This is a genomic window from Brevundimonas vesicularis NBRC 12165, from assembly GCF_001592205.1.
Taxonomy (GTDB): Bacteria; Pseudomonadota; Alphaproteobacteria; order Caulobacterales; family Caulobacteraceae; genus Brevundimonas; species Brevundimonas vesicularis.
Genome location: NZ_BCWM01000019.1, coordinates 1 through 57,671, shown reverse-complemented (window position 1 = coordinate 57,671; position 57,671 = coordinate 1). Strand labels below are relative to the sequence as shown.

Here is a 57,671-nt window from a genome sequence, read left to right as displayed (position 1 = left end):
TCTCCGCCACGTATCTGCCGGCGCCCCGACCGTCGACCGCCGGACGGAACGGCGAGCGGCGCCGCGTTCCGTCTTGGGCAACAACTCAAAGAGACGCTTCCACTCCATCTCCAGATTGGAAAAGATGGCGTCCTCCGTACTGAGACATACATCAATGAAACGCGCCTTCGCCTCAACCTGCAGATCGCCCTCTTCCGGCAAGGCATTTGCCCAGGCACCGACATCCGCCTTCATCGCATCTGAAAAATAGGGGCAGACCTCTTCCAGCAAGGAGGCCGCCCAAAAGGCGTCGGGATGCTTCTTCAGGGCGTCGATGATTCGCTGTTGCTGATCGCTGTTGAACTTGTTGGCGAACGCGGACGCAACGCGGGCGAGCGGTATTTCGAAGCCGATCCGCCCCATCAGTTTCATCGCGTCTGCGGAAGCTCCAGAACTCGCCTGGCGACCCAGTTCGGCAGCGGCGTCGCCAAGTTCATGCCAGTCTTGCACGCGGCGCGGGATGAGAGCGTTGGTGACGATTGCCCGGAGCGCCTGGGTATCCAAATCCCATCCCCGAACGACGGCGGCTGAAATGAGGATGGAGTCGAAGCCTCGCTCGGTAGCCAAAAGGCAAAGGTCTCGAAGTTTGTTCTGACGTTCGGTGCCGGTGCTTTGAGAAATAAGGGCGGCATAGCCCTCAACAAGCGCATAACCGTCTTCCACCGCGTCCAAGATAGACATCGCTGCTTGTCGGATCTCATCCGGCCCGCTCACTGCGAAGTTGGCGGCCAGGGCGGCCACGACATCGTCGTCATCGATTTCGCGGAGTAACCGGAGCGCCTCGACTGGACGGCTGTGCAAGAAGGTTTCCGCGAAATCCCCAAGCAGCCAGTTGGGATCATGTTCGTCCCATGCGCGGCTATCCACGGGAGCATTGAGATCCGCGAGCAGCATTGGTTCGATGGCGAGACGTTCATCGTCATCGAGTTCACGGCAGAGATCCACAAGGATCGGTGCCCTGATCGACGGATGCATATCTCCCTGCCGACACAGGTCCAGGGCCCGATGAATCCACGGGCCGGAATGACGGCGAGCCAACGCTCCGAGGCTCGCCGCTACTTCCCATCCGCCCACCTCGTCTACAGCGTCCAGAAATTCATCGATGAGACAAGCGGGGATAGAGGGCGCCAGAAGCACGAGGGCTTCACCACGACGACCTTCCGATATTGAGCGAGCCGCCAGAAGGAGTTCCGCCGCAAGGTCCTCGTCGGCGGCCCATGCGATTTCGCGCATTGCCGCCAGTTTCCAGGTGTCTTCTTCCCGAACCTCAAAGAGTCGGCGCAGAAGTCGGAGACGCCGATCAAGCGACAGGTTCTCAAACGCGCCGGAGTAGCTGAAGTCCTCACGAAACTCGTCGATGTGCGCCAGGAAGGTCACTTCGATCTTAGCCTCCACGTCCGGCCGCATCGACTGCGGCATGGCGGGCAGAAGTGTAGCAAGGCCATAGACGCGGCCGACGGGATCTGTGGCGCGGGCGACAATCTCGAGGCCTATCTCGAGCGGCGTGTCGTGCAGACGAAGCCAACGGCCTTGCGCCTTGCCCCCTTCAACCATGGCCTCAACGGCGGCATCGCGTTCCTTCGGCGGCAGCACAGGCAGTAATGCGCCGGTGATTTCCAAACGTCCCTGCCGCTTCTCACTGGCGAACGCCAACGACAGCACCTCGCTGGCTCGCTCCTCGCCCAATGCCGCCGCGACTTCAGCCAGCAGTTTCGGGTCAAGCCTGAGATTGCGCACGGTCGCCAGTTGGCTGAATACAATTTCAGCAGACCATATCCTCAGTCTCAAAGCGGCGGTGAGGACGTTCTGGTCCAGGCCGTTGGCGATTGTTCGGACGGTCGCCGTCGTCAATGCGCAGTGCGCCAAGGAGGCCAGCCCCCCTCCCTCGCCGGTGCTCTGGAACACCGCCGAGGCGGCTTTTCGGCACCTGCTGACGTCTGTGAGAAAGCCGGAGAGGCTCGGATCCAGGGCATAGCATTGGTCAGCCCATGCCCGCGTGGTCAACGCCTTCAGACGAAGGTGTCCCACCGCCGCCCGCTCAAGATAGGCGCCGAGGTGGGACACGAGATGAGGCGAAATCCTCTGGTTCTCCGCTTCGAGCGACGATAGTTCACCCTCACCCCAATCGATGAACCGTCTTTCGAACTCAGCCCGGCGTCTTGGCGGCATCCACTCTTCCCGGAAGAAGTCGGCAAGCCGGGGATGCGCAAATGCGATATCGTTTACCTTGCCTTCCCCGACGATCAGGCGAGACAGACAGGCCAAGGCAGTATCTAGCTGCAGCAGACTAACCCCGTTCGGACTGAGCCTGGGATTTGCCAAGTCGCTGCGCGACAGAGGCCCCAGCGCGCAACTCAGAACGCAGGTCAGCGACTCGACCAGACTAAGTGTCGAGGCGTCCAGACCGCTCCACAAGGCCTTCTGATCGGCCCACCATCTCTTGATGAAGCCGTCGAGGCCCGGCGTGACGTCCGACAAGGCGGCCAGGCTGACGGATGCCTCGGTCACGCCGTCCAAATAGAGACGCAGGACCACTGGATCGCCGTCGACCAAGGTCGTGATCCGTTCCGCGAGCGTCGCGTCAACGCCAAAGGCGCGGAGTCCCTCGTACACTTCGCTTCTCGACAACAGACCGAGGTCGCTCGATGGCGCTCCGAGTAGCGCGAGTGGATCGTCGCTCGCTACCGGGCGGCCGGCGAGAAGCACCTTGAGGCCGAGGGGTGGCTCCGACGGAAAGATATCTGCCGTGACCTCAAAATCCGCCGCTTCGTCGAGGCCATCGATGATCAGGAGCAGGGGCACCTCGCCGGGCAACGGTCTGGCCAGAAGATCGGCGATCAAGCCTTTGGCCTGCTCCACGTCGATATCGATCCACTCTGGAAGAGGGCGGCCGTGAAGCGCCGAAAGCCGGCTCAAGATGGAGACAAGAACGACTTGGGCGAGATTGGTCCGATATCGCGCGCTGATGGGCATATGCACCACTGCAGCGGCGTTCTCGAGAGAGGCGATCCAATTGACGATCAGGCCAGATTTTCCGCGACCTGCAGCCGCGCGCAGGAGCTTGTATGGGCTATCGGGCGCCTCGCGCCATTGATCCAGTTCGGCAAGTTCCTTTGTCCTGCCGACGAAGGGCGCAGGCGCCGTCTCTCTCCCTAGATACTGACGAGCAAAGCGGTCGATCCGGTTCTGAAAATCAGTTACGGGTCCGCTCTCCACGCCGAGGCGGGCGAGTGCGGCGTAGTGGCGCCTCACCACAGGTGGGTGTCGGTCGAGCATCGCCAGGATATCGCCCCAGCCAACAATCTCCACTCCGAATCCGCCTTGGTTCCGATACGCCTCGTCTAGACGACGCGCTTCTCGCTGAAGGGGCTCGTCGTTCGGCGTCGTAGTCGCGATCACGAACCGATCGAGAGGAGGTTCGAACTCCAAAGCCTCCGAGACGATATCGGCGAGATCAGCAGGCTTGAGCTCAGAGCCTCGGCCCGAGAGCTTGCATTGAATCCCCGCCCATTCGTCTCCAATCCGGGCGACGATATCGACCCCAAATTGTTTCTGACCATTCCGGCCAATCCGATTGGCGTTGCTGGCGTTCCAGTCACTCGTAAACAGATCATGGCATAGGGCTTCGAACGCTTGCCACGAGCTTGGAGGCGGTAGATCGAAGCCGGTCACACTCATTGGTCCGCCCCGTTCGCAGAATTGATTTCTACGGGATAGTTCGGCAAGGCTGGCGTGAAGTCATCGAAAAAAGCGAGGTCGCGCCGCGCGAGCCGATACGGTGGTTCGCATCAGTTCCGGCCTATAGATCTGCTCGACACCGTGAGCGGCACTGAGCCTGGATACAGAACCTCGGATCTTGCGGCCTAAATGTCCGAGGTTCTGAACCCTTAACCGTGAGCGCTTCGTACGCGTTGCGCGTGGGCGGATCCTAGAACCTCATGGCCTGGCTGAGTCGGGCCGCCGTCTTGTTCGCTACCAGCTTCAAGGGATCGTCGCTGAGATGGGCATAGATCTCTGTCGTCCGGGCCTGCTTGTGACCCAGCACCTTCCCCACCAGGAATAGCGAGGCGCCGTCAGCAATGGCGAAACTCGCGAAACTATGCCTGAGGTCGTGGAGCCGGACGGTCGTCAGCGACCGAACCTCACGAAGGTCGCCGCCCAGGTCTTGGATCCGACGATGCAGGATCGCATCCGCCCTCGCCTTAACCTTGGTCCACAGGTTCGGGAGGCCGACGAAGTGGCCGTCTCCCTTAAGGGCGGGCAGCACCCAGGGCGATCCGGTGCCAATCGCCGGCGTCGTGTCCCCCGAGTTGTGGCCCCTCGACGCCTCAGGCGCGCGGGTCTCGTCCCAACGACGACGGAGCACCGCGATCGCATCGTCGGCCAAGGGCACTACTTTGGCTCCGGTCTTGGATTCTGGAAGCCGCAGACACCCCTTCGACCAGTCGATGAAGTCCCACTGCAAGGTCAGGATCTCCGACTTGCGGCAACCCGTCAGCATCAGCAAGCGCACCGAGTCGGCCATGACGGCGTAGCGCTCGTCCTCCCGCTCAAACTCCGCCAGGGCCTCCGCGAGCGCCGCGATTTCCCGCTCGGAGAGGTATCGCTCCTTGCGGATCGTTTTGAACCTTTCGACGCCTTTGGTCGGGTTCTTCTGGAGGTACTCGGCCTTGATCGCGAACTCGTAGACCGCCCCGAGCGTGATCACCGCCATCGCGGCCACGCGCTTGCCGCCCCTCACCTTTGACCGGCGACGGTGTCCAAGCATGACGTTTCTGGCCGTCTTGCCCTGGGAGATGTCGAGCTGCATCCGCGACACGTCCATCGCGGTGACGTCGCGAGCCAGATGCCGTCCGAGCAGCGGCTTGATGTGGCAGTCGAACATGATGCGGTTCGTCTCCCAGCTTGAGTCCTTCTTGTTCGGCTTCAGCGCGGGTCCCTGCTCGAGATAAAGGTCGGTCAGCGCTTCCACGGTCAGCGCGTTCCTGTCGGCGACCTTCTGGGCTTGGGGATCGACCCCGTCCCTCACGTCCTGAAGTTTCTCGATCGCCCGGTCCCGGGCCTCATCGAGACCATACCCGCCGTCGGCCTTTCCCAAGGTGAGTTTCCGGAACCGGCCTCCCAGTCGATAGAAGAGGACGTAGCTGCGCCCGCCGCCGGGCCTGACCCGGACTCCAAAGCCCGTGACCTGGGTGTCCCACACGCAGAACTCGGCGGCTGCGGGTTCTAGGTTTTCAATCAGTTTCTTCGTCAATTTCGGCATCGAAACGCCCAAAAAAAGGTAGCGCATGGGTAGCAGAAAGTCCGATTTGCTACCTGTTTCCGCGATTTGCATATCGTACCGGAAAACAGGATTTCGACAATCTTTTCCGTAAGTTGAAACAGGATGAGATGGCCTGAAAAGGCATGAAATAGGAACATTATCCTAATGGCATGCAAGAGGTCAGCGGTTCGACTCCGCTAAGCTCCACCATCGTCACCTCCGAGCACCGTAAGGTGTTCGGAGGGACGGCCATCCTCCCCCACATTTTCGATCCGCAGAAGTCGCCAGTCGGCGCGCGACTAGGCGCCCGTCTCTCGTCCGATGACCGATGCGGCAGGCGGCTCGATCCGAACCTCCCGCCGCGATAGCCGCCGATCAGTTCTCGACTTCGGTCGATCCCTGGCGGAACTCTTCGGCCGGCACGAAGGCCGAGCCTTCTTCATCCAGCACCCAGACGCCGATCAGGGCGGGGTGATCCGGGGTGACGTCTTCGTCCAGCAGGTCGCCCTCATAGACGCCGACGTTGCTGTAATCGAAATCCAGCAGCAGCTGATCGGCCATGTCGATCATCTCGTCGGCCATGCGCCGTGCATAGCCCACCGCCTCGCTGGCGTCGGAAAAGTCGTCGGTCAGCGTGTTGACCTCTGCGGCCTCGCTGCCCTGAACGGCGCTGGTGGTGACGATGGTGAATGCGGACATGGTGATCTTTCTTAAGCCTAAGGACTTCACCTAGCCCGTTTGGCCCCGCAACACGTCGAAATTCGGTTGCGCCATCGACGCTATCGATCGGCCCCGCCACGATCGTTGCGCTTCGTCGCGCGATAGACCTTCTGCAAGCCGCCCAGCCGCCGGCGTTCCGCAGCCTTGGCGATCCGTTCCGCCTTGTGCCCTGCGGCCGCCAGTTCCGACTTCAGCTTCTGGAAATGCGCCCAGCGCGGTCCCTCCAGCGCGCCGTCCGCCAGGGCCGCCTGGACAGCGCATCCCGGCTCGCTCACATGGCCGCAGTTGGTGAAGCGGCACTCCTGCATCAGACGTTCGATGTCGTCGAAGACCGCTTCCACACCCTCTTCGGCGTCGATCAGGCCCACTTCGCGGATGCCGGGCGTGTCGATGATGAGACCGCCGCCGGGCAGCGGGAGCAGCTGGCGGTGGCTGGTGGTATGCCGTCCCTGGTCGTCGGATGCGCGGATCGCCTGGGTCGCCATCCGATCCTCGTTCAGGAAGGCGTTGACCAGGGTGGACTTGCCGACACCCGACGACCCGATCAGGACACAGGTCTCGCCCGGCTTCACCTGAAGACGCAGCGCCTCTAGGCCGACGCCTTCGCGCGCCGAGACGGTCAGGACCAGGGTCAGCGCCTCCAGCGCCGCCACCTGAGCGGCCTCGGCCTGGGGGTCGGCGCTGAGATCTGACTTCGTCAGAACAAGAACAGGCCGCGCTCCGCTGTCCATCGCGGCAGCCAGGAAACGCTGTATCCGGCGCGGATTCAGATCCGCATTCATCGAGGTGACGACAAAGGCCACGTCGATATTGGCCGCCAGGATCTGGGTTCGACGCACGCTGTCGGCCGCCCGTCTCACGAAGGCCGTGCGGCGAGGCAGGACGGCGTGGATGGTGGCGGCGCCGTCCTGAGGGTTCGGCGACAGCGCCACCCAGTCGCCCACCGCAGGGGGCCCAGTCTCCTGGGCTTCGTGCCGCAGTCGGCCGGACGCCTTGGCCTGAAGCTCGCCCGCATCCGTGACGACCAGATAGCCGTTGCGATGCTGGAGGATGACGCGGCCCGGCGTGTGACCGGCATGGGCATGCGGCGCAAACGCCGTCGCCCAGACCTCGGACCATCCATACTGTTCAATCAAGTCAACGGCATCCCTGTCGCTCGCGCTCCTCAGCCGGCTTGTGCTGAACACTGTCCCAAAGCCTTGCCAGTCGGCGGGGCCGCGAACAAGCATGCTCGCCGTCCGAGCGCCTCGGGAACGAAATGTCGGTCGGCGGCGCTCCGCTATCGAGACGATGTTCAGCGAGGAAAGAACGGCGATGAGCGAGATCAAGGAAGGCATGGAAGTCATCGGAGCCGACGGCGTGCACGTCGGCGTCGTGGACCGGGTGGAGAGCGACCGGATCAAGCTGACGCGCCGCGAGAACACCGGCGCCCACGCCGATCACCACCACTATATCGAGAACGGTTTCGTCGCCGGCGTCGAGGGCGACAAGGTACGCCTGTCGGCCAACGCCGATGTCGCCGTCACGCTTGAAGAAGAAGAATCCGGTCGCCCGGTCGATCTCTGACCGAACGGCTCCGCGTGCCTAAAGCAGCGTGGCGGCCAGATTGACCGTCAGCGCCAGGATAACGGCGTTGAAGAACCAGGCGATCAGGCTGTGAAACGTCGCCAGACCGCGCAGCTTGCGGCTGGAAATCTGCACATCGGCCGTCTGGTTCGCCACGCCGATGATCAGGGCGAAGTGTAGAAAATCCCAGTAGTCCGCGTCATCCTCACCCGGAAAGATTAGCCCGCCCTGATCGCCCTTGCCGTCGTCACTCGGGGCGTAGAAGCCGTGGGCGTAATGCAGGGCGAAGATGATGTGCACGTACAGCCACGACAGGCCGACGGTGCACACTGAAAAGACCGCCTGCCCGACGGTCGGCTTGCCGTCGCTGGCCACCATGGCGAGGACGAGGACCACGACGCTGGCCACGGCCGCCGCCATGCTGAGCGGCAGGACCATAACGCCCGCCTGATCCAGTTCCGCCGCGCGGCGCCGCATCGCCTCCTGCGAACGCGCGCGAAAGATCCGCACAAAGGTGGCAACGAGAAAGGTCGCCACGCCCGCGTCCCAGCCAGCCGCCAGTCGCATCGGCCAGCCGACGCTGGCCGGCGCCAGCGCTGCGACGGCCGCCATGACCAGCAGCCCGAGCCATAGCGACAAATGCAGACGGAACAGGCGCGCGACAGATCCCATGCCGCGAGATTGCGCATTCCTGGCCGCACGTCCAGCGACCGCGCGGCCTGCGGAGCGGCTACGACAAAATGGATTTCGTCTCATTGAGGGACACGTCTGTCGGCGACGTCATAGAAGTGTCGCTTATCGTTTCGGGGGAAACGCGAATGCTGGTGTCGATCGTGATCGGCGAGGCTCTTTATCTGGCGCATCGCTGTCGGCGGGCGCTGATCGCCTCGCCCGTGGTGCTGGTCGGTCTGTGGGCCGTGATGACCGTCATGCCGCACGGGTCGGTGCACTTGCCGAACTGACGACGCGCCGTCGGCGGTCTTTCCAGGCGCCGGACCGAATCTGGCGTCCCAGGCGTTGTCAGGTGTGAACGCCACGCCGAGGACGCCCTGACCGACTTCACGCCATCACCCCAACGCATCCGCGTCATCGACCTGGAGACGGCCGGATCCGGCCCTCAAGACGTCTGCGAGATCGGCTGGCAGGACGTGGTGCGTGACGGGACCGGTCCATGGCGTCTGGATGCGACGCGCGGCGCCCGTTTCGTAAATCCCGGTCGGCCGATTTCGCCCGACACCATGGCGGTCCACCACATTCTGGACGAGTGGGTTCAAGACGCCGGCTACTGGAAGGCAGTCGCGCCGCCCATTCTCCGTCCTGAGGCGGGCGTGATCGCCCTGGCGGCTCACCGCGCCAGCTTCGAGCAGCGGTATTGCACCCCTGCCCTTTCGGGCGGCGCAAAGTGGATCTGCACGTGGAAATGCGCCTTGCGGCTGTGGCCCGACCTGCCGCGCTTCTCCAACCAGATGCTGCGCTATCTGCGCCGGCCCGAGGGATTGGTGCATGAGTTGGGCCTGCCTGCGCATCGCGCCCTGCCTGACGCCTATGTCACCGCTCATCATCTTCGCGACATGCTGAACCAGACGACCGTCGAGCAGCTGCTGGCCTGGAGCCGTGAACCGGGATTGCTGCCCCGCGTGCCCGCCGGCCCTGAACGCGGCAAGGCGTGGAGCGCGGTGGATGCCGACCGGCTTCAGATCCTGGCGTCGGGACGCGACATCGACATCGCCTTCACCGCCGCGACCGAGCTTCGCCGCCGCGGCCTGATGACCGACACGGTCGTGCGGACGTCGGACCAGGGACGGCTGCTCTAGCGCGCGAGCGCCAGCCAAGGCTGATGGCGACTGATCTGAAAAGAAAAGGAAATGGTGGACGCGACAGGGATTGAACCTGTGACCCCCTCGATGTCAACGAGGTGCTCTCCCGCTGAGCTACGCATCCGCCGTAGGGCTCCGAAAAACGTCTTCGGAGCGGGAAGAGCGGTCGTATAGCGGCGAGGCCGGTCGGCATCAAGCCGATTTAGCGGCAAGAATGCGATTTCTCACCAAACGCCGCTCGGCCCAGTCGCAGCGAAGGTTCAGGCGGCGACCATCCGCTCGACCTCATTGACCAGATCGCGCAGGTGGACGGGCTTGGACAACACCTTGGCGTCCGGCGTGGCCTGGGCGGCGGTCAGGGCCACGGCGGCGAAGCCGGTGATAAACATGATGCGCAGGCCGGGTTGGCGGGCGGCGGCGACGCGGGCGACCTCGATCCCGTCGGCGCCCGGCATGACGATGTCGGTCAGCAGCAGGTCGTAGGGGCCGTGTTCCAGGGCGTCGATCGCGTCGTCGCCGTTCTCGCAGTCGATGACCTGGTGGCCTGCCCGCTCCAGCGCGCGCGTCAGAAATCCGCGCAACGAACCGTCGTCTTCGGCCAGGAGAATACGCGCCATTCGAGAAACACCCTTGAAACAGACCGCAAACCTAGAGCCCGAACGGTAAACCGCCGATGAAATTCGCCGATCAGCCGACTTCCTTCCACAGCGAAACGCGCTAAGCGGAAGCATGACCGACGGCGGCGACAGCTTTTCGATCACCGCCCCCGCGGCGGACGCGCCCGCGACGGCGCTGGTGTTCGCCTCGCCTCACTCCGGCGACCTCTATCCCGACGACATGGGCGCCGCGCCGGGCCTGTCGTGCGCCAGCCTGAAAAGCGCCGAGGATGCCCTGGTCGGGCGCTTGATCGCAGAGGGACCGCGCAGAGGGGCCGCGCTGATCGAAGGGCGGATCGGCCGGGCCTATGTCGATCTGAACCGTGATCCCTCTGAGCTTGACCCGGCCTTGATCGAGGATCTGGAGGGGCCGGTCGGGGCCAAGACAGCAGCGGGGTACGGCGTGATCCCGCGGTTGGCCGGCGACGGGACGCCGCTCTATGCGCGCCGGCTGACGCTGGCGGAGGCCAGAAACCGCATCGCCAGGGTCCACGCGCCCTATCACCAGGCCCTAGGCGAACAGATGCGGGCGACGCGCGCGACGCACGGACGCGCCGTGCTGATCGACTGGCATTCGATGCCGGCGCGCGCCGTCGGGGCCGAGGTCGTGCTGGGCGATCGTTACGGCTCGGCCTGCAGTGCGCGGCTCAGCCGACGGCTGCGCGACTTGTTCGAGGGCTTGGGCTGGCGCGTGGCGCAGAACCATCCCTATGCCGGCGGTTGGTCCACCCAGCGATGGGGACAGCCGGACGAGGGCTATGAGGCCATCCAGATCGAACTGAGCCGCAAACTCTATCTGGACGAGACGACGCTGGCTCCCAACGCGACCTACGCCAAGACGCAAAACGCGCTGTCCCGCGTGATCGCCGCCCTGTGCGCAGACGATTGGTCGGCCTGACTGATCGCTGATCAGATCAAAAAAAAGCCGCACCCGAAGGTGCGGCATTAAAAGTCTATAGGGAGGAAACGCCCAGGAAGGGCAAGACGCCCGGAGGCGTCAGAGGTCAACTTAGGTTGCGATGCACAATAGGTCAAGACCCATGCGCGCTCGCATGGTCACGCCTTGTTACGCAAATATGGCGGGTCGCCTGACAAGACGGCGCTCTTTCGACGAAAGTCGGACGGGTGCTTAATCTCGCAACTGCGAAAGGATCGGCTTAGTTGTCCAACAGCCGCCGCGCATTGCGAATGGCGCGAGCGGCGGGCGACGCTTCCTGACGATAGATCAACAGGCCGAACGAGGACGCCACGCCCAAGGCCAGCCACAGCGGTCCAAACAGCCAGGCCGCCGCCGCCAGGGCGAAGTAATAGCCGCGCACACCCTGACTGAAGGAACTGAGCGCCGGGTTCAGAAGCTGGCCCGCCGCCTCGCTGAAAGCCTTGCGGTCGGTCTTGGTGTGGATCTCCGGCGCCGCGCCGATCAGCGCCAGGGCGTAGTTCATCTGACGCAGCGCCCAGATGAAATCCAGAAAGCCGCGCGCCAGGCAGATCAGCACCAGCGCCAGCTTGGCCTCCAGAATCTTCATCGGCACGTTTTCGGCGCCGACGGCGGCGAACCCCTGAAGCGCGCTCTCGCCGCCGAACAGGATGCCCGCGACCGCCGCGATCAGCAGCAGGTTGGTGGAGGCGAAGAAGGAGGCGGAGTTGATGGAATGACCCATCAGCTGGCTGTCGATCAGCTTCATCTCGCGATGGGTCATGGATTGCATCCAGGCCGCCCGGACATGCTCCATGTCCTGGTTCAGCGAGCCGCCCCTTCGGCTGATGAAAGCCAGGATGGGGCTGTATCCCAGCCAGCAGATGAAGAAGAGGGCCAGCGCCGCCCAATCGGTCCAGGTCATGATCCAGATGTCCGCGATGATGCGCCGCGACGCAAGTCCGCCAGGCCCGTGTTCGCCACATGTCGCCCTTGCCGTGACGGGCCGGGGAGCCTATCACCCTTCGCCTTTCAAAGTTTCGCAGTCGCAGCAAAGACCCGCCATGAACCTCGACGCCATTCCCGTCGGCCCGAACGCTCCCTGGGACATCAACGTCATCATCGAAATTCCGCAGGGCGGCCTGCCGGTGAAATACGAGATGGACAAGGCCTCGGGCGCGCTGTTCGTCGACCGCTTCCTGCACACCGCCATGTACTATCCGGGCAACTACGGTTTCGTGCCGCACACCCTGTCGGACGACGGCGACCCCTGCGACGTTATCGTGCTGAACCCGACGCCGGTCGTTCCGGGCTGCGTCATCCGCTCGCGTCCCATCGGCGTGCTGAAGATGACGGACGAGGCCGGCGGCGACGAGAAGATCCTGGCCGTGCCGGTCGACAAGCTGAACCCCTACTACACCGAGATCGCCAGCTATCGTCAGCTGCCCGCCATCCTGATCGAGCAGATCGAGCACTTCTTCACCCGCTACAAGGATCTGGAGAAGGGCAAGTCGGTCAAGGTCGAGGGCTGGGGCGACGCCGGCGAGGCCGCCGACCTGATCGCCAAGGGCATGCAGGCCCACCAGGACAAGCTGGCCAAGAACAAGGCCGCCAACGCCGCTTGATCCGGGCGACGAGCGCTTGAAGCCTTAAGGCGTCCTCCGATCGGGGGACGCCTTTTTGCTGACCGTCAGGCGCACCATTCGTGTCGCAGAAGGGCGTACTGACACGTGTTGACGTAGATGGGCTGGCCTGCGGCGTCGTTCGCGAACGAGATGAACTCGCGGAACAGCCCTTCTCGACGCATGCCCAGCCGTTCGCAAAGCCTCTGTGACGCCAGATTGTCGTCCTCGACATAGGCGCACAGGCGACGGGCCGCCTTGTCCTTGAACAGATGGTCGACCAGGGCGCGGGCCGCCTCTAACGCATAGCCGGCGCCCGCATAGGCGCTGTTGAAGTTCCAGCCGATGGACCAGGTGTCCGGCGCCTCGAACATCGCGAAGACATCGCCGATGACATGGCCGTCGGCCTTGGACTGGACGGCGATATGTTCGTCCTCGGCTGCGCGCTTGAGGACTTCCGCCTCGGCCGCCGCCATGTCCGGAAGCGCCATCGCGGCGAAACAGGCGGCGCGCGGATGATGAAGATAGGCGAGCAGGTCTGCGGCGTCGCCGGCCTGAAAGGATCGAAGGGTCAGACGATCCGTTTGCAAGGGTGTCATCAAGGGGCTCTGGTGCAGCTAACGCGGTCCTGGCGATCGGCATGACGCCCTTTCGCCGATGACGATAGGATTTTGTGCGCGCTGCGACGCCCCGCCCCTCTCCCGCAACGGTTCGGCCTCTCCTATCTGCGTCGCATGACCGAACTGACCCCCCGCGAGATCGTCTCCGAACTGGATCGCTATATCGTCGGCCAGAACGACGCCAAGCGCGCCGTCGCCGTCGCCCTGAGGAACCGTTGGCGCAGGAAGCGCGTGCCGGCGGACCTGCGCGATGAGGTGACGCCCAAGAACATCCTGATGATCGGTCCCACCGGCGTCGGCAAGACAGAGATCGCGCGGAGGCTGGCGCGGCTGGCGGGCTCGCCCTTCCTGAAGGTCGAAGCGACCAAGTTCACCGAGGTCGGCTATGTCGGCCGCGACGTGGATCAGATCGTGCGCGACCTGGTCGAAAGCGCGCTGATCATGGTGCGCGAGCGCCGGCGCGGCGACGTGCGGGCCAAGGCCGAGGCCGCCGCCGAGGACCGAATCCTGGACGCCCTGGTCGGACCGGGCGCGGGCGCGGCGACGCGGGACAGTTTTCGAAAGAAGCTGCGCGCCGGAGAGCTGGACGACAAGGAGATCGAGATCGCGCTGGCGGACACCGCCTCGCCGATCCAGGGCCTGGACATTCCGGGCGGCGGCAACGTCGGCCTGCTGAACCTGTCCGAAATGCTGGGCAAGATGGGCGGCGGGCGCACCAAGACGGTCAAGCTGACGGTGCGCGATGCGACGACGCCCCTGATCGCCGAAGAGGGCGACAAGCTGCTGGATCAGGACAGCCTGACGCAGGAGGCGCTGAAATTGGCCGAGAACGAGGGCATCGTCTTCCTGGACGAGATCGACAAGGTGGCGGCTCGCCAAGGCGCGTCCGGCGCGGACGTGTCGCGTGAGGGGGTGCAGCGCGACTTGCTGCCCCTGATCGAGGGCACCACGGTCTCGACGAAATACGGGCCGGTGAAGACCGACCATGTGCTGTTCATCGCCTCGGGCGCCTTCCACGTCGCCAAGCCCAGCGACCTGCTACCCGAGCTTCAGGGACGGCTGCCGATCCGGGTCGAGCTGAAGGCCCTGACGCGCGACGACTTCAAGCGCATCCTGACCGAGCCGGAAGCCAATCTGATCCGTCAGAACCAGGCCCTGCTGGCGACCGAGGACGTGACCCTGACCTTCACCGACGATGCGGTCGAGGCGATGGCCGATGCGGCGGTGGCGGCCAACAGCGCGGTCGAGAACATCGGCGCGCGCCGGCTTCAGACCGTGATGGAACGGGTGCTGGAAGAAACCAGCTTCAAGGCCTCGGACCTGTCGGGCCAGACCGTGACCTTCGACGGCGATGCGGTGCGCGAGAAGATGGACGCCCTGACCAAGGACGTCGATCTGAGCCGTTTCATTCTGTAGCGACGCGCTCGGCGGCCTTGCGGTTCTGGCGGCCGCGCAGGCGGTCCGCCACCCGCTCGGCCTGGCGCTGGGTGAAGGCGAGAGCTGCTGGGTTGCCGCGTCGGGCGCCGATGCTGTCGGCGACCTTGGCGCCGCGCTCGCCGATCGGCAGGGGCTTGCCGGTCGTGGTGTCCACGGCGGTCTGGTGCTCGATCTCGGCGTTCATCTCGGCGCCCATGAGGATCACCTGCACCGACAGCCAGGTCCACAGCAGGAAACCCATCATGGCCGCCAGCGGGCCGTAGCTGTCGGTCCGCACGAAGTTGGATAGATACCAGCTGAACAAGAAGGACACGGTCAGGCTGAGGACCGCCGCGAAGATCGCGCCCGGCGTGACCCAGCGCCAGCGCGCGCGCTGACGGCAGGGACCGAAACGGTAGATGACGGTCAGGGCGGCGATATAGCCCGCCAGCAGCAGCGGCCAGCGCAGCGGGGCGATCAGGCCCCATTCCTCCTCCAGCCCGAACAACCGCACCACCACCGGCACGCCGACGACAAGGACCGAGGTCAGCAGCACGGCGATGATGGCCCCGACGGTGAAGGCCATGCAGATCAGGTTGTAGCGCACGATGTTGCGGCGCTCGACCTCGTGGTAGGCGACGTTCAGGCCGTAGAACAGCACCTTGACCGCCCCGTTGGCGGTCCATAGCGACAGGGCCAGGGTCCAGGCCAGGGTGAAGGTCAGCTGGCTGTTGGAGTTCTCGGCCAGCCGCTGCATCTCCCCGCCCAAGAACTCGGCGATGCTGTCGGGCAGCAGGGCGTAGAGGAACTGCAGCCGGCCCCAGGCGTCGGCCGGATCGGCGAACAGGCCGTAGAGGGTGACGAACGTCCCCAGCAGCGGGAACAGCGACAGCAGGGTGAAGAAGGTCACGCCGCCGGCGACGAAGCCGACCCGGTCGCCGAAATAGGACCCGCCAGTGCGCCAGACGATGTCGGACCAGCCTCTGTGCGGAATGTGCTCGGGCCGTTTGGCCATGCGGCCGCGACCGGGCTCCTGGGCCTCGTAGTCCTCGGGCGTGGGGACCTTGGGCGGCAGGGGTTCGGGGCGGGGGGCGCGCAGCTCGACCCCGACCTTGTGCCCCTGGCTGTAGAGCAGGTGGGCGGTGCCGGCGCCGGCGGCCAGACCCCCGGCGGCGGCGGCCAGGAACTTCCATACCCGACCCCGCTCAGACGGCGCGGGCGCCCGGGCGAACAGGTTGCGAAGCGGGGCGAGGCGGGAGGGGCGGCGCGCAGTCATCCCGACGCGAACGGTCAAGCTGGCCTCGCGTTCCTCCCGTCGCGCTTGAAATCGGCGCCGGGCCGGGCCAATCAACGCCCATGACCGACCCCATCACGCCCAAGTCCGACACCGACGCCCCGACCCTGCTGACCGCCTGGAAGGCGGCGCAGGCCCGGCTGAAGACCGGCCGCATCGACAGCCCCGCCATCGACGCCCGCCTGCTGCTGGAGGCCGCCGCCGGCGCCAGCCGCATGGACATCCTGACCGACCCCTATCGGCCCATCACCGCCGACCAGCTGAGCGCCTATGAGGCCATGGTCGAGCGCCGGCTGAAGCGCGAACCCGTCTCGCGCATCGTCGGCAAGAAGGGCTTCTGGAAGATCATGCTGAACGTCACCCCTGACGTCCTCAGCCCCCGCCCCGACACCGAGACCCTGATGGACGTCTCCATGCTGGCCTTCGGCAAGACCGAGGCCTTCGACGTCATCGACCTGGGCACCGGCTCGGGCGCGATCCTGTTGGCGCTTCTGGCCGAGCGGCCGGCCGCGCGCGGGGTCGGCACCGACATCTCGTCCGAGGCCCTGGCGGTGGCCAAGGAGAACGCCGCCAACCTGGACCTGAACGACCGCGCGACCTTCCTGCGCACCGAATGGGCGGCGGGCTTCGGCGACGCCAGCTTCGACCTGGTGCTGTCCAACCCGCCCTATATCCCGACCGACCATATCGCGACCCTGGACCCGGAGGTCCGCGACCACGACCCGCACCTGGCCCTGGACGGCGGCCCGGACGGCTTGCAGGCTTACCGCGACCTGGCGCCCGAGGTGAAACGCATCCTGAAGCCGCTGGGCGTCTTCGCCGTCGAGATCGGCTTTGACCAGGGCCCGCAGGTCAAGGAACTGTTCGAGGCCGCCGGCTTCACCGACGTCAAGATCATCAAGGACCTGGGCGAACGCGACCGCGTCGTCACCAACGGCCCGGACCCGCGCACCAACCCCATCCCGCAGGACTGACCGAGATCAGACGGTCGGCGGACAAAAACACCGTCTAATTCGTCTAATTCGTCTGATTTGGCCCTCCCCGACCGTGCGATGCGTCCCCTGCGGACGAACCGAGACAGGATCGCACGGTTTGGAGGCATGGGCAGGAGGATGACGCTGGCGGGCGGCAGGGTGTTGAAATCGTTGGCGGGACCCATCTCGATTAAGACGGCTGCCACTTATTTCGTCATCCTCCGGCATGCCGCGCCTCCGCGGCGCAGACCGGAGGACCCAGCGGCGCCGAAGGCGATCCGCCCGCATCGCGATGTTTGAACACTGCGTCCGCGACAGGTTCGCGCTCACGCGCGCCGCTGGGTTCCCCGGTCTCCCCCCGCTTTCGCGAGGGTCGCCGGAGGATGACGAAAAGAATGGATCAATCCTCTTCAACCGGCGGCCGCCAGTTCGGATCGTTCACCGGAAACCAGTCCTCGGCCAGATCCCGCCATTCCGGATTCTCCGACTCGATCAGCTTCAGCTTCCAGTCCCGCAGCCACTTCTTGATCCGCTTCTCGCGGGCGATAGCCTCGACCACCCAGGCGTGCCGCTCGAACCAGACCAACCGCGTGCATCCATGCGAGGCGGAGAAGCCCTCGAACACGCCGCTGCGATGCTTCCAGACCCGCGCCTCCAGGTTCGCCGTCATGCCGGTATAGAGCGTGCCGTTGCGCCCGCTGGCCATGATGTAGGTCGCGATAAACGTCCGATGCGTCGGCATGGACGTAACCTAGGCCGTACACTGTCTTTCGTCATCCCGTTCGCCGCTCTCTGCTTTCGTCATCCTCCGGGCCGCGCAGCGGAACCGGGGGACCCAGCGGCGCGCGAGAGCGCGATCCTGTCGCGGACCAGGTCTTCTCGCATCGTGCGGCGGAAGGATTTCGCCTGACGGCGCCGCTGGGTCCCCCGGTCTGCGCCGCGAAGACGCGGCTTGCCGGAGGATGACGAAAGGAACGAGGCGTTGCTTACCGTATGACGGGCACGGCAATAATTACAGCCCGTCGGGTGCTGTAAAAAGTTACCACAACCGGGAGTCAAATTTGATGTCTTTAGCCAAAGTATCAAGTCCTGGAAACAAAGTACTTTCCGAAATGCCCAAGCTTGCCAATTCCTCGCGAATTTCATCTGCGACCAAACCCGATACGTTCCAATATCTTAAGTCTTCCGACTCCGTATCCTCACACTCCAACGGGTGAGGCTCGACGGTAAATACCGAACGCTGAATAATCACCCGTTGATCCAAATAGGGCGGGCGAACAACCTCAATCCTCTGAATATTAAAGGGATCAATCGTGGACTCCAAATCGATTTCAGGAGCCCCGTGACGATAAGCAAAGATTTGGCCATCGTCTGACACCCCGTCATTATCGCGTACTGAGAGGTAAAGAGCTACCAAAGGATTTTCCGTCCAATCCAATAGACGGGTCGGTAGTCCGAAATGTTGCGCAAGAACCAACCATTCCCAGATGGTTGAAGGTGGCGCGGGCAATAAACTCCGAGCGCGGCGTCTGAACTCCCCGACTATTCTTCGCTCATAATCTCGCAGTTCTGACGGGCCGAGGTCAGCGCTCCGAAGCCTATGCACGCTAGCCTGCAGACCCCATCGACAGGATGATTGACCGCGAAAAAGCCATTCGCCGGGAGCATCCCGTTCAACGATTTCGAGAAGACCCCTGACAGACCGGATAACGATATTTCTTGGCTTCTCGTAGACTGAAGCAATCCAATTCATGCCTCCTTGACGGAAAAACTCCCTTTCACCCCAAGAAAAATAGTCATCACCATCCATAATGACCCAGCCCACGCCAAGCTCTACGACATCCTCGGGCTGTGCGTAGAAGGCAACTATCTCATCTAGGAGAACGCCATCTGGCGCGACCGAACTCAGCCACGAGACATCAGGCGTGAGCAGATATTCGGCTACACAATCTTCTGTACCAAAGCCGCTGCCATTCCGCTCATAACGAGCCGCTGCCGCTTTAGAGCGCGCTACTACGAAGCAGTTCTCCTCAGCGCTGGGCGTTTCCACCCAATAGAGCTTCAGCGGACTTAGTTTTTTGGAGCTAGCGAGGGCTTCCTCACGCCGTGTGACGCTTCTCAAGTCTGGTGGATCGTCTTTCATTCAGGTCAGCCTAGTTTACCTGTCGCTTAATGCACCCGCATCTTCCCGATCTCCAATCCGCCCTCGCCGGCGGTGACGGCGATCACGCCGCCGTCCTCGATCTCGCCGGCTAGCAGCTTTCTCGCGATCGGGTCGACAAGGTCCTTCTGGATGACGCGTTTCAGGGGTCGCGCGCCATAGGCGGGGTCGTAGCCGCGGTCGGCGAGCCAGGCCAGGGCGCTGTCGTCCAGGTCCAGGGTCAGGCGGCGGTCGGCGAGAAGCTTCTCGAAGCGTGACAGCTGGATGCGGACGATGCCGCCCATCTGGTCGCGGCCCAGGCGGTGGAACAGGATGATCTCATCGATCCGGTTCAGGAACTCGGGCCGGAAGTGGGCGCGCACGGCGTCCATGACGAAGGGGCGCACGGCCTCCACATCATCGCCCTCGCCCTGATCGGCCAGATACTGGCTGCCCAGGTTGGAGGTCATGATGATCAGGGTGTTCCTGAAATCGATGGTGCGACCCTGGCCGTCCGTCAGGCGGCCGTCGTCGAGCACTTGCAACAGCACGTTGAAGACGTCGGGGTGGGCCTTTTCGACCTCGTCGAACAGGACGACCTGATAGGGGCGACGACGCACGGCCTCGGTCAGGGCGCCGCCCTCGTCATAGCCGACATAGCCGGGAGGGGCGCCGATCAGGCGGGAGACGCTGTGCTTCTCCATATATTCCGACATATCCAGTCGGGTGATGGCCGCCTCGTCGTCGAACAGGAACTCGGCCAGCGCCTTGGTCAGTTCGGTCTTGCCCACGCCGGTCGGGCCCAGGAACAGGAAGCTGCCCAGCGGTCGGTTGGGATCGTTCAGGCCGGCGCGAGCGCGGCGCACAGCGTCGGAGACGGCGGCCAGGGCCTCGTCCTGACCCACCACGCGACCGCCGAGCGCGGTTTCCATCTGGAGCAGTTTCTCGCGCTCGCCCTCCAGCATCTTGTCGACAGGCACGCCGGTCCAGCGGCTGACGACGGCGGCGATCTGTTCGGCGTCGACGACCTCGGGGGTCAGGGGGCCCTTGCCGGAGGTCTCATTGGCCTCGGCGTCTTCGAGCTGCTTTTCGATCTGAGGGATCTGGCCGTAGGCGATCTCTGACGCCCGGCCCAGGTCGCCGGCGCGCTGGGCGTTGGCGAGTTCCAGGCGCAGGCGGTCCAGGGTTTCGCGCAGTTGGGCGCCCTGGCCGACCTTGTCCTTTTCGGCCTTCCACTGGGCGGTCAGGTCGTCGGACTGGCCCTCCAGATCGGCGATCTCGTCCTCCAGCTTTTCCAGACGGTGTTGGGAGGCCTGGTCGGTTTCCTTCTTCAGGGCCTCGCGTTCGATCTTCAGCTGGACCAGGCGGCGGTCGATCTCGTCCAGGGCCTCGGGCTTGGAGTCCACGGCCATGCGCACGCGGCTGGCGGCCTCGTCGATCAAGTCGATGGCCTTGTCCGGCAGGAAGCGGTCGGTGATGTAGCGGTTCGACAAAGTGGCTGCGGCCACAATCGCGCTGTCGGAAATGCGCACGCCGTGGTGGACCTCGTACTTCTCCTTCAGGCCGCGCAGGATGGAGACGGTGTCCTCCACCGTCGGTTCGGCGACAAAGACCGGCTGGAAGCGGCGGGCCAGCGCGGCGTCCTTTTCGACGTGCTTGCGGTATTCATCCAGGGTCGTGGCGCCGACGCAGTGCAGCTCGCCGCGCGCCAGAGCCGGCTTCAGCAGGTTGGACGCGTCCATGGCCCCGTCGCCCTTTCCGGCGCCGACCAGGGTGTGCATCTCGTCGATGAACAGGATGATGCCGCCCTCGGCCGCCGAGACCTCGGACAGGACGGATTTCAGACGCTCCTCGAACTCGCCGCGATACTTCGCGCCGGCGATCAGGCTGCCCATGTCCAGCGCCATGACGGTCTTGTCGCGCAGGGATTCGGGCACGTCGCCGTTGACGATGCGCAGGGCCAGGCCCTCGACGATGGCGGTCTTGCCGACGCCGGGCTCGCCGATCAGGACAGGGTTGTTCTTGGTGCGGCGGGCCAGGACCTGGATGGTGCGGCGGATCTCTTCGTCGCGGCCGATGACCGGGTCGATCTTGCCGTCGCGGGCGGCCAGGGTCAGGTCGCGGGCGTAGCGTTTCAAGGCGTCATAGCCGTCCTCGGCGCCGGCGGAATCGGCGGTCTTGCCCTTTCTCACCTCGGCGATGGCGGCCTCCAGCTTGTCGGCGGTGACGCCCGAAGCCTTCAGGACCTCGGCGGCGACCCCGCCCTCCCTGGCGAGCGCCGCCAGCAGCCGTTCGGTGGTGACGAAGGCGTCGCCGGCGGTCTTGGACGCCGCCTCGGCGGCGGCGAAGACGCGCGCGGTGTCTCCATCCAGATAGAGCTGGCCCGAGCCGCCGGTGACCTGGGCGCGCTTCTTCAGCGCCGTTTCGACATCGGCTTCGGCGCGGCGGGCGTCGCCGCCGGCGGCCTTGATCAGATTGCGGGCCAGGCCGTCGCGTTCCTCCAGCAGCACCTTGAGCAGATGCTCGGGCGCGAACTGCTGGTGCCGGCGGGCCAGGGCCAGCGACTGGGCCGACTGGAAGGCCTGTTTGGCGCGGTCGGAATAGAGTTCGAGATTCATGGTTTCAGTCCCCTCGGAAGGCGGATGGATTTCAGCGCGCCCTCTGCTGAGCAGCGCGCCGTTGAGATCGAGGTGGGTGTGACGATCGGGTCACACAAGGGGTCCGCTGGGCGGCTTTCGGGGCTGTCCGTTTCGCCGCCGCGCGCCTAGGCTCTGGCGAACAGGAGCGCCTCGTGATCGCCCATTCCGCCTGGCCCGTCGATCCGGCCGTCGTCGGCCCCTTTCTGATCGCCGTGGCGCTGATCGAGCTGACGCCGGGGCCGAACATGGGCTGGCTGGCGCTGGTCGCCTTAGCGCGGGGACGGCTGGCCGGTTTCGCGGCGGTGGCGGGCGTGACCCTGGGGCTGGCGGTGTGGATGCTAGCGGCCGCCTATGGGCTGACGGAGGTCTTTTCCGTCTGGCCGCCGCTGTATCAGGGCCTGCGTTGGGCGGGCGTGCTATTTCTGCTGTGGCTGGCGTGGGAGGCCTGGCGCGCGCCGACAATCGAGGCGGCGCCCACGCCGGACGCGCGCTCGCTTCGCGGCCTGTTCGTGCGTGGCCTGATGGGCAATCTGCTGAACCCCAAGGCCGCGGTCTTCTACGTCGCCCTGCTGCCGACCTTCATGCGGCCCGACCACGGCGCGCCGCTGAGCCAGGCCCTGACGCTGGGGAGCCTGCATCTGGCGGTCGCCGTCCTGGTGCACAGCCTGATCGTGATCGGCGGCGCGGGCGCGGCGCGGCTGGCGCCCCGGATGCAGGGTCGCGCCCTGCGCGCGGTGATGGCCGGCGGCCTGATCGTGGTTGCCGCCTGGCTGGCCTGGGAGACGCGAACCTGAGCCCGCATCTCCCGTCAGGGCGTCAGCCCCCGGTCGGGCCGGTCGAGAAGTCGAACTGTTCCGGCTGGCGGCGCGGACCGCCGAAGTTCCAGGTCAGGCCGATGTAGAAGGCCCGCAGCTTGATGTCCTGCTCCGAGCGTTCGCGGAACTGCGGCGTCTCGTAGATGGTCGTGGTGTTGAAGGTGTTGAAGATATCCCGCGCGGTGAAGTTGAACGACAGCTGCTCGTTCAGCTTCCTGCGATAGCCCAGATTGACCATGCCGCCGGCCTCGCGCCGGCCCTGGGCCAGCAGACTGTCGCCCTGCCAGAAGCTGGAGACCTGGACGAAGTCCTTGGCGGTCGGCTGCCAGTTCAGGCTGAGACGCCCGCTGGCCAGGGTGGCCTCGCGGTCGCCGCCGCCGACGACAGCGCCCGAGTCGATCTCCTGACGGAAGACGTTGACGCTGGCGCTATAGCGCAGGGTCGGATGCAGTCGCCCGTTCGCCGTCGCCTCCACGCCCAGGTCGCGACGCGAGCCCAGGTTTTCCGGACGGGTCAGGAAGACGCCGCCGCCGATGTCGGACGCCACGTCTGTGAACGCCTTGTCGGTGTTCCGCAGATAGGCGGTGGCCTGATAGAAGCTCTGGCCCTTTCGCATCTGCCACATGGCCTCGAAGCTGTCGGTCTCCTGCGGCTCCAGATCTGGATTGCCCGAGCGGACGTTCAGCGGGTCCTGATAGACGACGAAGGGATTCAGCTGGCTGGGCTGGGGCCGCTGGATGCGGCGCGAATAGCTGGCGCGCAAGGTCTGTTCGGGCGTCAGCTGATACTGGAGGTGGGCGGTCGGATAGGCGCGGAAATAGTCCTGAGACGCCGAGGCGCCGCCGGTCAGATCCTTGATCTCGATGTCCGCCTGCTCAAGCCGCAGACCCAGCTGGGCCGACAGCTTCTCGCCCAGCGGCCGCTCATAGGTGGTGTAGAGGGCATGCACCGTCTGGGTGGCTTCGAAGCGGTTGTTCAGGGCCGGAACCGGCGCCAAGGCCGCCTGCGAGGGACCGCGCAGGAACTCGGCGTCCTGCTCTGGCCGCTGGGCGTTCAGCTCATAGCCCAGGCGCAGCTTGCCGCCGTCGGACATCGGGCGGGTATAGGCGCTGGTGAAGCCCCAGGTCACCTGATCGACCGCGGTCCTGGTCCGCTCGTACAGAGCCGCGCCCGCCGGGGTCAGGAAGGTGGTCAGGGTCTGGCTGGTGGTGTCGTTGGCGTTGGAATCGTAGCGCAGCTCGTTGGACCACTCATGGCCGTCGCCGTCGAAGCGGCGCAGCACTCGCGCCGTGGCGCCCCAGTTGTTGAAGGTGAAGTCTGAATCGCCGACCCGGCGATAGGCGCTGGTCACCGCGCCGGCGGCGTTGCGGGTTTCATACAGGCCGTCGCCCGACCCCGTGCCGTCGAAGGCCACGCCGCGCAGTTCGCCGGTCAGCTGGGTCTTGTCGTCCAGCTTATATTCGGCGGTGAAGCGGGCGAAGGCGCCGTTCTGCTCGGACTCGACCGGCTGTTCGACGGTCGTGGTCGACACCACCGCGCCGGTGACCGGGTCCAGCTGTTCACGGACGCGGTTGAAGGTCAGTTCGGTCGGATCGGAGCGATAGCTGGCGTCGCCCGACAGGGTCAGGCGATCCTTCTGGTACGAGCCGCTGAGGCCCGCGTTCCAGCGGCCGTTGTCGCCGACGTTGACGCGCAGCGAGCCGGTCGTCTGGGTCCCCGGCTTGGGCGCCGTGGGCTTGGTGATCAGGTTGATGACCCCGCCCGAACCCTCGGGGCTGTAGGCGGCGGACGGATTGGTCATGACCTCGATGCGGGCGTATTGGCTGGCCGGCAGCTGGATCAGGGCCTGGCCGCGACCGGGGCCGGTCAGGATGCCGGACGGGCGGCCGTCGACCAGAATGGTGACATTGGCGTCGCCGCGAAGCGACACGTTGCCCTCAGGGTCCACGTCCACCGACGGCACGTTGCGAAGCGCGTCAGCCAGACTGCCCGTCGTCGCCTGAAGGTCATTGGCCAGGCTGTAGCTGACCGAGTCGATCGAGGTGCGCACGTCATTGGCGCGGGCGTTGACGACCACGTCGCCGACGCTGGCGGGCTGCTGTTGCTGGGCCGGTTCGGTCGTCTGAGTGCGCGGCGCGGGCGTCTGCGCCGTGGTCGCCGGGGTCTGGGCGGCCGGCTGGCTCGTCGTCGCCGGCGGCGGGGTCTGCGAGACGGTCTGGGACGAATTCTGGGATTGAGCCAGAGCGGCGCCGGGCAGGGCGACGGCGGCCGCACCCAGCATGAGAACGAGTTTGGAAGAGGTCATGCCCCGGCGATCCTGAAAGAGTGCGCAGGCGTCTGTTTGCGCCCGTCGATAAGCCTGACTATCGACGTTACTTTGAATCGCAAAGTTACATCTTCTTCATCGAGACGGCGCGGTTGTGGCCAAGCTGGGAACTGTCAGCTTCGCCATACGCTTTGACCCGATGCTGACCACGAAGATGAACCCCCGCGTGTTCTGGGGCGCGAGCGCCATCATCGCGCTGCTGCTCCTTGTCGCCATCGTCGCGCCGGGAGAATCCGACCGCCTGTTCCAGAGTGTTCAGGCCTGGGTGATCGACACCTTCGGCTGGCTTTATATCGCCTCGGTCGCCGCCTTCGTGGGGCTGGTGCTGGTGCTGGCGATCGGCCCCACGGGCGCGCTGAAGCTGGGGCCGGACGACGCCGAGCCGGACTTTCCCTATCTGTCCTGGCTGGCCATGCTGTTCGCCGCCGGCATGGGGATCGGCCTGATGTATTTCGGCGTCGCCGAGCCGATCCAGCACTATATCAATCCGCCCGAGGGCGCCGGCCGCACCTTCGACGCCGCGCGTCAGGCCATGGGCATCACCTTCTTCCACTATGGGGCCCACGCTTGGTCGATCTATGCGCTGGTGGGCCTCAGCCTGGCCTTCTTCGCGCACCGCAAGGGTCTGCCGCTGACGCTGAGGTCGGGCCTGTCGCCCTTGCTGGGCAAGCGCGTCAACGGGCCGATCGGCGATGCGGTCGACATCTTCGCCATCTGGGGCACGGCCTTCGGCATCGCCACGTCTCTGGGTTTTGGCGTGTCGCAGATGAACAGCGGCCTGACCTATCTGCTGGGCATTCCCAACACGGCCTGGGTTCAGGTGGGGCTGATCGTCGTGGTCATGGCGGCGGCGACCGCCTCGGTCATGAGCGGGGTCGGCAAGGGGGTGCGCCGTCTGTCAGAGCTGAACCTGGTTCTGGCGGTGCTGCTGATGCTGTTCGTGCTGGTGGTCGGCCCGACCGGCTTCTTGTTCAAGGCCCTGGTCCAGAACTTCGGCTTCTACCTCAGCCATTTCGTCGAGCGGACCTTCACCCTCTACGCCTATGAGCCGCGCGCCTGGATGGCGGACTGGACCCTGTTCTACTGGGCCTGGTGGATCGCCTGGTCTCCGTTTGTGGGGATGTTCATCGCGCGGATTTCGCGCGGGCGAACAGTGCGGGAGTTCCTGCTGAACGTGCTGCTGGTGCCGGCCGGCTTCACCTTCCTGTGGATGACCGTCTTCGGCAATACGGCGATCAGCCTGGACATGGGCCAGGCGGCGGGCGCGATTTCCAACGCCGTCTCGGCGGACTTGTCGACCGCCCTGTTCTACTTCCTGGAGCAACTGCCGGGCGCGGCCTTCACCTCGGGCCTGGCGATCCTGCTGGTGGCGGTCTTCTTCGTCACCTCGGCCGATTCGGGGGCCTTGGTGATCGACACCATCGCCTCCGGCGGCGCCGACGACACGCCGCGCTGGCAGCGGGTCTATTGGTGCCTGCTGCTGGGCCTGATCGCCGCCACCCTGCTGCTGGCGGGCGGGCTGGGGGCGCTACAGGCCGCCACCCTGGCCGCCGCCCTGCCCTTCGTCCTGATCATGATCCTGCTGTCGATCGGCCTGGTGCGCCAGATGAACGCCGACGTCGCGGGCCGCAACCTCGAGACCGAAGGCGCGCCCCTGGCGCAGCAGTTGAAACGCATCCTGGCCCCGGCCAGCCGCAGCGATATCAACGATGAGATCGAGCGCCACGGCCTGCCTGCGCTGGAGACGGTTCACGCCGCCATGGAGGCAGAGGCGGCGGATTCCGAGATCGGGCGTGACGACGGCGTCGCCTGGCTGACGGTCAAACAGGGCGAACGCACCTTCATCTATCGCCTGGGCGCCCGCTCGCGTCCGCGTCCCGCCGTGACCCAGCGCGAGACGCCCGAAGGCCGCCGCCTTCTGGAATGGCGACTGACCGCCCAGACCGGCCAAGGCGAACGCCCCCACGACATCACCGGCTTCACCCGCGACCAGATCGTCGCCGACGTGTTGGAAAAGCTTCAACGCTGGCGACTGGCCTAGACGACGAAGGGGCGCTAGCGTCCGGCGGTCTTCGCTGGAGTTCGCCATGTCCCTTCGTCTGTCGCGCCGCACCCTGTTCGCTTCCGGAGGCGCGGCGGCGCTGGCGGCGGGGCCCGTGTTCGCCCAGAGCGCGCCGGCGAACGACGATGCGTCGCTGGCGGCGGCGGTGGACGCCTATGTGGCCAAGTGCATGGCGGCCTGGCCGGATCAGCCGGCGCTGGGCGTCGCAGTGGTGAAGGACGGGGCGACCGTTCTGGCGCGCGGTTATGGCGTCAAGGTTCAGGGCAAGCCAGGGCGGGCCAATGAGCACACCCTGTTCGCCATCGCCTCCAACACCAAGAACGTCACCGCCGCCGCCCTGGCCATCCTGGTCGACGAGGGCAAGGTGAAGTGGGATGAGCCGGTTCGGACCTATCTGCCCGGCTTCACCCTGTCCGATCCCTATATCGGCGAACACATCACGGTGCGCGATACGCTGAGCCACCGGGCCGGGTTCGGCCTGGGCGCCGGCGACCTGCTGTTCTGGCCTAACAGCGACCGGACTCGCGCGGAAGTGCTGGCCCAGGCCGCCTTCGTGCCGATCGAGGACGGCTTCCGGGCGCGCTATCACTATTGCAACCTGATGTTCGTGGTCGCGGGCGCGGTGCTGGAGGCCGTGTCGGGGATGAGGTGGGAGGCCTTCATCCAAATGCGCATCCTGGACAAGGTTGGGATGACCGAGACCGTGCCGCTGGCGCGTCTGGCCGATGCGTCCAAGTCCGCCCTGCCCCACGGCCGGGTCGGGCCGCCGCTGCGCTATCAAGGCCCGATGACGCCCATCGCCAAGTCCATCGTCGAGGTGTGGAACTGGGATTCGGCGGCGGCGGCGGGGGGCATCTGCACCACTCCGACCGACTGGGCCAAATGGATCGCCGTGCGGCTGAACGAGGGCAAGCTGGCGGACGGGACACGGCTGTATTCCGAAGATGCGGCGCGCGAGATGTATCGCCCCAACATCATCGTCGGCTCGTCGGCCGGACCGACGGCGGAACTGCCCAACCGCTCCATCGCCTCGACCTATGCGATGGGTCTTCAGGTTCAGGACTATCGCGGCGAGCGGATCGCCAGCCACGGCGGCGGCTCGCCCGGCGGGATTTCCGCCACGGTGCTGATCCCGGGCCGCAAGACCGGCTTCAGCGTCTTCTCCAACGCCGAGGAGAGCTTCCTGCTGCGCGCCTTGCGGTCCGGCATCACCGACATCTGCATGGGCAAGGTCGATGTGGACTGGATCGCAGACTCCAAGAAGCTGGAGGCCGAGGGCAATGCGAAATCCATCGCCGCCGCAGCCGAGATAGACGCCAAACAGGCGGCGGGCGCGCCCCCGTCCATGCCGCTGGAATCCTACGCCGGGACTTGGCGCGATCCGTGGTACGGCGACATCGTCATTGCGCCCAAGACCGAAGGACGCGGCCGCAACAGGAAGAGCGGCCTGTGGCTGAGCTTTACCCATACGCCCGCCCTGCAAGGCTGGCTGGAGCCGTATGACGGCGAGACCTTCCGCACCCGTTTCCCGGACAAGCGCGAGGAGGACGCCTTCGTCACCTTCTCGATCCTGACGGCCAAACCGGCGACGGCGACGGTGAAGGGGGTCAGCCCCGACATCGACTTCAGCTACGACTACCAGGACCTGGGACTGACGCGCGTGTGACCTCGGACGACCCTGTGACCCAGGGTCGCAAACCGGAACGGCCCTGGCGTCCTGACGCTGTCTTCCCATCAATGGAAAGGGAGACCGTCATGTCCAAGACCCCAAACCCGCGCGCGCTGGATCGCGACGAAGCCGATATGGTCGAACAGACGAAGGCGCTGGCCGAACGTTCGCCGGCGGAACTGCGCGACCTGATCGGGCGGCTGCGCGGGCGGCGTGACCGGGTGCAGCGTCAGATCCGAGGACGCGTTCGTGCGGGAGAGAGCGGCCCGGATACGGGTGCGCGTGAAAAGAAGGCGCTGCTAACCGAGGCCATCGCCCGCGTCGCCAATGAGATGGACCGGCGTAAATCCGGCTCTAAATCCGGCGGGGCGTCCGCGACGGCGACCGACAATCTGCGCGAGGCCGTCCGTCGCAAGGCCGAAAGCCCGAGCTGGACCGGGCCGGAGGATCGCACCGCCGATCTGGGACCCAGCGAAACGCCGAACACCAAGATCGCCCCGTCAGGCGCGCTTCACGCCGAGGGCATGCGCGCCGCGATCGCCCGCTCGACCGGCGCGCGCTAGCCGGTGATCTCGAGTAGCTCCAGCTTGGCTTCCTGCTTGGGCCACGGCAGGACCAGGCGCCAGCGGTTCTGGCCGATGCGCTCGATGACGCCGACCTGATCGCGTTCGGCCTTGTCGCCATAGGCGGGGAAGGTCTTCTCGTCGGCGCCCCAGGCCTGGGCGCCGACATAGACGGCGCGGCGGTCGGTGTCGGGATAGATCAGGCCGCGCGTGCGCTGCGATCCCGTCGTCTTGGTCAGGACCAGATCGCCGCCGGGCGTCAGCTCGACCGAACAGGCGAACCAGGGATATTCGACATAGGCCAGTCCCTGACCCTCGACGCGGCGGCCCATCTTGATGGTGCGGCAGCGATAGGTTCCGGGGCCGGGTTGGATGCGGCCCGTCTGGGCGGCGTTGGGATCGGCGAGCGGCCCCAGGGCCTCGACCTGACGCGAGAAGCCGCCGTCCTCCGCCTCGGCGCGGGCCATGCGCCAAGCCTGATCCAGCCGGCCAAGCAAGCTGGCGTCGGCGGCCTTGGCGACCTGACGCCAGGAGTCGGTTCCGCCCTGCATCCCCTCGTCGGGAGCGGCTGCGGACTGCGTCGCCGCCGTCGCCTCAGATGCGGCCTGGGCCTCGGTCGGGGCGGCGGGACTGTTGTCGCCACAGGCCGCCAGGGCTGTCGTGGTCATCAGGGCCAGAACGGCCAGAGGGGTGCGGCGCATCAGCGTCTCCATCGGTTGCCCTGACCGAACGTGACAGGGCGCCCGAGGTTCAGCCGAACCTTAGCCGCGCGGCGCCGGGACCAGCTCGATCAGGTCCAGATTGGATTCGGTGTTGGGCCACGGCAGAACCAGCCGCCAGCGCGCCTCGCCGATGCGTTGCAAGATGGCCACCAGATCGCGGTCGGGGTTGCGGCCATAGGTGTTGGCGGCGGGCTCCTGCGCCAAGGCCAGCGAGCCGAGCATCACCATATGGCGGTCGTCTTCGGGAAAGAGCAGGCCGGAGGGGCGCTGCGAGCCGGTTAGCTTGGAGAACTTCAAGCCTTTCGGCGTCTGTTCGATGCGGCAGGCGAACCAGCCGTAGACGACATAGCCCAGCCCGTCCTCGCCCCCCTGGGTGCCCAGTTTGACGGTGCGGCAGCGATAGTCGCCGGGCAGGGGCGCGACGCCGGGCCGGTCGGCCTTGGGGTCGATCAGATCGCCCAGGCTGTTCAGGTCGCCGGAGCCGCGCTGACGTTTGGCCTGTTGCAGGGCCAGGGTCCAGGCGGCGTCGACGCGGCGATAGCGATCCCGGTCGGCCGAGGTGATGACGCCGCGCCAGTCCATCAGCGCGCCCGATGCGCCGGACGGCGGCGGGGGCGGCGGCGGCGGGGTCGAGGCGCAGGCGACGACGGCGCACAGGACGGCCAGCGGCGCCAGACGACGCGTGAGCGAACGGAACGGGACGAACGGGGACATCGACGCTTCCCTTGGGGCGATCAGGCGAACTTTAAGCCTCTTAGGCCCTCTCGCGACCGTCGGCGTCAACCTCCGGGCCGCCCAGCGCCGTATTCAGCGCAGCCGCCAGGGCCGCCAGATCCAGCGGCTTGGCCAGCCAAGCGTCGAAGCCGGCGGCGCGGCCGCGCGCCCGGTCCGGCGCCGATACGGCCGCCGTCAGCGCAAGGACCGGCACATGGCGCGTCAGGGGATCGACGTCCAGCCGCGCCTTGACCTCATAGCCGTCCATGTCCGGCAGGCCGATGTCGAGCAGGATGACGTCGGGTCTGAGCGCACGCGCCAGATCCAACCCCTCCGGTCCCGTCGTCGCGGCGTGCAGGGTCAGGCCCAGCCCGCTCGCCGCCTGGCGCATCAAGGCGATGTTGGCGGGATTGTCCTCGATGTAGAGCACCACCGCCTGACGCGATGACGCCAGACCCGGCGCGGAGGCTGCCGGCAAGCTGAGTGAAAAGATCGTACCCGCGCCGGGGTCGCGCGCCATGGTCAGGGCGCCGCCCATCCGCTCGGTCAGCCGCTGGACCGAGGCGACGCCGAGGGCGGTGCCGCCTCTGGCGTCGCGACCATCCAACGGGCGGAAAGGTCGGTCGTCGCCCGCACCGACGGGGATCATGCCGGCGTCATGGATGGCGATGACGATCCGGTCCTCGGCGCGCGACATCTCCATGCGCACCGTGCTTCCGCCGGGTGAATGACGCAGGGCGTTCTCGACCAAGCGGCGCAGGATGCGGCGGATCTGGCCCGGATCGGCCATGACGGACAGGCCGTGGGCGGGCGGCGGACAGGCCAGCGTCACCCACGCCTCCCGCGCCTGCGCCTCCAGCCCATCGCAGACCTGACGCAGCGCAAGACGCAGATCGACGCGGTGCAGCGAAGGCGAACCGCCGCCGTCACCGCCGGTCATGAAGGCTTCGGTTTCCTCAATCAGGGCCAGCAGGACGCCGGCCGCGGCCTCGATCTGACGCACGGACTGAGTCTGACGCGCGGTCAGGGGATTGGCCGGGTCGTCGGCGCGCAGCAACTGGGTGAAGCCCATGATCGTGGTCAGGGGACTACGCAGTTCGCGCCCGAGGGCCTGCATGATCTCGTCCCGCGTCCGAAGCTCGGCGGTCAGGCGGTCGACCTCGCCTTCGGCCGTCGTCAGGGCGCGGCGCAGGCCTTGGGTCTGCTGGGCGATGCGGGCTTCGAGCCGGGCGTTCTCTCGACGCAAGCCCTCGGCGACCCCGTGCGCCTGAAGCCAGAGCCAAATCCCGGCGCAGGTTCCCGCCAGCGCCAGGGACAAGACAAGCAAGACGAAATCCATGACGCCCCTCCGACGCGCCATATTGACGCGTCGAAGTTGCGTTCAGGTAAACATGCCCGCTTGGGTTGTTGTCAGTCTTCGCTGGCCGTGGCGGCTTCGGGCTTGCGACGCGGCGCACGGCGACGCGGGGCCGCCTCGCCTTCGGCTTGCTCGGCCGGGGCCGACGACACCGGCGCACGGGTCAAGAAGCCCGGCAGGGCGGTGGGGGCGTCGCCCTCGTCCGCCGCAACAGCGGCGGCGGTGCGGCGCGGACGGCGTGCAGGACGTTCGTCGGCAGCCGGCGCCTCGACGCTTGGGGCTTCAGCGACAGGGGCTTCAGCGGTGGGCGCTTCGCTGACGGCTTCGGCGCGGTCGGCCTCGGCGTAGGCGGGGGCGGCGCCCTCAGCGCCGTCTTGGGCGCCGTCCTGATTGTCGAAGCGACGATTGCGTTCCTCGCGGCGACGCTCCCAGCGTTCGCGGCGGCTTTCGCGACGACCGCCGCCCTCGCCTTCGGCGCGGACCTCGTCGCCCTCGCGCGGCTCACGGGGTTCGCGCGGCTGCTGGCCGTCGCGGTTCTGGTCACGGTCACGATCACGGTTTTGATCGCGGTCGCGGTTGTCACGGTCCCGGTCCCGGTCGCGATTGTAGTCGCGGTCGCGGTTCTGATCACGGTTCTGGTTCTGCTCGGCGCGTTCGGCGGCCTCCGCGGCCTGACGGTCGGCGGCCTGCTGAGCGGCGACGAAGGCGGCGGCCTGAGCGCCGGATTCGTCCTCGAAGTCGATGTCGAAGCCCTGGTTGGACTGTTCGCGCGCGGCGATGTCCGAGAAGGACCGCTGCGGCTGGAGCGCGCGCAGGACGCGGTAATAGTGTTCGGCGTGCTGCTGATAGTTTTCGGCCAGCACCCGGTCGCCGCTGGAGGCCGCATCGCGGGCCAGCTGCTGATAGCGCTCATACACCGTCTGGGCGTTGCCCCGGACCTTGATGTTCTCGGGGCCTTGCGAATCCCACGAACGATTCGGATTGGCGTTGTTGGCGTTATTGGCGCCCGCCTTGTTCCGATTGCGTCCGCGCTGACGCTTCATGCCCTTGAAATCTCTCATTCGCGCTACCGTGTGCAGGGGCGGACCAAAGCCTGAAGGCCGGTTCCGTCCGTTTCGTGGTTCCGTCTCGCTCGGGGCCGATCCCCGATTGTCGAACTGTCGGAATGCCTTGTCGCCCGCATGGTGCGCCGGTCCTTTCGGGACCGACCGTCATGGCCGGCTCAAGCCGCGAACAGCCGGGTATGCGCCCGTAAAGCTGCGATTGAGTGGGAGACGGCAGAGACTTAACCCGAGTGGGCGGCCTTTCCAAGCGATATTCGTCAATGCGTCGCACCGAACCCTGCACAGCGCCGCTTTGCCAAGCGCGACGGCTGGGCTAGGCATGACCTTTGAGACGACGACGAGGCTATCCCATGCGCGTGCTGGTTCTGGGCGGCGACGGTTTTTGCGGCTGGCCCACGGCCCTGCATCTGTCGGCCGAAGGGTGGGACGTGACCATCGTCGACAACCTGAGCCGCCGGAACATCGACAACGAGCTGGAGGTCCAGTCCCTGACGCCGATCCGCACCATGGGCGAGCGGATCAAGGCGTGGAAAGACGTGTCCGGCCGCGACATCGGCTTCGTTAACATGACGGTCGGCAAGGAGTTCGACCGCCTGGTCGCCCTGATCCGCGACCTGGCCCCCGACAGCGTGGTGCATTTCGCCGAGCAGCGGGCCGCCCCCTATTCGATGAAGTCGGCGCGGCACAAGCTGTATACCGTCGACAACAACATCAACGCCACCAACCATCTGCTGGCCGCCATCGTCGAAAGCGGCCTGGACGTTCATCTGGCGCACCTGGGGACGATGGGGGTCTATGGCTACGGCACCGCAGGCCTCCGCATTCCCGAGGGCTATCTAAAGGTGACGGTGGATACCGACAACGGCCCCGCCGAGCAGGAAATCCTGTTCCCGCCCAATCCGGGCAGCATCTATCACATGACCAAGACGCAGGACGCCCTGCTGTTCCAGTTCTATGCCCGCAACGACAATCTGCGCATCACCGACCTGCACCAGGGCATCGTCTGGGGCACCCAGACCGCCGAGACCAAACAGGACGAACGACTGATCAACCGCTTCGACTATGATGGCGATTACGGCACGGTGCTGAACCGCTTTTTGATGCAGGCGGCGGTCGGTTATCCGCTGACGGTGCATGGATCGGGCGGCCAGACGCGGGCCTTCATCCATATTCAGGACACGGTGCGCTGCGTCGAACTGGCGCTGAAGAACCCGCCCAAACGCGGCGAGCGGGTCAAGATCCTGAACCAGATGACCGAGAGCCGCCGCGTGCGCGATTTGGCGGCCATGATCGCCGACAAGACCGGCGCCGAAATCCACAATGTCGCCAATCCGCGTCAGGAGGCCGACGAAAACGATCTGGTCGTCGCCAACGACCAGTTCCGCGACCTGGGGCTGAAGCCGATCACCCTGGCGCAAGGCCTGATGGACGAGGTCACGGATATCGCCCGCCGCTATGCCGACCGCGCCGATCTGGGTCGGGTGCCGTGCGTCTCCGCCTGGAACCAACGCCGGGCGGAGGCGCTGGAAAATGACGCGCGACCGGCAGTTGACGCGCCACCTTCCCAAGTTCTGACGGCCTGAGTTTCGTAATGCCTATCGCCTCCCCTCCCCTCGATCTGCTGGTCTTCGGCGGCGGCTATCTGGGGCGGGCGGCGGCGCTGGAGGCCATACGCCGCGGCGGACGGGCGACCGCCACATCGCGCGATCCCGAGCGACGCCGCGCCCTGGCGGCCGACGGGATCATGGCCATCGACCCCAGCGATGCGGCTGCCCTTAAGACGGCGCTGGAGGCGGCGACGGCCGTGCTGATCACCGCCGCGCCGGACGCCCAAGGCTGTCCCGGTCTGCGGGCCCTGGGGCCCCTTGCGGGCGACGCCTGGCCCGACTGGATCGGTTATGTCTCCTCCACCTCCGTCTATGGCGACCGGGCCGGCGGATGGGTATTCGAGGACGGGCCGCTGAACGCCGCCAATCTGGAGGGCGCGCGCCGTGTCCGGGCCGAACGCGATTGGCTGGATGGGGCGCAGGGGATGGGGCTGACCGTCCAGATCTTCCGCCTGCCCGGTTTCTACGGGCCGGGGCGCAGCGTGGTCGAGCGGCTGAAGGAAGGCACGGCGAAACTGGTCAGAAAGCCCGGCCAGGTCTTCAATCGCATCCATGTGGACGACATCGTCTCGGGCCTGTTCGCGTCGATGGCGCAGCCGCGACCGGGCACCGCCTACAATCTGACCGACGACGAACCGTCGCCCGCCGATGTGGTGATGGAATGGGCGGCGGATCGGATGGGCCTGCCCCGCCCGCCAGAGGTGGACTGGACCGACGACAGCGTCAGCAAGGCGATGCGTCGCTTCTATCTGGACTCCAAGCGTGTCTCGAACGCACTGGCCAAGGCCGAGCTGGGCTGGCGGCCCGCCTATCCCAGCTGGCGCGAAGGGCTGGCGACGCTGATGGACGCGCCGCCGCCGCTGCGATTGGTGAGCTAGGGCGCAGTCACGCGCCCTAGCCGCGAGCGACCGCGTCGCGAGCCTAGCGCGCTTAGAAGGGCAGCAGATTGCGCTGGCGGCTGTAGCTCATGGTGCCGACGTTGGCGCCTAGGCGCAGGCCGACGCCGGTGCGGATGGGGGCCAGGACGATGCCGTCGGCGCGCTGGTAGTTCACACCCAGGCCCGCGACCAGATAGGCCGAACCCTCGATGCCGGGATAGCGGCGATAGATCATGTCGGGGTGATACAGACCATAGACCAGGGTGAAGACGCGGCTGGCGTTGCCGCCCCAGTCCCAGCCCACCGACGCGCCCTGCCAGAACACCTCCTGAGAGGCCGACAGGTCCTTCATGTGCAGGGCGCCGCGGCCGTAGCGGGCGCCGACGACCACGGCGCCGGAGCCTTCCTCGCCCGCGATATAGGCGGTCGGGCGGTCGCCCTGGTCGGCGAAGACACGCTCGATCGCGCCGCCCACGACCTCAGCCGCGATGCCCAGCTCGCGCGAGCCGGCCGAAACCAGTTCATCGAAGCTGTAGGCCTGGGCGGTCTGGTCCGAGCGGATCGGATAGTTGGGATCGCGCGGCGGCGCCGAGGCGCAGGCGCCCAGCGACGAGGCGCCGGCGGCGGTGGCGAGGCCCGAAAGGATCAGTTGGCGGCGATGCATGGAGGGCGCTCCGAAAGGCGACGAGAGGACGGCCGGCTGGCGCGCCGGTCTTGGCCTCACCGTCCCCGACCTTTGCGGCAGCCTTGCGGCTTCAAGGTTAACGGGGACTTACCAGGACGCGCGGATCAGGCCGCTGCACGCTTTCGCCGGACCAGCACCCAGGCGAGCCCGATCAGGACGGCGAGGGTTCCGAACGCCTTGGCGGCCGTCAGCGGGTCCTCGACCACGAAGATCACGAACAGGGTCGTATTGATCGCCAAGGCGATGATCGCCGGCAGGGGATAGAGCGGCATCTTCCACGGCCGTTCCAGATTTGGCTCGCGCACCCGCAGGACGATGACGGCCGCATTCACCAGAACGCTCATCAGCGCCAGCAGCGACGTCGAAAAGGTCAGCAGGGTCTCATAGACCCCGATGGTGGCCAGCAGCCCGCCGGCCAGCACGGTCGCGATCAGGGCCAGACGCGGCGTGCCGTTGGCGGCGACCCGGGTCAGGGCCGAGATCTGATACTCGCGCGCCATGGCGAACAGGACGCGCGGGAACACCATGACCATCGCATTGATGATCGTCACCAGCGACACCAGCGAAATGGCCGTGACGATGGGGCCGGCGACATCGCCGAACACCCGACCGGCCGCATCCGCGGCGACGAGGTTCGAGCCGGCCATCTCGGCCGGCGTCAGGACGTTCAGATAGGCCAGGTTGGCCAGCACATAGATCACCGTCACAACCGCGATGCCCGAGAAGGTCGCCCGCGCGATCGTCCGCCCCGGATCGACCACCTCTTCGCAGAAGTAGGAGGCGCTGTTCCAACCGTAATAGGTGCCTGAGATGGCCCGCAGGGCCATGACGATGCCGCCGAAGGTCAGCGCCGCCGCCGTCGCCGGCGCGATCTCGGTCGCGACGGGCGCGCCGCGCGGCGCCAGGAACAGGCCGATGATCAGCACGGTGAACAGGGCCGCCTTGACCGCGCTGCCGATCTCCTGCGACCGACCGCCGACCTTGGTGCCCAGCCATTGCACGCTGCCCACCACGACCACGATCAACAGGGCGAGGACGCCGATGGGCACGCTGGTCGCGACGCCCAACCGATGCAGATATTCGCCAAAGACCACGGCGATGAAGGCGATGCCGCCCATATTGCCCAGCCAGTCGCAAACGCCGACGGCGAGGCCGGTCAACGACCCGAAGGCGCGTCGGGCGAAGATATAGGGGCCGCCCGTCTTGCGGATCGAGGCGGCCAGCTCGACGGTCGACATGGCGTCGATCCAGGCGACCAGACCGGCGACGCACCACAGGGCGATGATGATCGTGGGGTTCTGAACCCCCTCGGCGACCACGCCAGGGGTGCGCAGTATGCCCTGACCGATGACGCCGCCGACCACGACGGCGACGCCGAACGTCACGCCCAGGACGCGCAGCAGATGGCCGCGATCCGGTTGGGCCGCCTGAGGTTCCGTCGTCATCGCCAATGTCCCCCGCGCCGCCCGAAAGACGGCGCTGCGCCCCCTCAAGCCCGCAGCCTGCCGCCCTGCTTTTCGACCGCTCCGACAACCTTGGCGGTCAGGGCCTCGATCTCGGCTTCGGTCAGGGTGGCTTCGCGCGGCTGGATGACGACCTCGAGGGCGACGGACTTGAAGCCCTCGTCCACGCCCTTGCCGCGATAGACGTCGAAGACGCGCACGTCGGTGATCAGGGCCTTGTCGGCGCCCGTCGCGGCCCGGACCAGCTCGCCGACAGGCTTGGCGTCTTCCACCACGAAGGCGAAGTCGCGGGTCAGGGGCATGAAGGCCGACAGGTCCGCCGAGCCGCGCGCCTTGCCGCTTTTGCCGCGTGGCTCCGGCACATTGTCCAGCACGATTTCGAAGGCCAAGATCGGACCGTCAGCGTCCAGCGCCTTCAGGACGCGCGGATGCAGTTCGCCGAGCTCGACCATCACATTCTTGGGGCCCAGTTGCAGCCGGGCCGAACGGCCAGGGTGCCACCAGTCGCGGTTCTGGCCTTGGGTCAGTTGCAGCGAGGCCACCGGGGCGCCGATCTCTTCCAGCAGGATGGTCAGGTCGCCCTTGAGCGTGAACAGGGCGTCCTCACCGGCGCCGGCCCAGTGACGGGCGGCGTGCGGGGCGACCAGGGCGGCGATGACTGTGCGCTGATCCGCCGGACCGTCGCCCAGATAGATGGGGCCGATCTCGAACAGCGCGGCGTCGTCGAAACCGCGCGCGGCGTTGCGCGCCGCCGCCTGGACCAGGTTCGGCAGGGCCGAGGGCCGCATGCAGTCCAGATCGGCCGCGATGGGGTTCTCCAGCACCAGCCGGTCGTCTCCGCCGCCGAACAGGGCCGCCGTCGATTGTTTGGTGAAGGACCAGGTGACGGCCTCGGCGTAACCGAGGGCCGCCAGGGCGCGACGCGCGGTGCGGACGCGGGCCTGGCGCGGGCTCAGCACGCCGCCGGCGGGGCGGGCGACCTCGGGCAGAGGCGTATCGGGCAGGCTGTCGAAGCCCTCGATCCGCGCCACCTCTTCCACCAGATCGGCCGGGCCTTCGACGTCGCGGCGCCACGAGGGCGGGGTGACGAGCCAGGGCTCGGCCTGACCGGCGGGCGCGGCCTGAACCAGGAAACCGAGCTGGCCCAGGATGGTCCCGATCCGGTCATCGGCCAGGTCCATGCCGCTGAGGCGCTTCACATAGGCGGGGTCGAAGGCGAAGGGCGCCGGGCTGGCCGGCGGTTCGCCGACGAAGACGATCTCCGACGGCTCGCCGCCGCACAGGTCCAGGATCAGGCGCGTCGCCAGTTCCAGCCCCGGCGTGACCGAGACCGGATCGACGCCGCGCGCGAACCGGTACTGGGCGTCGGAATGGATGCCCAGCGCACGGCCGGTCTGGGCGATGACCAGCGGGTCGAACCAGGCGCTTTCCAGGAAGACGTCCGTGGTGGTCTCGTCACAGCCGGTCGATTCCCCGCCCATGACGCCGCCCAGGCCGATGGGGCGCTCGCCCCCAGCGTCGGCGATGACGCAGTCGGCTGCGGATGCGGCGTAGGTCTTGCCGTCCAGGGCGATCAGATGTTCGTGCTCACCGGTCGCGGCCGAAACCTGCCCCGCCCGCACCACGATCTCGGTCCCCGACAGCTTGGCGACGTCATAGACGTGCAGCGGCCGGGCGCGGTCATAGGCGATCAGGTTGGTTACATCGACCAGACGGTTGATCGAGCGCAGGCCGATGGCCGTCAGACGCTTCTGCAGCCAGGCCGGCGACGGGCCGTTTTTGACGCCGCGAATGACGCGACCGGCGAAGACCGGGCACATCTCGGGAGCCTCCAGCCGCACGCTGATCGGCGACGGGAAGGCCCCGCGCACCACGGCGATGTCGAAATGCTTCAGCTTGCCGACGCTGGCGGCGGCCAGATCGCGCGCGATGCCGGCGACGCCCAGCCAGTCGGGCCGGTTCGGCGTGACCTCGAAATCGATGACCGGCTCGGCGCCGAACAGGCCGGCGACCGGCGTGCCGACGGGGATTTCAGGCGGCAGTTCCTGAATGCCGTCGCTCTCGTCCGACAACTCAAGCTCCGAGGCCGAGCACAGCATGCCGTTCGACACCACGCCGCGCACCGGCTTCTCGACCAGGGTCACGCCCAGACCTGGCACATAGGCGCCGATGGGGGCGTAGATGGTGGTCAGGCCCGCCCGCGCGTTCGGTGCGCCGCAGACGATCTCCTTCATCCCGTCGACCGTCTCGACTTGGCAGACCTGCAACCGGTCGGCGTTGGGATGCCGCTCGGCCGAAACGATCTTGGCCACGGTGAAGGGCGCCAGTTTGGCGGCGGGGTCGAGCACTTCCTCGACCTCAAGCCCGGCCATGGTCATGGCCTCGGCGATCTGATGAACATCCGCCTCGGTCTCGAGGTGGTCCTTCAGCCAAGACAGGGTGAACTTCATTGCTGCACGTCGCTCAAGGCCGACTGGAACGCCTCAAGATGTCGGTCTTCACCCGTAAAGCCGACCGCGTTGAACGAGCAGTTTTCGAACAGACACATGGCGAACGGCACGGATCCGATCACCTTCTTACCCATCGGACGAAGCAGCAGATTGCGAACATCGCCGCCGTCGAACCCCATGTTACAGCCGTCGAACGCCACGCCATCCAGGACAAGCATCACAGCCGGCCCCTCGATCTTGCATCGACGAAACGCGCGGCCTTCAACGATGGAAACATTGCTCATCGCCAACTGACGGAAAAAGACCGCCAAAGGGATTTGAATATCCTCGAACACTTGCTGACGGGCGAATTCGGGCGGGAAAGGCAGGTTTACTGTGGTCATGGGTTCAGCTCAGGCCCGAGGCCGGGTTGGGGGCGGCGAAGGCCGAGAAGCCGTAGTGGGACAGCCAGCGGGTGTCGGCGTCAAACATCGGGCGCAGGTCGGGCACGCCGTATTTCAGCATGGCCAGCCGGTCCACGCCCATGCCGAAGGCGAAGCCCTGATATTCGTCCGGGTCGATGCCGCAGTTCCTAAGCACATTGGGATGCACCATCCCGCAGCCCAGGATTTCCAGCCAGTCGTCGCCGGTGTTGAACACCAATTTTCCGCCCGAACGGTCGCAGCGGATGTCCATCTCGGCCGAGGGCTCGGTGAAGGGGAAGTGGTGCGGACGGAACCGCGCCTGGATCGCGTCCAGTTCGAAGAAGCGGGCGATGAAGGTCTGAAGCGTCGTCTTCAGATGGCCCATGTGAATGTCACGATCGATCACCAGGCCTTCGATCTGATGGAACATCGGCGTGTGGGTGGCGTCCCAATCCTTGCGGAAGGTGCGGCCCGGCGCGACGATCCGGATCGGCGGCTTTTGCGATATCATGGTGCGGACCTGCACCGGGCTGGTGTGGGTCCTAAGCACCTTGCGTTCGCCCGTCTCGGGGTCCGGCTTCAAGAAGAAGGTGTCATGCATTTCCCGCGCCGGATGTTTGGGCGGGAAGTTCAGGGCGGTGAAGTTGTGGAAGTCGTCCTCGATGTCCGGACCTTCGGCCACGGCGAAGCCCATCTCGGCGAACAGGGCGATCATCTCGTCCATCACCTGCATGGTCGGGTGGACCCCGCCCTTCCTGCGCGGACGCGCCGGCAGGGTCAGGTCGATGCGTTCCGACAGCAGCCGGGCGTCCAACTCGGCGGCTTCCAGCGCGGTCTTCTTCGCGGCGATGGCGGCGGCGACGCGGTCGCGCAGGCCGTTGATCATCGGCCCCTGTTCGCGGCGTTCGTCGGGGCTCATCGCCCCCATGCCCTTCAGCAGGCCGGAGACGGAGCCGGACTTGCCCAGGGCGGCGACGCGCACCTCTTCCAGGGCGGCGACGGTTTCCGCGCCGCCGATGGCGTTGATCAGGTCGAGTTCGAGTGTGGCGAGATCGGTCATTTGCCCCGTGCCTTAGAGCATGATCGGTTCGGACGGAACCGCTTCGCGGTTCCGACAGGAGCGTGAATCATGCTCACGGGGAAAATAAAGGCCTGATTCACGGCATCAGCGAAATCGCGAAGCGATTTCCCCTCAGCCGATCAGGCCCTGACGGGTGGAAGCCGTTTCGTCACCCTTCAAGGGGCGGATGCGATGGCCTGAAGTTCCGACGCCGGCGCCTTGTTGGCCGCAACGATCCAGGCGGGCGGTTCGGGCTCCCAGCGGATGGGCCGGCCGTCGGTCTGCATCCAGCGATGCAGCCACGAGATTCCGTTGGCGCGGACATAGGTGTCAGGGTGCTGATAGATCGGATCGGCCAGCGCCTCTTCCAGCGGCACGAAGCGATAACCGCGCGCCAGATACAGGGCGTGGATCTGCGGATACCAGGCCTGGTTCAGGGTGTTGGCGTGCAGCAGCAGCACCTGCGCCGGTTCGCGCCCGCCCGCCACCTCGGCGCTATAGGGTTCGTAGAAGTCCAGCACCGTCGCCATATGCGCCACATAGGCCTGACCGATGCGCTGCATCAGCGCCTGATCGCCGATCTGCTCGGCCTTGCGATAGACGTCGGCGAACATCCAGTCGTTGTTGTCGAGGGTCACAGGCGCGATCGTATAGCCGCGCTGGGCTAGGCCGGCGGCGATGGCGTCGTGCTTTTCCTGCGTCTCGCCGGTGAACAGATAGGGGTGGCGGAACCAACGCAGGGTCTGGCCGCGCGCCTCAAGCGTCTGCTGAACGATCGGCGCCCCGGCGTCCACGTCGGCCAGATAGGCCTCGACCGTCGTCGAGTGGATGTTCAGATGGGTGTTGGTGTGGTTGCCCAGGTCCAGACCAGCGTCCAGCCAGACGTTCAGCACGCGCGGCAGGATCGTGGCGCGCTCGGCCTCGCACACCTTGCCCGCATTGACGAAGGCTGTGCCGTGCGTGTCCAGCGGCTTCAGCATGGCGACGAAATCCTGGGTGATCGTCATCAGGCGCGCCGGATCGCATAAGGTCGCCGCATCCGTCTGAAACGGCAGGTCGTCGAAGGTCACGGCGACGCGTCGGTCCTGCGCGGCGGCGGGAGTGACAAGAACGAGGGCGGCAACCAGGCCGCAGATCAGGGTGCGCATCATGCGGCGAGGCTATCGAAGTCGCGTGCGCGAGGGAATATCGCGCGCAGTCCGGACTTTCCATCCGCCTACGGATCGACTGTCGAAAACCCGCCGCGAAAGGTTCATGAACGGCAAAGCTGGCGTTAAATATCACCGTCTAATCAGGCGTCCGGACTTGCGAGGACCTTGATGCCGCTGATCGGTGATTTCGTCGACTTGATCGCGCCCGTGGCCCCGTCCACGCCGGGCGCAGATGTGTTCGAACGGTTCCAGACCGAGCCGAACACCCTGGCCCTGGCTGTCGTCGATGAAGATGGCCGCCCCCTCGGCATCATCGAGCGCAACGCCTTCACCCTGAGGATGGCGGCCGAGTTCGGACGCGCCCTGTATGCCCGAAAGCCCGCCGAAAGCCTGATGGACCGCAATGCTCCGGTGGCGGAGGCGGCGACCAGCGCCGAGGCCTTCTTCCACGCCTACGACGCGGCGGAACTGGGCGCCTTGCTGACGGGCTTCATCGTGGTGGCGGACGGCCGCTACGTCGGCGTCGGCACGGCGCTGCAGGTGGTTCAGGCCGGCGCGGCCCTGCACCGCCAGCGGGCCGAGGAAATGAGCGCCCTGGCCCGCGACCTGGCGCTGGCCGAGGCCGAGGCCGTCGCCTCCAGCCGGGCCAAGTCCGAGTTCCTGGCGGTGATGAGCCACGAGATCCGCACACCCCTGAACGGCGTGCTTGGCGTCGCGGCCCTGATGGACAAGAAGCTGGAGCAGGAAGAGCTGCGTCCCTACGTCCGCACCGTGATCGATTCGGGCCAGAGCCTGCTGCGGCTGCTGACCGACGCGCTGGACATGTCACGCGCCTCGGCCGGCATGCTGACGCTGGAGGAGGAGCCGCTGGACCTGTCGGCCGTCGCCTTCGACATCGACGCCCTGTGGCGCGCGCGGGCCGACGAAAAGGCCCTGGCCCTGACCATCCGCACCGACCTGGCCGTTCCTTACGTTCAGGCCGACGGGATGCGGCTGAAGCAGTTGTTGAACAACCTGATCGGCAATGCGCTGAAGTTCACCCTGACGGGCGAGGTCGTCGCCCTGATCGAAAGCCACGCCGACGGCGAGGTGATCTTCACCGTGGACGACAGCGGCCCCGGCGTGCCCGAGGCGGCGGCCGCGACCATCTTCGACCCGTTCAACACCGGAAAGGCCGGGCGCGAGGGGGCGGGCGCGGGCCTGGGTCTGGCCATCTGTCGTCAGATCGCCGAACGGATGGGCGGCGCGATCTCGCTGGGCGCCTCGCCCCAGGGCGGCGCGCGCTTTCAGGTGCGCCTGCCGCTGCGCGTCGCGACCGAGAACACGGCGCCAGCCCCCGTCATGGCCGAGCCGACGCCGCACGAGACCCTGCATGTGCTGGTGGTGGACGACAACGCCACCAACCGCTTCGTCGCCGGCAAACTGCTGGAGATGTTCGGCTGCACCTGCGAGATGGCCGAGAATGGGCGCGAGGCGCTGGATGCCGTCAGCGCGCGCCGGTTCGACCTGGCCCTGATGGATATCAAGATGCCGGTGATGGACGGGGTCGCCGCGACGCGGGCCATCCGCGCCCTGCCGGGCCCGGCCCACGCCCTGCCGATTCTGGCCCTGACGGCGAACGCCGACGAGCGCGACGAGCTGGACTATATCGCCGCCGGCATGAACGGGGTGGCGCAAAAGCCCATCCAGCCCGACGCCCTTCTGAACGCCATCCGCACGGTGCTGGCGCAGAGCCAAGCATCGCACGTCCCCAAGGCGGCCTGAAACGAAGAACGCCCGCCCCGGAAACCGGAGCGGGCGTCATTCTTAGTGCGCTACGCTCGCGACGCGATCGCTCGCGACTTGAGCGCGGCCCTTAAGCCAGGGCGGCGCGGACCTTGTCGGCGACAGCCTTGAAGCCGGTCGCGTCAGCGGCGATCGCGGCCAGAACCTTGCGGTCCAGTTCGATGCCGGCCTTGTTCAGGCCGTTGATGAACTGGCTGTAGGTGAAGCCTTCCAGACGGGCGGCGGCGTTGATGCGCTGGATCCACAGGGCGCGGAAGTTACGCTTCTTGGCGCGACGGTCGCGATAGGCGTATTGCCCGGCGCGGTCGACGGCGGCCTTGGCCGTACGGATGGTATTCTTGCGGCGGCCGGAGAAGCCCTTGGCCTGCTCCAGAACCTTCTTGTGCTTGGCGTGCGAGGTTACGCCACGTTTAACGCGAGCCATGTCGCTATTCCTTCAAATTCTTTGGGATGGAGATCAGTCGTACAGCGCGCGCCGATCAGGCGTACGGCATGTAGGATTTGATCTTCTTGGCGTCTGCGTCGGCCATGACCGAGGTGCCGCGGTTCTGGCGGATGTATTTCGAGTTGTGGCTGATCAAGCGGTGACGCTTGCCCGCAACGCCGGCCTTAACCTTGCCAGTGGCCGTGAATTTGAAGCGCTTCTTGGCGCCCGACTTCGTCTTCAGTTTCGGCATTTCAGTCTCCTTTTTGAGGGGCGACCGCTCTTCGAGCTGCTTGAGCCCGTCGTGCGGTGTTTCCTCAGAGTTTAAGAACCGCCCAGGCATGCCTGTTCGCCTGGCGGTTCGGTACGCGAAGGCGCGGCTTCTACGTGAAGAGCGCCGCCATTGCAAGACGAGTCAGGCCGGGGCTTTGACGCCGCCCTCGCCGCCGCGAATGACGCGTCCGGCGTTGATCGCCATAAGCGCCGCTGGGACGGTCAGCAGCGCCCCGATCACGAAGGGCCAGTCATGCCCCAACCCCGAGAACAGCGCGCCCGCGATCATCGGCCCGAAGATGCGCGCCACTGAGCTGGAGGCCATGTTCAGGCCCAGCATGGCCCCCTGCCGATCAGGCGGCGAGGCGCGGCTGATCATGGCCGAGATGTTGGGCATTGCCAGCGACATGCCGCACGCGCCGATCGCCATTACGATCGGAATGATCCAGCCCTGGACGACCGGGATCGTCAGGGCCCCCAGCTCGAGCCGCGTCGCGGGAAACCAGGCGACCGGCGCCAGCACCTGCAACACCAGCGAGGTTCCAAAGAGCAACATGCCGGTGGCCAGCACACGCGATTCGCCGAAGCGCCGCGCCAGCCTTCCAGCGAAGAACCCCTGGTTCAGCGTCGAGACGATGCCCACGATCATGAAGCTGAGCCCCACCTCGCGCGCGCCCCATTGATAGCGGCTCTCGGACCACAGGCCGAACACGCTCTCCATCGCCGAAAACCCGGCCATATAGATCAGGGTCACGACCAGCACGCGCGACACCACCGCGTTGTCGCGTGCATCCTTCAGTCCCGCCAGGAAGGCCGGACGCGGGGCGGCGGGATCGGCCTTGGCCCGGCTTTCGCGCAGGAAGACGACGACGCCGACCGCCGCAACCGCCGCCAACGCCGCCGCCAGGAAGATCGGCAGCTGATAGCCCAGCCGTCCCAGTTGCGGCTGCGTCAGCAATCCGCCTAAACCCGGCCCGACGATGAAGCCCAGGCCGAAGGCGGCCCCGATCAGACCCATCCGCCCGGCCCTCTGCTCGGGCGGGGTCACATCGGCCACATACCCCTGAACCGTCGAGATATTGCCCGCGCCAAGGCCGGTGAACAGCCTGACCGCGATCGCCAGCCAGATGTTAGGCACGAAGGCCAGCATCAGATAGCCCAGCGCATTGGCGATCAGGGTCATCAACAGCACGGGCTTTCGCCCGATCCGATCCGACAACCGCCCCCAGAACGGCTCGGCGAAGAACTGACCCAGCGAATAGGCCGAGAACATCAGCGTGATCTGCCACGCCTCGGCCTGCAGGCTCTGGGCGAAGAACGGCAGTAACGGCACCACCAGCCCAAACCCGACCAGATTGATAAACACCGTCGCAAACAGCACAGCCAGCGCCGGCGTCTTGAGCTTGGGCGGGGTCGGGTTCACGGTCATAGCGGAGACTTAGCTCGGCGTTCGACGACGGAGAAGCGCCATCATCGAACGCGGCCGGCCGCAGATCAGTCGACCGGGTTGTTCGCCTTCAAGAATCTTACGGTTTCATCGAGCATCCGCTGTCGCGTGGCGGCGGTCGATAGCCAGTGGTCCTCATCATCGAGCGGAACGAGTTCAACGGGCTTTCCGGCTCTGCGTAGAGCATTGTAAAGCCGGACAGACTGGTCGTAGGGCACGACCGTGTCATCTCGGCCGTGGATCAGAAGCATCGGCGCATCGGCGCGATCAGCCATCAGTGCTGGCGACAAGGCGTCGAGCGCCGGATCGCCAAGCTTTTCCGCGCCCATGAAACGCATCCAATATCGAACAACTGGGCTCTCGCGTCCCCGTGAGCCCCCCCCCGACCAACGGATCATCTCATTGAGGTCGGAAACGCCCGCCACAGCCACGGCGCATCGGTAGATGCCGGTGTCCAGAGTCGGACCGGCCATGGCGGCGTACCCCCCGTAGCTGGCGCCGACGATACACACCCGCTTGGGATCGATCATGCCTTGCGACGCCAACCAGCGTACGCCGTCTGACAGGTCGGTCTGCATCTTGCGACCCCACTGACCATAGCCGGCGCTCAGATGAGCTTCACCCAAGCCGTCCGATCCCCGGAAATTGGGCTGCAACACCACATAGCCCTGAGCGGCAATCGCTTGCGCCCACCAGTCGAATCCGAAGGTGTCGCGCGCCGCAGGACCACCGTGCGGCAACACTACCAGCGGCAGACTACGAGGCTCCCCAACACCCGGCGGCAGGGTTAGGTATCCTGGAATCGTCATGCCGTCGGCTGCCGTGTAGGAGACAGATCGTATCTCTCCGACCTGGTTGGCCGCGATGTCGGGATAGGATTGGCCCACGATTTCGGCGACGCCACGATCCAGATCCACGAGGTTGTACGTGCCGGGATCGCCGTTTCCGTCCGTCTCGACGATCAGCGACCTCATGTTCGCCGCCCAGCTCTGAATCGACGGATGACGATCCTTGAACGCGGTCCTGACCGCGCGCCAAGTCCGCGCCGCCGCAGGGTCAGTGATGTCGTAGACAGGTCCCTCGTCGCTGGTCCTGACGGTGCCGATCAACAGCTTCGTGACGGGATGATAGATCAGGCTGTCCGGTTGAGTGTCGAAAGCTAGATCCGTCCACTGGCCGGTTTCGAGCGAAAGCTCGCGATATTTGGGTTCGTCGTCTCCTTCGAGTTTGGCCTGAACGATGACCGACTTTGTCGAAGCGCCAAAACCAATCAACGAAGGCTGATCAAGCAAGGCGGTCGTCGACCAGACGCGAGGCCATCCTCCATCTCGCTTGACATCAACGCTCCATGTGCCGGTCTCGGCGTAATATGTGGAGCGCGCAACCGGTTCGCCGGCGCTGTCTAGGAGATAGTTGCCGACATTGCGGCCCCGGGCGATCTGAGTAGCGCGATTGGTGGCGGGATCGACGCGGTAGAGATCAGCCGTTCCATCGCGCGCATCAAAGGCTTGCGAATAGATGGCCGGGCCAGTCGGCGTATCACGGATAATCGCGCCGCTGATCATGATGCGAGCCAGTTCCGGATTGCGGGCGAAAACCGTCTGAACCGAACGCGTTGCAAGCGTGTAGATCAGACCCTGCGTGTATTCGCCCTTCCCAGCAGCAAACGGCAATGAGGCGGCGGTGGATGTGGAAATCAGCAGGTAGTCGTTGCCCACCCACGACAGGCCACGCACCTTGTTTTCGATCGAACGAAGCCCGCCAATCACTTGAAGGTTTGACAGGTCGATGATGACTAGCGCCTGCCCAGTTCCGACATTCACCAAATGCGCCAATTTCGTGCCGTCGGGCGACAAGCGCGGGCTGGAAAACGCCGGAAGCCGGCCGTACAAATCCAACGCAGCGGGTTTCGCCGGCGCAGAGGCCGACGCCTGCGAGACGGCGGACACATCCTGCGAATGAGCCGGAACACAGCCCAGGGCCAGCACGCTGACAAAAGCCCAAAGAGTTGATTTTGACAGATTCACAGCAGCCCCACCCTCGAATCGAACGATCCAGAGGGGACACTGTTATTCAAACGCATAACGCCCGCAACCAGAAGGCGCGGGCGTCAGACTCATAAAGATGAAGAAGCTTTAGCGCGGGGCCAGAATCATGATCATCTGGCGGCCTTCCATCTTGGGCGAGAACTCGACCTTGGCGACCTCGTCGAAGTCGGCCTGGACCTTGTTCAGCAGTTTCATGCCCAGTTCGGGGTGCGCCATTTCGCGACCGCGGAAGCGCAGGGTGACCTTGACCTTGTCGCCTTCCTCGAAGAAGCGGTGCATGGCCTTGGCCTTCACCTCATAGTCGTGGGTGTCGATGTTGGGACGGAGTTTGATCTCCTTCAGCTCGACGACCTTCTGACGCTTGCGCTGCTCGGCCTTCTTCTTCTGTTCCTGGAAACGGTGCTTGCCGTAATCGAGGATCTTGGCCACCGGCGGCTCGGAGGTGGAGACGATCTCGACCAGGTCCATCCCGGCTTCCTCGGCGGCTTCCAGAGCAGCGGAGGTGGGCATGACGCCCTGTTTTTCGCCGTTCTGGTCGATGAGCAGAACGCGAGGGGCGCGGATATCCTGGTTCATACGCGGCCCGTCTTTCACGGGTGGCGCTTGCATGGGACGGCGAATGGGCGTCGTTTCCTTATGTGGTCAGAGAAGGCGTGTGTCGTGATGAGCGAATGCACGCGGCGATCGCCACGTTCCCCTCAAGGCCGGCAATATGCGCCGCGAGCCCCGATTTTTCAAGGGTTCGCAGGCGTTTCGACGATGTACGCGTCATGCAGCGCCAGCACCGCGTCGAAGACGTGATCCACCGTTAGGTCCTCGATCGGCGCGAACTGGCCGCGCGTCTCGTTGGACGCCGCCGTGCGCGTCTTGGGTCCCCAGGGACCGTACAGCCACCACTCGGTCGGACCGAACAGACCCAGGGTCGGCCGGCCCAGCGCCGCCGACACGTGCATCAGACCCGAATCGTTGCCGACGAACAGATCGGCCCGATCGATGGCGGCGGCCGAGGCCAGGATGTCGCCCTTGCCGACGAAATCGATGCCGCGCCCTCCTTGCTCAGAATGGCCCGCCGCCCCCAAAGCCGGGGTCGCCGGGGGCCGGTCACCCGGCCCGCCCACCGGCATGAAGCGCCAGCCGTTGAAGCGCGGCTCGGCTTTCAGCTTCTCGACCAGCGCGCCCCAGCGGTCGGCGGGCCAGCTCTTGCCCGGCTGATGCGCGATGGGGGCCAGGGCGATTATCGGGCCGGGACCCGCGCCGCCCGCCAGCTGCGGATCGATCACGGCGGCGGCCTCGGCCCGCGCCTGATCGTCCAGGAAGATTTCGGGATCCAGCGGCGTCGGCGAACCCATCAGGCGCGACACCATCTCGACCTTGCGCAGGCCCGTCTCCCAAGAGCGGTTATAGACGATGCGCCGCTTCGCCGGGATCAGATAGCTGAGCGCCGAACCCCGGATGTCGATCACCAGATCCCAGCGCGTGCCGACGACCTGTTTCCACAGATCGAGCCAGTGGCCAGACAGCTTCTTCTTGTCCAGCACGATGGTGCGCACCACGCCGGGCGCATTGCGGAAGAAGGGCGCGGGCGGGCGGCCGCAGGCGACGGTGATCTCGGCCCCCCGGACCTGACGCGCGATCTCGCGGATCACGCCCGACGAGATGACGCAGTCGCCGATGCGGTTGGAGGTGACGAACAGGACCTGGGGTGCGGACATGGGTCTGTGTTCCGCCATCGCGCGTCGCGGTCAAGGGTGACGACGGCGGAAAGTCCGGGCAGAACGGCGCCATGACCGACATCCAGCACCTGTCCCGCCCCGATGGCGAAACCCTGGCCTTCAAACGCGTCGAAGGCGGCGGCCCGACCGTGATCTGGGTGGGCGGCTTTCGTTCGGACATGGAGGGGACCAAGGCCCTGGCCCTGGACGTCGCCGCGCGCGAACGCGGCTGGAACTTCGTCCGCTACGACCATTTCGCCCACGGCCAGTCCTCCGGCGACTGGAGACAGGCCACCATCGGCCGCTGGCGCGAGGACGCTGTCGCCCTGATCGACAGTCTTTCCGGCCCGGTCATTCCGGTCGGCTCCTCGATGGGCGGCTGGGTCACGCTGCTGGCGACCCTGGCGCGGCCGGACCGGATCAAGGGGCTGGTCCTAGTCAATCCGGCCCAGGACTTCACCGAACGGCTGATGTGGCCCGGCCTGGTGGACCACGAGCGTCAGGCCATCCTACGCGAGGGCGAAACCCTGATCGTCGAAGAGGGTCTGGGCGAATATGTCCTGACGCGGCGCATGTTCGAGGAAGCGCGCAAATGGCTGCTGCTGGACGGCGTGATCGACATCGCCACCCCGGTTCATATCCTGCAAGGCCGCGCCGACGACGTCGTGCCCTGGCGACATCAGGTCGAGCTGGTCGAACGGCTGACGGGCGGCGACGTGCGTCTGGACGTGATCGAGGGCGGCGATCACCGGCTTTCGACGCAGGCGGACCTCGACCGACTGGTCGCAGCGGTCGAGGCGATGCGGGGCTAAAAATCCTCCCCCGTTCCGGGGGAGGGGGACCACGAAGTGGTGGAGGGGGCGGATACGGAACTGACCTCGGCCGCATCTTACGCACGGTGCGGGGCTTGCCCCCTCCACCCCCTGCGGCGGTCCCCCTCCCCCGCTGACGCGGGGGAGGATCGGATCAGCCCCTACCCGTCAGCGCCCCATACAGGTCCGTCCGGCGATCGCGGAAGAAACCCCAGGCCGCGCGGTATTTGTCCAGCTCGTCCAGATCGAAGCGGTGCACCAGCACCCCCTCCTCCTCGGCGCCCAGTTGCTCGACCAGTTCGCCTTGCTGATCGGCGATAAAGGAATGGCCGTAGAAGGTCTGGCCGACCTCGGTCACGCGCTCATGACCGATCCGGTTGGCGCCGACGACCGGCACGGCGTTCGACACCGCGTGTCCCTGCATGGCCCGCCGCCACGGCTCGGCCGTGTGCAGGGTCGCATCATGCGGCTCGGTGCCAATGGCGGTCGGATACATCAGGACATCGGCGCCCATCAGCATCATCGCCCGCGCCGCTTCCGGGAACCACTGGTCCCAGCAGATGCCGACCCCGACCTTACCGAAGCGCGTCTTCCAGACCTTGAAGCCCGTGTCGCCCGGCCGGAAATAGTATTTCTCCTGATAGCCGGGGCCGTCGGGGATATGGCTCTTGCGATAGACCCCCAGCGCCTCGCCGTCCGCGTCCAGCATGACCAGCGAGTTGTAATACTGCGGCCCGTCCTTTTCGAAGATCGAGACCGGAATCGCCACGCCCAGCTCCTTGGCGACCGGCGCCATGGCCGTGACGCACGGATGTTCGCGCCATTCATAGGCCTGGCTGAACCAGTGCTCTTCCTGCGAGACGCAGAAATACGGCCCCTGGAACAGCTCCGACGGCAGGATCACCTGCGCACCCCGCCCCGCCGCCTCGCGCACGAAGGCGATGGTCTTGTCGATGTTCGCCTGCATGTCCTCGCCATACGAGGTCTGGATGCCGGCGACAGTGATGTTGCGGGTCATGCGGGCTCCTGCTGTGAGATGCAGTGGAACGAGCCGCCGCCGGTCAGGATGGCGTTGGACGGCAGCGGGATGATCTCGCGATCGGGGAAGGCGTCCTTCAACGCCTTACAGGCCATGTCGGCGGCGCGCGCATCGCCATAGGTGGGAACGATCACCGCGCCGTTCGCGATCAGGAAGTTCATGTGGCTGGCCGGGATCGGGCGTTCGTCCTCGTCCAGCACCAGGCCCGGCGACGGGATGCGCACGACCTTCAGCCGACGGCCCGCCGCATCGGTCACGGCGGCCAGATCGCGCGCCGTCGCGTCATAGACGTCGGCGTTGACGTCGTTCGTCCCCCAGGCGACCGGGCAGGCGACCACGCCCGGCGCGACGAACCGCGCCAGATTATCGACGTGCCCGTCGGTGTGATCGTTCAGCAAACCGTCGCCCAACCACACCACCACCTTGGCGCCGACCGCCTTCTCCAGCGCCGCCGCCGCGGCGGCCTCATCCTGGTTCCAGGCCGGATTGCGGTTCGGGTTCAGCAGGCATTGACGCGTGGTCAGGACGGTGCCCTCCCCGTCATGATCCAGCGACCCGCCCTCCATGACAAAGTCGTTCCAGGTCAGGTCCACGCCCGCATGTCGGCCGATCTGCCCGGCGACCAGATCGTCGCCCGGCATGTCATATTTCCCGCCCCAGCCGTTGAACTTGAAAGCGGCGGCTGTCCTGGATCCCGCGCCAAAGATCGGCCCGGTGTCGCGCAGCCAGACGTCGCCGAACTCGCCGGCCACGACCTCGACATTCGCCACGCCCGCAAAGCGCGCCTGGGCGTCGGCCAGAGCCTCGGCCTTGCCGACCATCAGCTTGACCTGTTCGCGACCCGGTCCGGCCAGAGCCCGCACCAGACGCTCGACCTCGTCCTGCGCCTGCTCCAGCGCCTCGAACCAATATTCCGCATGGCTGGGCCAACCCACCCACATGGCGCGGTGCGGCGCCCATTCAGCGGGGATGGCGGCAGCAGTCGGATCGGTCATGCGGGCGTCCTCAAGAAGGGCCGAACTCGGAGCCGCGCCATATGGCCCCAAGCGCCCCCGACTTCAACGTCAGCCACGAAAAAGGGCGGCCCGCAAACGGACCGCCCTTCGTCGTTTCAGTCTGGCTGAGCCTTAGAAGGCGTAGCGCACGCTGGCCATGATCGTCCGCGGAGCGGCGATGTTGGCGAACGGGCGGCTGTAGCCGGCGCCGCCGACGACCGAAGACGTGGTCGAACCCAGCGAACCGTAATAGCGCTCGTCAAACAGGTTGATGACGTTGAACTGCAGGTAGGTGCCTTGCAGGCCCAGCGGCGCGAAGTCGAAACGGGCGTCCAGATCCACGACCGTATAGGCGTCAACCTTCTGGTCGTTGACGTCGGTGACCCAACGCTCGCCGACATACTTGCCTTGGATCGCCGCCGAGAAGACCGGGTTGAAATCGTAGGCGATACGCAGGCCCAGGGTTTCCTTCGGCGTCTCGACCACTTCCTTGCCCTTGGTCAGGGCGACCAGGGTGGACGAGATGTTGACGTTGTCCTTCAGCTCGCTCTCCAGCAGCGACAGCGAAGCGAAGATGCTCAACTTGTCGGTCGGCTCCCAGCCCAGCGAGCCATCGAAGCCGTAGGATTCCACAGCGCCAACGTTACGATCAACGTTGAAGCCCAAATCCTGGTCGTACGAGGAGACGATCCGGTTCTGGTAGTCGGTGTGCCACACGGCGGCCGAGGCGATCAGGCTGGAGGTCTGATAGCGATAGCCCAAGTCGAAGGTTTTGGTGTTTTCCGGCTGGACATTCGGATTGCCGATCGAGCCGTCGGCAAGACGCGTGACGGAGTACAGGCTGTCCGTACGGGGCGCCGAGATACCCTCTGCGTAGGACGCATAGACCATGTGATCGCCGCCGAAGCGGTAGGTTGCGCCCACGTTCGGCAGCACGTCGTCATACTTCAGCTCGCGCGAGTAAGGCGCGATATACTGGGTCGTTCCGGTCGAGGCGAAGGTGACATTGCCGTTTGCCAGAGTAGCATTCGGCGTCTCGCTGGTGCAGCGCACGCTCGACGACGAGTTCTGCGAGTAGCAGTACTGGTTCAGTTCGCGTTTGAAGAAGGGCATGCGCACGCCGATGTTGATGCGCAGGGCCTTGTCCAGGAAGTCACCGCGATACTCGAAGGCCGCTTGGTTCAGTTCCGCATACGACAGGCGGTCGCGGGCACGCAGGTAGTAGCCGTCCAGGTTGATGATGCGGTTGTTCTTATCGTCCAGACCGCCGAACTCATCGGCAAAGCGCGGATTGGCCGGGTCGCTGAAATCAATGAAGCCGTAGGCTCCGGTCTGGCGGTGACGCCCGTAGTCCAGCGTATAGGCTGCCCGCAACTGGTGATCGTCGTTGACGTTCCAGATCAGCGAGCTGTTGATGCCATAGCGATAGGTGTTCGTGTTCGACGGCGTCATGACGCGGACGGTGTCCAGCGTGTCGCCGTCGCCATTCAGGTCGATGCCGCCGGTGGTGCGCGTGCCGCGGATCAGAGCGTTGGTTTCCGTCAGGGTCGTTTGCTGACCGCCGCCGTTGGCCTGGGTGTACTGGAACGACGGATCGAAGGTGAAGGTCAGCCCTTCAGCCAGCGTGAACTTGGAGTTCAGGCGGACATTGCCCGTGTCCGACGGGTTGATGCGGAGACCGTAATAGGCTGCGGCCGAGGTGCTGGAGGTGTTGCCGTCAATATCGGCCAGCCCGTTACGGAAGGTGGGGGCGGTATAATTGGTGCTGTAGTCGATGTTCCAGCCGAACGGGCTGGTCTCAACTTCGGCCGGCGTCACAACACCGAGCGCCGACGTCGATTCAAGGCTCGGGCTATAGTACGCGAAGTTGCGGTTTTCGTTGTAGTGGGCTGACAGCGCGACAAAGTCCCCGTTCGAACCGACCGGCTGATAGATACGCATGTTGTACTGCGTCTTCTTCAGGTCGCCCTGGCCTTTGAACTTGTCGTATTCCTGGTGCGAGACGGCGAACCAGGCCGAAGTTCCCCACGGACCAACTTGACCTGTATCGACCAGCGCCATGATGCGCTTATAGTCGAAGTCACCCAGTGAGCCTTGAATCCAGCCTCCGAAGTCAGCCGCCGGACGACGCGAGGTATAGTTGATGGTGCCGCCGGTCGCTGAGGCGGTCGGGCTGTCGACGTCGGTCGTGCCGGTGTTGACCGAAGCGCGCTCGATCAGTTCCGGGTCCAGCTGTTGGTTGGTGTAGCTAGCGTAGTTGCCGGTGTCGTTCAGCGGAATGCCGTCGAAGGTCAGCGAAACGCGGTTGCCGTCGAAGCCGCGCAGACGAATGTTGCCGCCCGATGAGCCATAGGGGTCGTTGTTGGTGAAGTTCAGGCCCGGCGTCAGGTTCAGGGTTTGAACAATGGTCTGACCGGCGGCTTGGGTCGAGATGAACTCCTGCGTCACGGTCGAGCGCGTCTTGCCGGCGGTTTCAGCAACGATGGTGCCGTCGGTGGTGCGTGGACCCCGCGTGCCGGTGACGACCACTTCCTGCACTTCGGTCGCTTCCGTGCCGGTCGATTGAGCGGAGGCGGCGCCGGCGAAGGCCAGCGAGCCGGCAAGGGCGGTGGTCGCCCAGATCAGGCTTTTGCGAGAAATCATTACATCTATCCCCAGATGGACGGCGCGAATGGCGTTGGCGTCAGGCGTGCATCGCCTGTCGCAATCCAGCCCCCTCTAGGGCGCATGTTGAAACCTTGGGCGACAGTTATGTAACAGCAATATGACAAGGAGGGAGGGTGGTCTGGGCGCCACACCCTGCGGCGGCTAGGCTAGGCTGACGCCCGCTCGAAAACGTCCGCGATGCCGTTCGCCGTCGGCACGATGGCGTGCGGCTCATGATAGTTGCCGTTCACCTGGCTTTGGGCGATCACATGCGCGCGGAAGCGTGCGAACAGATCGCTATCCGGTGCCTCCGGCGCGCCCCAGAAATCATCAAGCGGTTTCTGGTCGGTCAGACCCTCGAAGTCGAAGAAGGCGTCGCCCAGAACCTTGACCGGCGTATGGAAGCCCAGCGCGGAAAGCGCGGCGCTGGAGTTGTTGACCACCATCCCCAACGACGTCCGACATAGAGCCGCCAGATTGCCGCCATCGATGAAATCGACACGGCCCATCAAGCCATGCTCCTGAGCAAGCCGCATCGTGACGGCGCGGAGATTGACCAAACCCGGATCCAACGGATGGTTCTTAACCACCAGGCGCGCCCCAGGCGGCGCCTTGGCGGCGAAGCTGGTGATGACGGCGGTCAGGAAGGCGCGGTTGTCAGCGTATCGCGAGTAACGCAGCAGTTGCGCGTCGCCTTCGCGTTGCAAGCAGGCGATAAAGAACTCGCCCCTGGCCCTAATGACGTCGGCATCGCAGTTCTCGGGCCGACGGAACGCCAGACTGACATAGCGTCGGATATGGCCCAGGCACTGCTTCAGCGGGGAGAACACATAGGGCGCAGCATAGTTTGGGAAGAACGCTTTTCCCGCGACCTGCACCGTATGATAAGCGCTGATATTGGCGACGTGGTGCGGCAGGATTTTTCCGACCGCGACAGGCTCGAGCAGCTTCGGCGCCGGTTCGGGATATCCGTCGCGGAAGCGTGGCAGCGCGCTTGATCCGTTTACGCCATTGCGTTCGACCGTGATCCAATCAGGACGAAAATAGCCGTTTTCCAGAACCCAGACACGAGCGTTCAGGGTGTCGGCTGCCGCCAGAACCGCGCGGTTGTAGGCGCCGGCCTCGCCAAAGACGATGACATCGCTGAAATCGGCGACGATGCGCGCCAGACCATCGGACCAGGACTTCGCCGTATCCTTGAAGACCAATCCGCCCGGTCTGCGCCAGTTCATCGCATCGCCGGCGTTGAAGATCATGCGATTGACGACCGCGCCACGCGATTCGAGCACCGAGGCCAGTGCGGCTCCGAACGATCCGAATGGTGCGGAAACGATCAGGAAACGACGGCCCGACAGGCCATGTCGACCACCTTGTCGTGTCGCGGGGAATGCAGAGACGACCGTTGGCTGGGGAAGCGCAGCTGTACGCAGCCGCAGAGATACGCTGGGCCGAACGTCATCTGCCCTTAATCGATAACGGCGACGACGCCGCGCCGAAAGAACTCGAGAAGACGAACGCACGTCCACCATTACGCCCACCGGTACAATGACGGAACAGAAACCGCTTCGGCACGGCCGTTGCAACCGAAGAGTTTGTCGACAAAGGGCATCGTCGCCCTTTTGTCGCGACCACCTTTCGCGATCAATCGAAAACGCCCGAAGTTCAGGAATTTTAGAACGTGGCCCTTTGAGCGTTGTTTTTTAGCATCAAAGCCGCCGCCGCCGGGAAGGCGACGACGGCTCGATGTCTTTGGAACGACGACTTCCATGCTTCGCAGGTTGCTGGTTGGGCGATCCCAACCAGCTCCCTTAAAGCTTT

At 65.8% G+C, this 57,671-nt stretch carries 49 protein-coding genes and 1 tRNA gene (1 of these 50 running past the window's edge); 15 read left to right on the top strand and 35 right to left on the bottom strand.

Translation table 11 applies throughout. The features are described from left to right. The 4 genes from BVE01S_RS14195 to rsgA form a co-directional block, all read right to left on the bottom strand. On the bottom strand, positions 1-3,711 hold the 5' portion of the coding sequence (locus tag BVE01S_RS14195; protein ID WP_157076469.1) for a hypothetical protein. Its footprint begins 300 nt before the window's first position; only the first 3,711 of its 4,011 coding nucleotides appear in the window; it begins with the start codon at positions 3,709-3,711; its stop codon lies off the left edge, out of view. 256 nt (positions 3,712-3,967) lie between these two features. Beyond that, a complete protein-coding gene (locus BVE01S_RS14190) occupies positions 3,968-5,329 on the bottom strand; it encodes a tyrosine-type recombinase/integrase (protein WP_169802127.1) in 1,362 nt (453 codons plus the stop codon). A 348-nt stretch (positions 5,330-5,677) separates the two neighbouring features. Beyond that, a complete protein-coding gene (locus tag BVE01S_RS14185) occupies positions 5,678-6,001 on the bottom strand; it encodes a hypothetical protein (RefSeq protein WP_055803275.1) in 324 nt (107 codons plus the stop codon). Between the two features lie 80 nt (positions 6,002-6,081). Then, a complete protein-coding gene (gene rsgA / locus BVE01S_RS14180) occupies positions 6,082-7,158 on the bottom strand; it encodes a ribosome small subunit-dependent GTPase A (RefSeq protein ID WP_066628876.1) in 1,077 nt (358 codons plus the stop codon). A 178-nt stretch (positions 7,159-7,336) separates the two neighbouring features. Here rsgA and BVE01S_RS14175 point away from each other — a divergent pair, with 178 nt between their 5' ends. Continuing rightward, complete coding sequence (locus BVE01S_RS14175) at positions 7,337-7,588, top strand: DUF2171 domain-containing protein (RefSeq protein WP_055805252.1); 252 nt, start codon at positions 7,337-7,339, stop codon at positions 7,586-7,588. An 18-nt stretch (positions 7,589-7,606) separates the two neighbouring features. On the opposite strand, the gene BVE01S_RS14170 is transcribed toward BVE01S_RS14175, so the two are convergent. Continuing rightward, positions 7,607-8,260 (bottom strand): DUF1345 domain-containing protein, encoded by a 654-nt coding sequence (locus BVE01S_RS14170; RefSeq protein WP_066628873.1) that lies wholly within the window; start codon positions 8,258-8,260, stop codon positions 7,607-7,609. 146 nt (positions 8,261-8,406) lie between these two features. Here BVE01S_RS14170 and BVE01S_RS16880 point away from each other — a divergent pair, with 146 nt between their 5' ends. Continuing rightward, positions 8,407-8,550 (top strand): hypothetical protein, encoded by a 144-nt coding sequence (locus BVE01S_RS16880; protein ID WP_153925618.1) that lies wholly within the window; start codon positions 8,407-8,409, stop codon positions 8,548-8,550. Positions 8,551-8,739: 189 nt separating this feature from the next. Beyond that, positions 8,740-9,402 (top strand): DNA polymerase III subunit epsilon, encoded by a 663-nt coding sequence (locus tag BVE01S_RS14165; protein ID WP_240612138.1) that lies wholly within the window; start codon positions 8,740-8,742, stop codon positions 9,400-9,402. 52 nt (positions 9,403-9,454) lie between these two features. Here the strand turns inward: BVE01S_RS14165 and BVE01S_RS14160 are convergent. Beyond that, positions 9,455-9,529, bottom strand: a tRNA-Val gene (locus BVE01S_RS14160). 136 nt (positions 9,530-9,665) lie between these two features. After that, complete coding sequence (cpdR, locus tag BVE01S_RS14155; RefSeq protein WP_017506825.1) at positions 9,666-10,022, bottom strand: cell cycle two-component system response regulator CpdR; 357 nt, start codon at positions 10,020-10,022, stop codon at positions 9,666-9,668. A 112-nt stretch (positions 10,023-10,134) separates the two neighbouring features. Here cpdR and BVE01S_RS14150 point away from each other — a divergent pair, with 112 nt between their 5' ends. Continuing rightward, positions 10,135-10,959: an N-formylglutamate amidohydrolase gene (locus BVE01S_RS14150; protein WP_066628864.1), complete on the top strand. Its 825-nt coding sequence runs from the start codon at positions 10,135-10,137 to the stop codon at positions 10,957-10,959. Between the two features lie 259 nt (positions 10,960-11,218). Here BVE01S_RS14150 and BVE01S_RS14145 read toward each other — a convergent pair whose 3' ends face one another. Further along, complete coding sequence (locus BVE01S_RS14145) at positions 11,219-11,902, bottom strand: DUF599 domain-containing protein (protein WP_055803258.1); 684 nt, start codon at positions 11,900-11,902, stop codon at positions 11,219-11,221. A 139-nt stretch (positions 11,903-12,041) separates the two neighbouring features. Between BVE01S_RS14145 and ppa the strand changes: the two genes are divergently transcribed. Next, complete coding sequence (gene ppa / locus BVE01S_RS14140; protein ID WP_066552596.1) at positions 12,042-12,602, top strand: inorganic diphosphatase; 561 nt, start codon at positions 12,042-12,044, stop codon at positions 12,600-12,602. Positions 12,603-12,667: 65 nt separating this feature from the next. On the opposite strand, the gene BVE01S_RS14135 is transcribed toward ppa, so the two are convergent. After that, a complete protein-coding gene (locus BVE01S_RS14135; RefSeq protein ID WP_066628863.1) occupies positions 12,668-13,198 on the bottom strand; it encodes a GNAT family N-acetyltransferase in 531 nt (176 codons plus the stop codon). A gap of 135 nt (positions 13,199-13,333) precedes the next feature. Here BVE01S_RS14135 and hslU point away from each other — a divergent pair, with 135 nt between their 5' ends. Then, positions 13,334-14,635: an ATP-dependent protease ATPase subunit HslU gene (gene hslU, locus BVE01S_RS14130; protein ID WP_066628861.1), complete on the top strand. Its 1,302-nt coding sequence runs from the start codon at positions 13,334-13,336 to the stop codon at positions 14,633-14,635. On the opposite strand, the gene BVE01S_RS14125 is transcribed toward hslU, so the two are convergent. Further along, a complete protein-coding gene (locus tag BVE01S_RS14125; protein WP_240612139.1) occupies positions 14,625-15,929 on the bottom strand; it encodes a YihY/virulence factor BrkB family protein in 1,305 nt (434 codons plus the stop codon). The genes hslU and BVE01S_RS14125 overlap by 11 nt on opposite strands. Positions 15,930-15,991: 62 nt before the next feature. Here BVE01S_RS14125 and prmC point away from each other — a divergent pair, with 62 nt between their 5' ends. Further along, on the top strand, positions 15,992-16,903 hold the full coding sequence (gene prmC, locus BVE01S_RS14120; RefSeq protein ID WP_066628858.1) for a peptide chain release factor N(5)-glutamine methyltransferase: 912 nt from the start codon (positions 15,992-15,994) through the stop codon (positions 16,901-16,903). Between the two features lie 400 nt (positions 16,904-17,303). Here the strand turns inward: prmC and BVE01S_RS14115 are convergent, their stop codons facing one another. The 3 genes from BVE01S_RS14115 to clpB form a co-directional block, all read right to left on the bottom strand. Beyond that, on the bottom strand, positions 17,304-17,645 hold the full coding sequence (locus BVE01S_RS14115) for a GIY-YIG nuclease family protein (protein ID WP_066628856.1): 342 nt from the start codon (positions 17,643-17,645) through the stop codon (positions 17,304-17,306). Positions 17,646-17,942: 297 nt separating this feature from the next. Beyond that, entirely contained in the window at positions 17,943-19,046 is a 1,104-nt protein-coding gene (locus BVE01S_RS16585) for an FRG domain-containing protein (protein WP_084375419.1), read from the bottom strand. A 26-nt stretch (positions 19,047-19,072) separates the two neighbouring features. Beyond that, complete coding sequence (gene clpB / locus BVE01S_RS14110; RefSeq protein WP_066628853.1) at positions 19,073-21,661, bottom strand: ATP-dependent chaperone ClpB; 2,589 nt, start codon at positions 21,659-21,661, stop codon at positions 19,073-19,075. Between the two features lie 173 nt (positions 21,662-21,834). On the opposite strand from clpB, the gene BVE01S_RS14105 reads away from it, so the two are divergent. Beyond that, on the top strand, positions 21,835-22,476 hold the full coding sequence (locus tag BVE01S_RS14105; RefSeq protein WP_240612140.1) for a LysE family translocator: 642 nt from the start codon (positions 21,835-21,837) through the stop codon (positions 22,474-22,476). Between the two features lie 22 nt (positions 22,477-22,498). On the opposite strand, the gene BVE01S_RS14100 is transcribed toward BVE01S_RS14105, so the two are convergent. Then, positions 22,499-24,802 (bottom strand): TonB-dependent receptor domain-containing protein, encoded by a 2,304-nt coding sequence (locus BVE01S_RS14100; RefSeq protein WP_066628850.1) that lies wholly within the window; start codon positions 24,800-24,802, stop codon positions 22,499-22,501. Between the two features lie 115 nt (positions 24,803-24,917). On the opposite strand from BVE01S_RS14100, the gene BVE01S_RS14095 reads away from it, so the two are divergent. The 3 genes from BVE01S_RS14095 (at position 24,918) to BVE01S_RS14085 (ending at position 29,117) form a co-directional block, all read left to right on the top strand. After that, a complete protein-coding gene (locus tag BVE01S_RS14095) occupies positions 24,918-26,864 on the top strand; it encodes a BCCT family transporter (protein ID WP_240612141.1) in 1,947 nt (648 codons plus the stop codon). 46 nt (positions 26,865-26,910) lie between these two features. Next, positions 26,911-28,551 (top strand): serine hydrolase, encoded by a 1,641-nt coding sequence (locus BVE01S_RS14090; RefSeq protein WP_066628846.1) that lies wholly within the window; start codon positions 26,911-26,913, stop codon positions 28,549-28,551. A gap of 89 nt (positions 28,552-28,640) precedes the next feature. Continuing rightward, positions 28,641-29,117 carry a hypothetical protein gene (locus BVE01S_RS14085; protein WP_066628895.1) on the top strand — a complete coding sequence of 159 codons (477 nt, stop codon included), beginning with the start codon at positions 28,641-28,643 and terminating at the stop codon, positions 29,115-29,117. Here BVE01S_RS14085 and BVE01S_RS14080 read toward each other — a convergent pair. The 4 genes from BVE01S_RS14080 to BVE01S_RS14065 all read right to left on the bottom strand — a co-directional run bounded on the left by BVE01S_RS14080 (position 29,114) and on the right by BVE01S_RS14065 (position 32,971). After that, on the bottom strand, positions 29,114-29,818 hold the full coding sequence (locus tag BVE01S_RS14080) for a DUF4893 domain-containing protein (RefSeq protein WP_205678535.1): 705 nt from the start codon (positions 29,816-29,818) through the stop codon (positions 29,114-29,116). The two genes, BVE01S_RS14085 and BVE01S_RS14080, sit on opposite strands and share 4 nt — an antisense overlap. A gap of 60 nt (positions 29,819-29,878) precedes the next feature. After that, the gene (locus BVE01S_RS14075) at positions 29,879-30,553 is read right to left on the bottom strand and encodes a DUF4893 domain-containing protein (RefSeq protein WP_066628838.1); all 675 of its coding nucleotides are present in this window, start codon (positions 30,551-30,553) and stop codon (positions 29,879-29,881) included. A 40-nt stretch (positions 30,554-30,593) separates the two neighbouring features. After that, a complete protein-coding gene (locus tag BVE01S_RS14070; RefSeq protein WP_169802126.1) occupies positions 30,594-31,880 on the bottom strand; it encodes a hybrid sensor histidine kinase/response regulator in 1,287 nt (428 codons plus the stop codon). A gap of 83 nt (positions 31,881-31,963) precedes the next feature. Then, complete coding sequence (locus BVE01S_RS14065; RefSeq protein WP_066628832.1) at positions 31,964-32,971, bottom strand: DUF4167 domain-containing protein; 1,008 nt, start codon at positions 32,969-32,971, stop codon at positions 31,964-31,966. A 353-nt stretch (positions 32,972-33,324) separates the two neighbouring features. On the opposite strand from BVE01S_RS14065, the gene BVE01S_RS14060 reads away from it, so the two are divergent. Then, the gene (locus BVE01S_RS14060; RefSeq protein ID WP_066628827.1) at positions 33,325-34,557 is read left to right on the top strand and encodes an NAD-dependent epimerase/dehydratase family protein; all 1,233 of its coding nucleotides are present in this window, start codon (positions 33,325-33,327) and stop codon (positions 34,555-34,557) included. 8 nt (positions 34,558-34,565) lie between these two features. Continuing rightward, on the top strand, positions 34,566-35,459 hold the full coding sequence (locus tag BVE01S_RS14055) for a Rossmann-fold NAD(P)-binding domain-containing protein (protein ID WP_066628824.1): 894 nt from the start codon (positions 34,566-34,568) through the stop codon (positions 35,457-35,459). Between the two features lie 52 nt (positions 35,460-35,511). Here BVE01S_RS14055 and BVE01S_RS14050 read toward each other — a convergent pair whose 3' ends face one another. The 6 genes from BVE01S_RS14050 to BVE01S_RS14025 form a co-directional block, all read right to left on the bottom strand. Next, positions 35,512-36,123 (bottom strand): DUF1134 domain-containing protein, encoded by a 612-nt coding sequence (locus BVE01S_RS14050; protein WP_017506335.1) that lies wholly within the window; start codon positions 36,121-36,123, stop codon positions 35,512-35,514. A gap of 125 nt (positions 36,124-36,248) precedes the next feature. Further along, positions 36,249-37,589, bottom strand: coding sequence for an APC family permease (locus BVE01S_RS14045; RefSeq protein ID WP_066628823.1), 1,341 nt, complete (start codon positions 37,587-37,589; stop codon positions 36,249-36,251). Positions 37,590-37,633: 44 nt separating this feature from the next. Further along, entirely contained in the window at positions 37,634-40,057 is a 2,424-nt protein-coding gene (gene pheT, locus BVE01S_RS14040) for a phenylalanine--tRNA ligase subunit beta (RefSeq protein ID WP_066628822.1), read from the bottom strand. Beyond that, positions 40,054-40,440, bottom strand: a complete 387-nt coding sequence (locus BVE01S_RS14035) for a hypothetical protein (RefSeq protein WP_066628819.1) — start codon at positions 40,438-40,440, stop codon at positions 40,054-40,056. The genes pheT and BVE01S_RS14035 overlap by 4 nt, the downstream gene beginning before the upstream one ends. Before the next feature lie 4 nt (positions 40,441-40,444). Further along, complete coding sequence (gene pheS / locus BVE01S_RS14030) at positions 40,445-41,521, bottom strand: phenylalanine--tRNA ligase subunit alpha (protein WP_066628817.1); 1,077 nt, start codon at positions 41,519-41,521, stop codon at positions 40,445-40,447. Positions 41,522-41,697: 176 nt separating this feature from the next. Then, positions 41,698-42,672: a polysaccharide deacetylase family protein gene (locus tag BVE01S_RS14025; protein WP_066628815.1), complete on the bottom strand. Its 975-nt coding sequence runs from the start codon at positions 42,670-42,672 to the stop codon at positions 41,698-41,700. A gap of 168 nt (positions 42,673-42,840) precedes the next feature. Between BVE01S_RS14025 and BVE01S_RS14020 the strand changes: the two genes are divergently transcribed. Further along, complete coding sequence (locus BVE01S_RS14020) at positions 42,841-44,436, top strand: ATP-binding protein (RefSeq protein ID WP_066628812.1); 1,596 nt, start codon at positions 42,841-42,843, stop codon at positions 44,434-44,436. A 91-nt stretch (positions 44,437-44,527) separates the two neighbouring features. On the opposite strand, the gene rplT is transcribed toward BVE01S_RS14020, so the two are convergent. The 6 genes from rplT to BVE01S_RS13990 all read right to left on the bottom strand — a co-directional run bounded on the left by rplT (position 44,528) and on the right by BVE01S_RS13990 (position 50,361). Then, positions 44,528-44,881: a 50S ribosomal protein L20 gene (rplT, locus tag BVE01S_RS14015; RefSeq protein ID WP_017506327.1), complete on the bottom strand. Its 354-nt coding sequence runs from the start codon at positions 44,879-44,881 to the stop codon at positions 44,528-44,530. A 55-nt stretch (positions 44,882-44,936) separates the two neighbouring features. Then, positions 44,937-45,134 (bottom strand): 50S ribosomal protein L35, encoded by a 198-nt coding sequence (rpmI, locus tag BVE01S_RS14010; RefSeq protein WP_003166435.1) that lies wholly within the window; start codon positions 45,132-45,134, stop codon positions 44,937-44,939. A 162-nt stretch (positions 45,135-45,296) separates the two neighbouring features. After that, the gene (locus BVE01S_RS14005) at positions 45,297-46,583 is read right to left on the bottom strand and encodes an MFS transporter (protein ID WP_066628810.1); all 1,287 of its coding nucleotides are present in this window, start codon (positions 46,581-46,583) and stop codon (positions 45,297-45,299) included. Between the two features lie 65 nt (positions 46,584-46,648). Continuing rightward, a complete protein-coding gene (locus BVE01S_RS14000) occupies positions 46,649-48,628 on the bottom strand; it encodes an alpha/beta hydrolase family protein (protein WP_157076468.1) in 1,980 nt (659 codons plus the stop codon). Positions 48,629-48,736: 108 nt separating this feature from the next. Next, positions 48,737-49,258: a translation initiation factor IF-3 gene (gene infC, locus BVE01S_RS13995; RefSeq protein WP_055752751.1), complete on the bottom strand. Its 522-nt coding sequence runs from the start codon at positions 49,256-49,258 to the stop codon at positions 48,737-48,739. A gap of 125 nt (positions 49,259-49,383) precedes the next feature. Continuing rightward, a complete protein-coding gene (locus BVE01S_RS13990) occupies positions 49,384-50,361 on the bottom strand; it encodes a glycosyltransferase family 9 protein (RefSeq protein WP_066628807.1) in 978 nt (325 codons plus the stop codon). A 71-nt stretch (positions 50,362-50,432) separates the two neighbouring features. Between BVE01S_RS13990 and BVE01S_RS13985 the strand changes: the two genes are divergently transcribed. Next, complete coding sequence (locus BVE01S_RS13985) at positions 50,433-51,173, top strand: alpha/beta fold hydrolase (RefSeq protein WP_066628804.1); 741 nt, start codon at positions 50,433-50,435, stop codon at positions 51,171-51,173. A gap of 154 nt (positions 51,174-51,327) precedes the next feature. On the opposite strand, the gene aguB is transcribed toward BVE01S_RS13985, so the two are convergent. The 5 genes from aguB to BVE01S_RS16875 form a co-directional block, all read right to left on the bottom strand. Next, complete coding sequence (aguB, locus tag BVE01S_RS13980; RefSeq protein WP_066628799.1) at positions 51,328-52,191, bottom strand: N-carbamoylputrescine amidase; 864 nt, start codon at positions 52,189-52,191, stop codon at positions 51,328-51,330. Then, on the bottom strand, positions 52,188-53,207 hold the full coding sequence (locus BVE01S_RS13975) for an agmatine deiminase family protein (protein WP_084375416.1): 1,020 nt from the start codon (positions 53,205-53,207) through the stop codon (positions 52,188-52,190). Before BVE01S_RS13975 ends, aguB begins: the two co-directional genes overlap by 4 nt. Before the next feature lie 132 nt (positions 53,208-53,339). Beyond that, positions 53,340-55,850 (bottom strand): TonB-dependent receptor, encoded by a 2,511-nt coding sequence (locus BVE01S_RS13970; RefSeq protein ID WP_066628797.1) that lies wholly within the window; start codon positions 55,848-55,850, stop codon positions 53,340-53,342. A gap of 170 nt (positions 55,851-56,020) precedes the next feature. Continuing rightward, positions 56,021-57,382, bottom strand: coding sequence for a capsular biosynthesis protein (locus tag BVE01S_RS13965; RefSeq protein WP_205678576.1), 1,362 nt, complete (start codon positions 57,380-57,382; stop codon positions 56,021-56,023). Further along, positions 57,382-57,671: hypothetical protein (locus tag BVE01S_RS16875; protein ID WP_218015930.1), on the bottom strand; the 290-nt coding region annotated here is incomplete at its 5' end. The genes BVE01S_RS13965 and BVE01S_RS16875, both read right to left, overlap by 1 nt.

Coding starts and splice junctions, on each gene's coding strand:
- BVE01S_RS14190 (WP_169802127.1), bottom strand. CDS start 5,329: ATGCGCTACCTTTTTTTGGGCGTTTCGATGCCGAAATTGACGAAGAAA.
- BVE01S_RS14185 (WP_055803275.1), bottom strand. CDS start 6,001: ATGTCCGCATTCACCATCGTCACCACCAGCGCCGTTCAGGGCAGCGAG.
- BVE01S_RS14175 (WP_055805252.1), top strand. CDS start 7,337: ATGAGCGAGATCAAGGAAGGCATGGAAGTCATCGGAGCCGACGGCGTG.
- BVE01S_RS14170 (WP_066628873.1), bottom strand. CDS start 8,260: ATGGGATCTGTCGCGCGCCTGTTCCGTCTGCATTTGTCGCTATGGCTC.
- BVE01S_RS16880 (WP_153925618.1), top strand. CDS start 8,407: ATGCTGGTGTCGATCGTGATCGGCGAGGCTCTTTATCTGGCGCATCGC.
- cpdR (WP_017506825.1), bottom strand. CDS start 10,022: ATGGCGCGTATTCTCCTGGCCGAAGACGACGGTTCGTTGCGCGGATTT.
- BVE01S_RS14150 (WP_066628864.1), top strand. CDS start 10,135: ATGACCGACGGCGGCGACAGCTTTTCGATCACCGCCCCCGCGGCGGAC.
- BVE01S_RS14145 (WP_055803258.1), bottom strand. CDS start 11,902: ATGACCTGGACCGATTGGGCGGCGCTGGCCCTCTTCTTCATCTGCTGG.
- ppa (WP_066552596.1), top strand. CDS start 12,042: ATGAACCTCGACGCCATTCCCGTCGGCCCGAACGCTCCCTGGGACATC.
- BVE01S_RS14135 (WP_066628863.1), bottom strand. CDS start 13,198: ATGACACCCTTGCAAACGGATCGTCTGACCCTTCGATCCTTTCAGGCC.
- hslU (WP_066628861.1), top strand. CDS start 13,334: ATGACCGAACTGACCCCCCGCGAGATCGTCTCCGAACTGGATCGCTAT.
- prmC (WP_066628858.1), top strand. CDS start 15,992: ATGACCGACCCCATCACGCCCAAGTCCGACACCGACGCCCCGACCCTG.
- BVE01S_RS14115 (WP_066628856.1), bottom strand. CDS start 17,645: ATGCCGACGCATCGGACGTTTATCGCGACCTACATCATGGCCAGCGGG.
- BVE01S_RS16585 (WP_084375419.1), bottom strand. CDS start 19,046: ATGAAAGACGATCCACCAGACTTGAGAAGCGTCACACGGCGTGAGGAA.
- clpB (WP_066628853.1), bottom strand. CDS start 21,661: ATGAATCTCGAACTCTATTCCGACCGCGCCAAACAGGCCTTCCAGTCG.
- BVE01S_RS14100 (WP_066628850.1), bottom strand. CDS start 24,802: ATGACCTCTTCCAAACTCGTTCTCATGCTGGGTGCGGCCGCCGTCGCC.
- BVE01S_RS14090 (WP_066628846.1), top strand. CDS start 26,911: ATGTCCCTTCGTCTGTCGCGCCGCACCCTGTTCGCTTCCGGAGGCGCG.
- BVE01S_RS14085 (WP_066628895.1), top strand. CDS start 28,641: ATGTCCAAGACCCCAAACCCGCGCGCGCTGGATCGCGACGAAGCCGAT.
- BVE01S_RS14080 (WP_205678535.1), bottom strand. CDS start 29,818: ATGCGCCGCACCCCTCTGGCCGTTCTGGCCCTGATGACCACGACAGCC.
- BVE01S_RS14075 (WP_066628838.1), bottom strand. CDS start 30,553: ATGTCCCCGTTCGTCCCGTTCCGTTCGCTCACGCGTCGTCTGGCGCCG.
- BVE01S_RS14065 (WP_066628832.1), bottom strand. CDS start 32,971: ATGAGAGATTTCAAGGGCATGAAGCGTCAGCGCGGACGCAATCGGAAC.
- BVE01S_RS14060 (WP_066628827.1), top strand. CDS start 33,325: ATGCGCGTGCTGGTTCTGGGCGGCGACGGTTTTTGCGGCTGGCCCACG.
- BVE01S_RS14055 (WP_066628824.1), top strand. CDS start 34,566: ATGCCTATCGCCTCCCCTCCCCTCGATCTGCTGGTCTTCGGCGGCGGC.
- BVE01S_RS14050 (WP_017506335.1), bottom strand. CDS start 36,123: ATGCATCGCCGCCAACTGATCCTTTCGGGCCTCGCCACCGCCGCCGGC.
- BVE01S_RS14045 (WP_066628823.1), bottom strand. CDS start 37,589: ATGACGACGGAACCTCAGGCGGCCCAACCGGATCGCGGCCATCTGCTG.
- pheT (WP_066628822.1), bottom strand. CDS start 40,057: ATGAAGTTCACCCTGTCTTGGCTGAAGGACCACCTCGAGACCGAGGCG.
- BVE01S_RS14035 (WP_066628819.1), bottom strand. CDS start 40,440: ATGACCACAGTAAACCTGCCTTTCCCGCCCGAATTCGCCCGTCAGCAA.
- pheS (WP_066628817.1), bottom strand. CDS start 41,521: ATGACCGATCTCGCCACACTCGAACTCGACCTGATCAACGCCATCGGC.
- BVE01S_RS14025 (WP_066628815.1), bottom strand. CDS start 42,672: ATGATGCGCACCCTGATCTGCGGCCTGGTTGCCGCCCTCGTTCTTGTC.
- BVE01S_RS14020 (WP_066628812.1), top strand. CDS start 42,841: ATGCCGCTGATCGGTGATTTCGTCGACTTGATCGCGCCCGTGGCCCCG.
- rplT (WP_017506327.1), bottom strand. CDS start 44,881: ATGGCTCGCGTTAAACGTGGCGTAACCTCGCACGCCAAGCACAAGAAG.
- rpmI (WP_003166435.1), bottom strand. CDS start 45,134: ATGCCGAAACTGAAGACGAAGTCGGGCGCCAAGAAGCGCTTCAAATTC.
- BVE01S_RS14005 (WP_066628810.1), bottom strand. CDS start 46,583: ATGACCGTGAACCCGACCCCGCCCAAGCTCAAGACGCCGGCGCTGGCT.
- infC (WP_055752751.1), bottom strand. CDS start 49,258: ATGCAAGCGCCACCCGTGAAAGACGGGCCGCGTATGAACCAGGATATC.
- BVE01S_RS13990 (WP_066628807.1), bottom strand. CDS start 50,361: ATGTCCGCACCCCAGGTCCTGTTCGTCACCTCCAACCGCATCGGCGAC.
- BVE01S_RS13985 (WP_066628804.1), top strand. CDS start 50,433: ATGACCGACATCCAGCACCTGTCCCGCCCCGATGGCGAAACCCTGGCC.
- aguB (WP_066628799.1), bottom strand. CDS start 52,191: ATGACCCGCAACATCACTGTCGCCGGCATCCAGACCTCGTATGGCGAG.
- BVE01S_RS13975 (WP_084375416.1), bottom strand. CDS start 53,207: ATGACCGATCCGACTGCTGCCGCCATCCCCGCTGAATGGGCGCCGCAC.
- BVE01S_RS13970 (WP_066628797.1), bottom strand. CDS start 55,850: ATGATTTCTCGCAAAAGCCTGATCTGGGCGACCACCGCCCTTGCCGGC.
- BVE01S_RS13965 (WP_205678576.1), bottom strand. CDS start 57,382: ATGGTGGACGTGCGTTCGTCTTCTCGAGTTCTTTCGGCGCGGCGTCGT.